63 protein-coding genes, 1 pseudogene and 1 riboswitch (2 of these 65 only partly in view) are annotated in these 53,274 nt (G+C 67.1%); of the genes and pseudogenes, 38 read left to right on the top strand and 26 right to left on the bottom strand.

Annotated features, from left to right (window positions below):
- Nucleotides 1-509, bottom strand: the 5' portion of a protein-coding gene (locus ACT3S2_RS02155; RefSeq protein WP_444553843.1) for a tryptophan-rich sensory protein. Its footprint begins 304 nt before the window's first position; only the first 509 of its 813 coding nucleotides appear in the window; the start codon lies at nt 507-509; its stop codon lies off the left edge, out of view.
- A 105-nt stretch (nt 510-614) separates the two neighbouring features.
- Here ACT3S2_RS02155 and ACT3S2_RS02150 point away from each other — a divergent pair, with 105 nt between their 5' ends.
- The 8 genes from ACT3S2_RS02150 (at nt 615) to ACT3S2_RS02115 (ending at nt 8,110) form a co-directional block, all read left to right on the top strand.
- A complete protein-coding gene (locus ACT3S2_RS02150) occupies nt 615-1,172 on the top strand; it encodes a MarR family winged helix-turn-helix transcriptional regulator (protein WP_444553844.1) in 558 nt (185 codons plus the stop codon).
- A 77-nt stretch (nt 1,173-1,249) separates the two neighbouring features.
- Nucleotides 1,250-2,308, top strand: coding sequence for a polyprenyl synthetase family protein (locus ACT3S2_RS02145; protein WP_444553845.1), 1,059 nt, complete (start codon nt 1,250-1,252; stop codon nt 2,306-2,308).
- A gap of 2 nt (nt 2,309-2,310) precedes the next feature.
- Nucleotides 2,311-3,195, top strand: coding sequence for a phytoene/squalene synthase family protein (locus ACT3S2_RS02140; RefSeq protein WP_444553846.1), 885 nt, complete (start codon nt 2,311-2,313; stop codon nt 3,193-3,195).
- A complete protein-coding gene (crtI, locus tag ACT3S2_RS02135; RefSeq protein WP_444561147.1) occupies nt 3,195-4,934 on the top strand; it encodes a phytoene desaturase family protein in 1,740 nt (579 codons plus the stop codon). The genes ACT3S2_RS02140 and crtI overlap by 1 nt, the downstream gene beginning before the upstream one ends.
- A complete protein-coding gene (locus ACT3S2_RS02130) occupies nt 4,931-5,293 on the top strand; it encodes a lycopene cyclase domain-containing protein (RefSeq protein ID WP_444561146.1) in 363 nt (120 codons plus the stop codon). The genes crtI and ACT3S2_RS02130 overlap by 4 nt, the downstream gene beginning before the upstream one ends.
- The gene (locus tag ACT3S2_RS02125) at nt 5,290-5,604 is read left to right on the top strand and encodes a lycopene cyclase domain-containing protein (RefSeq protein ID WP_444561145.1); all 315 of its coding nucleotides are present in this window, start codon (nt 5,290-5,292) and stop codon (nt 5,602-5,604) included. The genes ACT3S2_RS02130 and ACT3S2_RS02125 overlap by 4 nt, the downstream gene beginning before the upstream one ends.
- Entirely contained in the window at nt 5,601-6,455 is an 855-nt protein-coding gene (locus ACT3S2_RS02120) for a prenyltransferase (protein ID WP_444561144.1), read from the top strand. The genes ACT3S2_RS02125 and ACT3S2_RS02120 overlap by 4 nt, the downstream gene beginning before the upstream one ends.
- On the top strand, nt 6,452-8,110 hold the full coding sequence (locus ACT3S2_RS02115) for a cryptochrome/photolyase family protein (RefSeq protein WP_444561143.1): 1,659 nt from the start codon (nt 6,452-6,454) through the stop codon (nt 8,108-8,110). Before ACT3S2_RS02120 ends, ACT3S2_RS02115 begins: the two co-directional genes overlap by 4 nt.
- 78 nt (nt 8,111-8,188) lie before the next feature.
- Here ACT3S2_RS02115 and ACT3S2_RS02110 read toward each other — a convergent pair whose 3' ends face one another.
- The 3 genes from ACT3S2_RS02110 to ACT3S2_RS02100 form a co-directional block, all read right to left on the bottom strand.
- Entirely contained in the window at nt 8,189-8,599 is a 411-nt protein-coding gene (locus ACT3S2_RS02110; RefSeq protein WP_444553852.1) for a hypothetical protein, read from the bottom strand.
- Between the two features lie 154 nt (nt 8,600-8,753).
- Nucleotides 8,754-9,254 (bottom strand): DUF456 domain-containing protein, encoded by a 501-nt coding sequence (locus ACT3S2_RS02105; RefSeq protein ID WP_444553853.1) that lies wholly within the window; start codon nt 9,252-9,254, stop codon nt 8,754-8,756.
- A gap of 43 nt (nt 9,255-9,297) precedes the next feature.
- Nucleotides 9,298-10,062 carry a SurA N-terminal domain-containing protein gene (locus tag ACT3S2_RS02100; RefSeq protein WP_444553854.1) on the bottom strand — a complete coding sequence of 255 codons (765 nt, stop codon included), beginning with the start codon at nt 10,060-10,062 and terminating at the stop codon, nt 9,298-9,300.
- Between the two features lie 244 nt (nt 10,063-10,306).
- Here ACT3S2_RS02100 and ACT3S2_RS02095 point away from each other — a divergent pair, with 244 nt between their 5' ends.
- The 9 genes from ACT3S2_RS02095 (at nt 10,307) to ACT3S2_RS02055 (ending at nt 17,864) form a co-directional block, all read left to right on the top strand.
- The gene (locus ACT3S2_RS02095; protein WP_444561142.1) at nt 10,307-11,065 is read left to right on the top strand and encodes a LamB/YcsF family protein; all 759 of its coding nucleotides are present in this window, start codon (nt 10,307-10,309) and stop codon (nt 11,063-11,065) included.
- Nucleotides 11,062-12,687, top strand: coding sequence for a carboxyltransferase domain-containing protein (locus ACT3S2_RS02090; RefSeq protein WP_444561141.1), 1,626 nt, complete (start codon nt 11,062-11,064; stop codon nt 12,685-12,687). Before ACT3S2_RS02095 ends, ACT3S2_RS02090 begins: the two co-directional genes overlap by 4 nt.
- Nucleotides 12,684-13,415, top strand: coding sequence for a GntR family transcriptional regulator (locus ACT3S2_RS02085; RefSeq protein ID WP_444553857.1), 732 nt, complete (start codon nt 12,684-12,686; stop codon nt 13,413-13,415). Before ACT3S2_RS02090 ends, ACT3S2_RS02085 begins: the two co-directional genes overlap by 4 nt.
- A 123-nt stretch (nt 13,416-13,538) precedes the next feature.
- On the top strand, nt 13,539-13,796 hold the full coding sequence (locus tag ACT3S2_RS02080) for a hypothetical protein (protein WP_444553858.1): 258 nt from the start codon (nt 13,539-13,541) through the stop codon (nt 13,794-13,796).
- A 7-nt stretch (nt 13,797-13,803) separates the two neighbouring features.
- On the top strand, nt 13,804-14,697 hold the full coding sequence (locus ACT3S2_RS02075) for an FHA domain-containing protein (RefSeq protein WP_444553859.1): 894 nt from the start codon (nt 13,804-13,806) through the stop codon (nt 14,695-14,697).
- A 102-nt stretch (nt 14,698-14,799) separates the two neighbouring features.
- Nucleotides 14,800-16,257: a GuaB1 family IMP dehydrogenase-related protein gene (locus ACT3S2_RS02070; RefSeq protein ID WP_444561140.1), complete on the top strand. Its 1,458-nt coding sequence runs from the start codon at nt 14,800-14,802 to the stop codon at nt 16,255-16,257.
- 77 nt (nt 16,258-16,334) lie between these two features.
- A complete protein-coding gene (locus tag ACT3S2_RS02065) occupies nt 16,335-16,808 on the top strand; it encodes an ATP-binding cassette domain-containing protein (RefSeq protein ID WP_444553861.1) in 474 nt (157 codons plus the stop codon).
- Nucleotides 16,792-17,133, top strand: a complete 342-nt coding sequence (locus ACT3S2_RS02060; protein ID WP_444561139.1) for a hypothetical protein — start codon at nt 16,792-16,794, stop codon at nt 17,131-17,133. The genes ACT3S2_RS02065 and ACT3S2_RS02060 overlap by 17 nt, the downstream gene beginning before the upstream one ends.
- Complete coding sequence (locus ACT3S2_RS02055; protein WP_444553863.1) at nt 17,130-17,864, top strand: ABC transporter permease; 735 nt, start codon at nt 17,130-17,132, stop codon at nt 17,862-17,864. The genes ACT3S2_RS02060 and ACT3S2_RS02055 overlap by 4 nt, the downstream gene beginning before the upstream one ends.
- On the opposite strand, the gene ACT3S2_RS02050 is transcribed toward ACT3S2_RS02055, so the two are convergent.
- Nucleotides 17,861-18,352 carry an Lrp/AsnC family transcriptional regulator gene (locus ACT3S2_RS02050; RefSeq protein WP_444553864.1) on the bottom strand — a complete coding sequence of 164 codons (492 nt, stop codon included), beginning with the start codon at nt 18,350-18,352 and terminating at the stop codon, nt 17,861-17,863. The genes ACT3S2_RS02055 and ACT3S2_RS02050 overlap by 4 nt on opposite strands.
- 177 nt (nt 18,353-18,529) lie before the next feature.
- Here ACT3S2_RS02050 and ald point away from each other — a divergent pair, with 177 nt between their 5' ends.
- Together ald and ACT3S2_RS02040 are read left to right on the top strand one after the other, a co-directional pair.
- Nucleotides 18,530-19,660 (top strand): alanine dehydrogenase, encoded by a 1,131-nt coding sequence (gene ald, locus ACT3S2_RS02045; RefSeq protein WP_444553865.1) that lies wholly within the window; start codon nt 18,530-18,532, stop codon nt 19,658-19,660.
- Nucleotides 19,661-19,735: 75 nt separating this feature from the next.
- Entirely contained in the window at nt 19,736-20,290 is a 555-nt protein-coding gene (locus ACT3S2_RS02040) for a DUF421 domain-containing protein (RefSeq protein ID WP_444561138.1), read from the top strand.
- A 16-nt stretch (nt 20,291-20,306) separates the two neighbouring features.
- On the opposite strand, the gene ACT3S2_RS02035 is transcribed toward ACT3S2_RS02040, so the two are convergent.
- Together ACT3S2_RS02035 and ACT3S2_RS02030 are read right to left on the bottom strand one after the other, a co-directional pair.
- On the bottom strand, nt 20,307-20,759 hold the full coding sequence (locus ACT3S2_RS02035) for a DedA family protein (RefSeq protein ID WP_444561137.1): 453 nt from the start codon (nt 20,757-20,759) through the stop codon (nt 20,307-20,309).
- Nucleotides 20,760-20,808: 49 nt separating this feature from the next.
- A complete protein-coding gene (locus ACT3S2_RS02030) occupies nt 20,809-22,080 on the bottom strand; it encodes an MFS transporter (RefSeq protein ID WP_444553868.1) in 1,272 nt (423 codons plus the stop codon).
- A gap of 180 nt (nt 22,081-22,260) precedes the next feature.
- On the opposite strand from ACT3S2_RS02030, the gene ACT3S2_RS02025 reads away from it, so the two are divergent.
- The 3 genes from ACT3S2_RS02025 (at nt 22,261) to ACT3S2_RS02015 (ending at nt 25,125) form a co-directional block, all read left to right on the top strand.
- Nucleotides 22,261-23,181: an NAD(P)H-binding protein gene (locus ACT3S2_RS02025; RefSeq protein ID WP_444561136.1), complete on the top strand. Its 921-nt coding sequence runs from the start codon at nt 22,261-22,263 to the stop codon at nt 23,179-23,181.
- A gap of 67 nt (nt 23,182-23,248) precedes the next feature.
- Nucleotides 23,249-24,223 (top strand): D-2-hydroxyacid dehydrogenase family protein, encoded by a 975-nt coding sequence (locus tag ACT3S2_RS02020; protein WP_444553870.1) that lies wholly within the window; start codon nt 23,249-23,251, stop codon nt 24,221-24,223.
- A gap of 50 nt (nt 24,224-24,273) precedes the next feature.
- Nucleotides 24,274-25,125 (top strand): hypothetical protein, encoded by an 852-nt coding sequence (locus ACT3S2_RS02015; protein WP_444553871.1) that lies wholly within the window; start codon nt 24,274-24,276, stop codon nt 25,123-25,125.
- On the opposite strand, the gene ACT3S2_RS02010 is transcribed toward ACT3S2_RS02015, so the two are convergent.
- The 3 genes from ACT3S2_RS02010 to ACT3S2_RS02000 form a co-directional block, all read right to left on the bottom strand.
- A complete protein-coding gene (locus tag ACT3S2_RS02010; RefSeq protein WP_444553872.1) occupies nt 25,108-25,452 on the bottom strand; it encodes a bifunctional 3-phenylpropionate/cinnamic acid dioxygenase ferredoxin subunit in 345 nt (114 codons plus the stop codon). The genes ACT3S2_RS02015 and ACT3S2_RS02010 overlap by 18 nt on opposite strands.
- A 160-nt stretch (nt 25,453-25,612) precedes the next feature.
- Entirely contained in the window at nt 25,613-27,361 is a 1,749-nt protein-coding gene (locus ACT3S2_RS02005; protein ID WP_444553873.1) for an MDR family MFS transporter, read from the bottom strand.
- On the bottom strand, nt 27,348-27,983 hold the full coding sequence (locus tag ACT3S2_RS02000; RefSeq protein WP_444553874.1) for a TetR/AcrR family transcriptional regulator: 636 nt from the start codon (nt 27,981-27,983) through the stop codon (nt 27,348-27,350). The genes ACT3S2_RS02005 and ACT3S2_RS02000 overlap by 14 nt, the downstream gene beginning before the upstream one ends.
- Nucleotides 27,984-28,138: 155 nt before the next feature.
- Between ACT3S2_RS02000 and ACT3S2_RS01995 the strand changes: the two genes are divergently transcribed.
- Nucleotides 28,139-29,977: a bifunctional metallophosphatase/5'-nucleotidase gene (locus ACT3S2_RS01995; RefSeq protein WP_444561135.1), complete on the top strand. Its 1,839-nt coding sequence runs from the start codon at nt 28,139-28,141 to the stop codon at nt 29,975-29,977.
- 50 nt (nt 29,978-30,027) lie between these two features.
- Here the strand turns inward: ACT3S2_RS01995 and ACT3S2_RS01990 are convergent, their stop codons facing one another.
- Complete coding sequence (locus ACT3S2_RS01990) at nt 30,028-30,480, bottom strand: hypothetical protein (RefSeq protein WP_444553876.1); 453 nt, start codon at nt 30,478-30,480, stop codon at nt 30,028-30,030.
- Nucleotides 30,481-30,521: 41 nt separating this feature from the next.
- Complete coding sequence (locus ACT3S2_RS01985) at nt 30,522-30,728, bottom strand: hypothetical protein (RefSeq protein WP_444553877.1); 207 nt, start codon at nt 30,726-30,728, stop codon at nt 30,522-30,524.
- A gap of 65 nt (nt 30,729-30,793) precedes the next feature.
- Between ACT3S2_RS01985 and ACT3S2_RS01980 the strand changes: the two genes are divergently transcribed.
- Nucleotides 30,794-31,246, top strand: coding sequence for an SRPBCC family protein (locus tag ACT3S2_RS01980; RefSeq protein ID WP_444553878.1), 453 nt, complete (start codon nt 30,794-30,796; stop codon nt 31,244-31,246).
- A gap of 202 nt (nt 31,247-31,448) precedes the next feature.
- Here the strand turns inward: ACT3S2_RS01980 and ACT3S2_RS01975 are convergent, their stop codons facing one another.
- Nucleotides 31,449-32,117, bottom strand: a complete 669-nt coding sequence (locus ACT3S2_RS01975) for a DUF6226 family protein (RefSeq protein ID WP_444553879.1) — start codon at nt 32,115-32,117, stop codon at nt 31,449-31,451.
- A gap of 152 nt (nt 32,118-32,269) precedes the next feature.
- Nucleotides 32,270-32,385: riboswitch (SAM riboswitch) on the top strand.
- Nucleotides 32,386-32,419: 34 nt separating this feature from the next.
- Between ACT3S2_RS01975 and ACT3S2_RS01970 the strand changes: the two genes are divergently transcribed.
- From ACT3S2_RS01970 to ACT3S2_RS01960, 3 genes and pseudogenes are all read left to right on the top strand, one after another.
- Nucleotides 32,420-32,962: an OsmC family protein gene (locus tag ACT3S2_RS01970; RefSeq protein ID WP_444553880.1), complete on the top strand. Its 543-nt coding sequence runs from the start codon at nt 32,420-32,422 to the stop codon at nt 32,960-32,962.
- 545 nt (nt 32,963-33,507) lie between these two features.
- Complete coding sequence (locus ACT3S2_RS01965; RefSeq protein WP_444553881.1) at nt 33,508-34,125, top strand: DUF805 domain-containing protein; 618 nt, start codon at nt 33,508-33,510, stop codon at nt 34,123-34,125.
- A 193-nt stretch (nt 34,126-34,318) separates the two neighbouring features.
- Nucleotides 34,319-34,606 (top strand): annotated as a pseudogene (locus ACT3S2_RS01960) (DUF805 domain-containing protein); the annotation flags it as partial.
- 275 nt (nt 34,607-34,881) lie between these two features.
- On the opposite strand, the gene ACT3S2_RS01955 reads toward ACT3S2_RS01960, so the two are convergent.
- The 9 genes from ACT3S2_RS01955 to ACT3S2_RS01915 all read right to left on the bottom strand — a co-directional run bounded on the left by ACT3S2_RS01955 (nt 34,882) and on the right by ACT3S2_RS01915 (nt 42,576).
- Entirely contained in the window at nt 34,882-35,721 is an 840-nt protein-coding gene (locus tag ACT3S2_RS01955; RefSeq protein WP_444553882.1) for an ABC transporter permease subunit, read from the bottom strand.
- Nucleotides 35,718-36,680 carry an ABC transporter ATP-binding protein gene (locus ACT3S2_RS01950; RefSeq protein WP_444553883.1) on the bottom strand — a complete coding sequence of 321 codons (963 nt, stop codon included), beginning with the start codon at nt 36,678-36,680 and terminating at the stop codon, nt 35,718-35,720. The genes ACT3S2_RS01955 and ACT3S2_RS01950 overlap by 4 nt, the downstream gene beginning before the upstream one ends.
- Nucleotides 36,664-37,329, bottom strand: coding sequence for a TetR/AcrR family transcriptional regulator (locus tag ACT3S2_RS01945; RefSeq protein WP_444553884.1), 666 nt, complete (start codon nt 37,327-37,329; stop codon nt 36,664-36,666). The genes ACT3S2_RS01950 and ACT3S2_RS01945 overlap by 17 nt, the downstream gene beginning before the upstream one ends.
- A gap of 109 nt (nt 37,330-37,438) precedes the next feature.
- On the bottom strand, nt 37,439-38,845 hold the full coding sequence (locus tag ACT3S2_RS01940; RefSeq protein ID WP_444553885.1) for an MBL fold metallo-hydrolase: 1,407 nt from the start codon (nt 38,843-38,845) through the stop codon (nt 37,439-37,441).
- Between the two features lie 129 nt (nt 38,846-38,974).
- A complete protein-coding gene (locus tag ACT3S2_RS01935) occupies nt 38,975-40,249 on the bottom strand; it encodes an MFS transporter (RefSeq protein WP_444561134.1) in 1,275 nt (424 codons plus the stop codon).
- Nucleotides 40,250-40,311: 62 nt separating this feature from the next.
- Nucleotides 40,312-40,680 (bottom strand): thioredoxin, encoded by a 369-nt coding sequence (gene trxA, locus ACT3S2_RS01930; protein ID WP_444553887.1) that lies wholly within the window; start codon nt 40,678-40,680, stop codon nt 40,312-40,314.
- A gap of 40 nt (nt 40,681-40,720) precedes the next feature.
- The gene (locus tag ACT3S2_RS01925; protein ID WP_444553888.1) at nt 40,721-41,611 is read right to left on the bottom strand and encodes a sulfite exporter TauE/SafE family protein; all 891 of its coding nucleotides are present in this window, start codon (nt 41,609-41,611) and stop codon (nt 40,721-40,723) included.
- 45 nt (nt 41,612-41,656) lie between these two features.
- Entirely contained in the window at nt 41,657-41,953 is a 297-nt protein-coding gene (locus ACT3S2_RS01920; protein ID WP_444553889.1) for a rhodanese-like domain-containing protein, read from the bottom strand.
- Nucleotides 41,954-41,982: 29 nt separating this feature from the next.
- Nucleotides 41,983-42,576, bottom strand: a complete 594-nt coding sequence (locus ACT3S2_RS01915; protein ID WP_444553890.1) for a rhodanese-like domain-containing protein — start codon at nt 42,574-42,576, stop codon at nt 41,983-41,985.
- A gap of 118 nt (nt 42,577-42,694) precedes the next feature.
- On the opposite strand from ACT3S2_RS01915, the gene ACT3S2_RS01910 reads away from it, so the two are divergent.
- From ACT3S2_RS01910 to ACT3S2_RS01885, 6 genes are all read left to right on the top strand, one after another.
- Nucleotides 42,695-42,952, top strand: coding sequence for a metal-sensitive transcriptional regulator (locus ACT3S2_RS01910; RefSeq protein ID WP_444553891.1), 258 nt, complete (start codon nt 42,695-42,697; stop codon nt 42,950-42,952).
- Nucleotides 42,953-43,064: 112 nt separating this feature from the next.
- The gene (locus ACT3S2_RS01905) at nt 43,065-43,262 is read left to right on the top strand and encodes a hypothetical protein (RefSeq protein ID WP_444553892.1); all 198 of its coding nucleotides are present in this window, start codon (nt 43,065-43,067) and stop codon (nt 43,260-43,262) included.
- A gap of 36 nt (nt 43,263-43,298) precedes the next feature.
- Nucleotides 43,299-43,487, top strand: a complete 189-nt coding sequence (locus ACT3S2_RS01900; protein WP_444553893.1) for a hypothetical protein — start codon at nt 43,299-43,301, stop codon at nt 43,485-43,487.
- 87 nt (nt 43,488-43,574) lie between these two features.
- Nucleotides 43,575-44,582 carry a uridine-preferring nucleoside hydrolase UriH gene (uriH, locus tag ACT3S2_RS01895; protein WP_444561133.1) on the top strand — a complete coding sequence of 336 codons (1,008 nt, stop codon included), beginning with the start codon at nt 43,575-43,577 and terminating at the stop codon, nt 44,580-44,582.
- Nucleotides 44,579-45,547, top strand: a complete 969-nt coding sequence (locus tag ACT3S2_RS01890; RefSeq protein ID WP_444561132.1) for a ribokinase — start codon at nt 44,579-44,581, stop codon at nt 45,545-45,547. Before uriH ends, ACT3S2_RS01890 begins: the two co-directional genes overlap by 4 nt.
- Before the next feature lie 33 nt (nt 45,548-45,580).
- Nucleotides 45,581-46,444 (top strand): fumarylacetoacetate hydrolase family protein, encoded by an 864-nt coding sequence (locus ACT3S2_RS01885; RefSeq protein ID WP_444561131.1) that lies wholly within the window; start codon nt 45,581-45,583, stop codon nt 46,442-46,444.
- Between the two features lie 19 nt (nt 46,445-46,463).
- Here ACT3S2_RS01885 and ACT3S2_RS01880 read toward each other — a convergent pair whose 3' ends face one another.
- Both ACT3S2_RS01880 and ACT3S2_RS01875 read right to left on the bottom strand, forming a co-directional pair.
- Nucleotides 46,464-47,141 (bottom strand): FadR/GntR family transcriptional regulator, encoded by a 678-nt coding sequence (locus ACT3S2_RS01880; RefSeq protein WP_444561130.1) that lies wholly within the window; start codon nt 47,139-47,141, stop codon nt 46,464-46,466.
- Nucleotides 47,138-48,415: an MFS transporter gene (locus ACT3S2_RS01875; RefSeq protein WP_444553898.1), complete on the bottom strand. Its 1,278-nt coding sequence runs from the start codon at nt 48,413-48,415 to the stop codon at nt 47,138-47,140. The genes ACT3S2_RS01880 and ACT3S2_RS01875 overlap by 4 nt, the downstream gene beginning before the upstream one ends.
- Before the next feature lie 82 nt (nt 48,416-48,497).
- Between ACT3S2_RS01875 and rraA the strand changes: the two genes are divergently transcribed.
- The 4 genes from rraA to ACT3S2_RS01855 all read left to right on the top strand — a co-directional run bounded on the left by rraA (nt 48,498) and on the right by ACT3S2_RS01855 (nt 51,117).
- The gene (gene rraA / locus ACT3S2_RS01870) at nt 48,498-48,962 is read left to right on the top strand and encodes a ribonuclease E activity regulator RraA (RefSeq protein ID WP_444553899.1); all 465 of its coding nucleotides are present in this window, start codon (nt 48,498-48,500) and stop codon (nt 48,960-48,962) included.
- Between the two features lie 51 nt (nt 48,963-49,013).
- Entirely contained in the window at nt 49,014-49,649 is a 636-nt protein-coding gene (locus ACT3S2_RS01865) for a hypothetical protein (protein WP_444561129.1), read from the top strand.
- Between the two features lie 112 nt (nt 49,650-49,761).
- On the top strand, nt 49,762-50,478 hold the full coding sequence (locus ACT3S2_RS01860; protein WP_444561128.1) for a YcnI family copper-binding membrane protein: 717 nt from the start codon (nt 49,762-49,764) through the stop codon (nt 50,476-50,478).
- A 63-nt stretch (nt 50,479-50,541) separates the two neighbouring features.
- Entirely contained in the window at nt 50,542-51,117 is a 576-nt protein-coding gene (locus ACT3S2_RS01855; RefSeq protein ID WP_444553902.1) for a copper resistance CopC family protein, read from the top strand.
- 21 nt (nt 51,118-51,138) lie between these two features.
- On the opposite strand, the gene ACT3S2_RS01850 is transcribed toward ACT3S2_RS01855, so the two are convergent.
- Nucleotides 51,139-51,984, bottom strand: a complete 846-nt coding sequence (locus ACT3S2_RS01850; protein ID WP_444553903.1) for an HpcH/HpaI aldolase/citrate lyase family protein — start codon at nt 51,982-51,984, stop codon at nt 51,139-51,141.
- A gap of 149 nt (nt 51,985-52,133) precedes the next feature.
- On the opposite strand from ACT3S2_RS01850, the gene ACT3S2_RS01845 reads away from it, so the two are divergent.
- A complete protein-coding gene (locus tag ACT3S2_RS01845; protein WP_444553904.1) occupies nt 52,134-53,231 on the top strand; it encodes a YihY/virulence factor BrkB family protein in 1,098 nt (365 codons plus the stop codon).
- Here ACT3S2_RS01845 and ACT3S2_RS01840 read toward each other — a convergent pair.
- Nucleotides 53,228-53,274: the end of an NAD(P)/FAD-dependent oxidoreductase gene (locus tag ACT3S2_RS01840; protein ID WP_444561127.1), read on the bottom strand. Its footprint extends 1,201 nt past the window's final position; 47 of the gene's 1,248 nt are visible here — the last part of the coding sequence; the start codon falls outside the window, past its right edge; its stop codon occupies nt 53,228-53,230. The genes ACT3S2_RS01845 and ACT3S2_RS01840 overlap by 4 nt on opposite strands.

The following is a 53,274-nucleotide window of genomic DNA, read 5'->3' as shown; positions in this document are numbered from 1 at the left end:
GAGACGTTGGCCACTGCGGCCACCGACACCCACCCCAGATAGAGGCCAAACGTGCCACCGAGAACAACCCGGTCCAGCAGATTGGACTCCGGGGTGCGCCGCAGGATCACCAGGATGACGCACAGCGTGGCCAAAAGGGCGAAGATCACCACCACGCTGACCCCCAACCATCCCAGTTGGACCACCCCGAGCCACAGGGCGTTGAGCAGGCCGGACGCCGCCGCCCATCCTCGGAGCTTGCGGTGAAGGGCATCATCCCGCCGGGAGGGCAGGAACTGGACCACGGCGTAGAGCAGGAGGCCGAGATAGATGATGCTCCAGATCGAAAAGGCACCCGACCCCGGTGCCAGGATGGTGCCATCCGCTGACAGCCAGCCGTCCGCCACATCCTGCACCGACGTCCCGACCACGGCGCCGCTTCCGAGGAAGGCCCCGGCGATGGCCAAGGCCATGGCGGCAGCCGTCAGCAATGGGGCCAGGGTGCCCGAGCGTGCTGTCGTGGTCGGCATTCTTCGCTCCTGCTTCATCGTCTCCAGAGGAGTCGCACTCGACAAATGGTGATTCATGCACAAGTATGTAGCTAGATTTTCTTATTATCAAGTAAGGCTGGACCCATGGCAGAGAATGAGCAACCCACCTCCCCGGCGAGCCGAATGCACCCGGCATCAGTGCACCTGCGCAGGATCCTGGTGCTCAATGACGTCATGGAATACCGCATGCGGATGCACCTGAAAACAAACGACACCGATTTCCAGGCCATGCAACAACTCATGCAGCTGGGGCCGCTGACACCCTCGAAATTGGCTGGGGCCCTCCACCTGACCACGGCGGCCATCACCAGCGTCATCGACCGGCTGGAAAAAGCGGGCCATGCCGAACGCGTCCCCCACCCCACCGACCGCCGCGGGGTCCTGGTCAAACCCACCGACTCCTCGGTACGCGAGGCCATGGCGCAACTCATGCCGATGATCCTGAAAACCGACTCCCTGGTGCGGGAGATGGACGACAAGGAACAGCAGGCCGTCACCCGCTATCTGCAGGGAGCAGCGGATGCCGTACAGGAACGGATCGACGCGATGGCCCAGGAACACCAGGAGCAGTCGGAGGAAACCGGCGGACCCACCACCGCCGGCCCCACCGCAAAGGCGAAGAAGACGGAGGATGGGACATGAGTACCGAACTCCATGAGTGGAAACACGCAGGCTCATCCGGAAGCGTGTGCACGAGGCCGCCTCCTGAATCAACCGGCATGGCGCCTTCGCCCCAGGAGGCCTCCCCCTCCTTCGACGAGATGGTGCAACGAATACTCGATGCGGAGCAACGGGCGGACCGTGCGGCACCGGGGTTGAACTCACGGAACTACGACGCCTTGTGCCGGCGACTGGAAGCCACCCTGCACGGCGGCAAGCGGACGCGACCCCACCTGGTCCACGTCGCCTTCCGGGCCTTTGGAGGCCGGGATCTCGAGGCAGCAGCCACACTCGGTGCCGGATTCGAAATGCTTCACGCCGCCTTGCTGATGCACGACGACGTCATCGACCGTGATTTCGTCCGTCGCGGTGTCCCGACCCTGGGAGCCGGGTATCGCGACGATGCACTGGCCCATGGACATGCCTCGGGGACCGCCGAACATGCAGGACATTCAGCCTCCATCATCGCCGGCGACATCCTGCTGGCTGGTTCCATTCGCCTGGCGGCCTTGGCCTCGGCCGGCTCCCCGAACGCCCGCACCATCCTCGACGTGGTGCATTCCGCGCTCCTGGCTTCAGCCGCCGGGGAACTCGATGACCTGGTGTTCTCCCTCTCCCCGGCCAGGACACCTGAATCCGATGTGCTGAACATGGAACGGCTCAAGACCGCCATCTACTCCTTCGAAGCCCCGCTGCAAGCCGGGGCGTTGCTCGCTGGCGCGCCGCCACGTCTGGCGGCACGGTTGGGCGGGTTGGGCCGGAACCTGGGAACCGCCTACCAGATCATCGACGACGTCCTGGGGACCTTCGGGAACCCCCAGGAGACCGGCAAGTCCATCGACTCGGACCTACGCTCGGGCAAACGCACCGTGCTGACGGCCCAGGCGGAAGGCCACCACGGGTTCCGCTACGCCCGGGATGCCTACGCTGCCGGTCGTGCCGGCATCGAGGAGGTGCGTTCGGCGTTGGCCGATAGCGGCGCCGAACCCCGAGCCCGGGCCCTCGCGTCGAAGTTGGTCACCTCCGCCTTGAACGAGGCACGGGGTCTCGAGCTGACTCCGGCGATCCTCGACGAGCTCGCCACGATCGGCGAACATGTCCTGAATCGGAAGAAGTAGTCATGAGCATCGAGGACCTCTCCAAATACTCCGACGCGGCCGGCCGAAGTGCCGGCGTCGTGATTTCCCGCTATTCCTCCTCGTTCGGTCTCGCCTGCCGGATGCTGGGCCCCCGGGCCCGCCGGGACATCGAGAACATCTATGCGTTGGTTCGTGTCGCCGACGAAGTGGTGGACGGCGCAGCGGCTGCCGCCGGTCTGGATGTCGTCGCCGTGGGCGAGCAATTGAACCGCCTCGAACAGGAGACCGAGCTGGCGATGCTGTCGGGGTACAGCACCAACCTGGTGGTCCACGCCTTCGCCGGCACGGCCCGGGACTGCGGGATCCAGGCAAGCCTGACACAACCGTTCTTTGCGTCGATGCGAGCCGACCTGACGGTCACCCGGCATGATGCCGACTCATTGGAGGAATACATCTATGGTTCCGCCGAGGTGGTGGGACTGATGTGCCTGCGCGTCTTCCAGACCATGCCCGGAGCCAGCAAGGGCCACGACCAGGAACTGGAACGGGCGGCACGCAGCCTCGGATCAGCCTTCCAGAAAGTCAACTTCCTGCGCGATCTGGCGGCCGACGGCGAGGAACTGGGACGCAACTACGTTGCCGCCTCCGGCACCGCGCCCCTCGACGAGGCGGCCAAGGACCATTTGATCGCCCAGATCCGCTCGGAACTCATCGAAGCGCAGGCGGGCCTTCCCCTTTTGGCCCCCGGCGCCCGGCGGGCCGTTGGCTTGGCCCACGGGCTGTTCGTGGCCCTGGTCGATCGGCTTGACGCAGCTCCCGCAGAGCACCTGCTCCAACGCAGGATCCGGGTCCCGGGAGCCGAGAAAGCTTCGATCGCGCTGCGTGCCATCGCAGCACGGTCCCCGCGCAAGGCAAAGGCAGTTTGATGAGCTGGACTTCATTCCGACGTCGTGCCGCACGACGCTACTACGACCCCGCCGCCCGGGCCGCACGACGAAACAGGCGCGGTCCCACCGGCTCGGCCCCCACCACCGGCCCTTCGTCCCCGACGGGCCAAGCAACCCGCAGGATCGTGGTCATCGGCGGCGGCATCGCGGGGCTGGCCACCGCTGGCCTATTGGCCCGCGACGGTCACGACGTCACGCTTTTGGAACGCGGGGAACAACTCGGAGGACGGGCCGGACGCCATGCGGTCGACGGCTTCACCTTCGATACCGGCCCCTCCTGGTACCTCATGCCCGAGGTCATCGACCACTGGTTCCGGCTCATGGGAACCAGTGCCGACGAGCAACTCGACCTCGTGAAGCTCGCCCCCGCCTACCGCACCTTCTTCGAGGCGTACCAGGAGCCGGTGGACGTGCGCACCGGCCGAGCCGACGTCGAGGCACTTTTCGATTCCATGGATCCCGGGTCCGGGCAGAAGCTGCGGTCCTATCTCGAGTCAGCGGAACTGACCTACTCGCTGGCCAAGAAGCACTTCCTCTACGACGACTTCCGCACCTTGGCGGGGCTGGCCCACCCCATGGTGCTCCGCCATGGGGTGGACATGGCCCGGCTGCTGGCCACGAACCTCAACGCCTTCATCAGCGCAAGGTTCCGCGACCCGCGCCAACGCCAGTTGCTCGGATACCCCGCGGTCTTCCTGGGGACCACCCCCTTCAAGGCGCCGGCGATGTATCACCTGATGAGCCACCTGGATCTCGCCGACGGCGTCCTCTACCCCAAGGGCGGATTCGCCGCCCTCGTCGATGCCATGGAAGCCATTGCACGCGCCGCAGGCGTCACGATCATCACCGACGCCACCGCGCAACGGATCACCACCCGTGACGGGTCCCGCCGGCGTGCCGTGGTCGATACCGTGGAATACTCCGATGCCGCCGGGGCCCGGCAGGTAATCCAGGCCACCGACGTGGTGGCCGCCACCGATTTGCACCATGTCGAGACCACGCTGCTTCCGCCCGGAAGGCAGAGCCACCCCGAACGGATGTGGCGGCGGCGCGACCCGGGCCCCAGTGCGGTACTGGTCTGTCTGGGGATCCGTGGAAACCTCGATGAATTGGTCCACCACAACCTGCTCTTCACCGCCGACTGGCGGGAGAACTTCGGCCGGATCGACGCCGGGGAGGACCTGGCCTCGCAGACATCAATCTACGTCTGCAAACCCAGCGAAACCGATCCCGGCGTTGCCCCGGCCGGGCACGAGAACCTTTTCATCCTCGTCCCTTCCCCGGCCGTTGAGGCCTGGGGTGCCGGTGGCGCCGACGGCACCGGGGCGCCCATGGTGGAACGGGTGGCCGACGCCGCCATCGACCAGCTCGCCGACTGGGCGGAGATCCCCGACCTGCGTGAGCGGATCGTCGTACGGCGCAGCTACGGTCCCGGGGATTTCGTGGAGAACTTCAATGCCTGGAAGGGCAGCGCACTGGGTGCTGCCCATACCTTGCGCCAGAGCGCCTTTCTGCGACCGGGGATCCGCAGCGCCAAGGTAGACGGTCTGTTTTATGCCGGAAGTTCCGTCCGCCCCGGCATCGGCGTCCCCATGTGCATGATCAGCGCCGAACTGGTCCTCAAGGCCATCCGCGGGCAGACGTTCCGGGGCGCGTTGCCGGTGCCCGGGCCTCGAACGATCAGGGCGAATGCCGAATCCCCGGCGAGAACGGCATGACCTATCTGCTGATCCTGTTGTTCCTGCTCGGCTGCATGACGCTGCTCGATGCCCGCTTCGGCCTGTTCTTCTGGTCCCGCCCCTGGAAGGCGGCGCTCGTCCTGGCCCTGGGCATCGTCTATTTCCTGAGTTGGGATCTATGGGCCATCGCCGCGGGCATCTTCCTGCACCGCGACTCCCCCTTGATGACCGGCATCATGCTGGCCGACCAGCTTCCCCTGGAGGAGCCGGTCTTCCTGCTGTTCCTGAGCTACCAGACCATGATCGCGTTCACCGGATGCGTTGCCTGGCTTCGCCACCTGTTCCGGGACAAGACGGGCCACCGGGCCACCGTGCAGGAAGGACCGGTGGGCTCGTGAGCTATCTGGAACTGAACTACTTCTTTCTGGGACTGTCCCTGCTGACACTGCTCTGGGCCATCCTGGCCCGTCGGCTGGATCGCCGTCGGATGACGGCGATGTTGGTCGGTGTCTTCGCCCTGTTGATCCTGACGGCAGTCTTCGACAACGTCATGATCGGCTCAGGGCTTTTCGACTACTCCTCCGAGACGCTGGCCGGGCCGAGGGTCGGTCTGGCTCCGTTGGAGGACTTCGCCTATCCTCTGGGGGCCGCCATCCTGCTGCCTTCGGCTTGGTTGCTGTTGGATCCCCGTCCCCGAAAGGACCCATGAAGGACCTCATTGCCACCTCCCGCCCCGTCTCGTGGGTCAACACCGCCTACCCGTTCGCGGCTGCCTACCTGCTGGCCACCGGTGGCATCGACTGGATCCTGGCGGTGGGGACACTGTTCTTCCTGCTGCCGTACAACCTGGCGATGTATGGGATCAACGACGTCTTCGACTACGAATCGGACCTGCTGAACCCCCGCAAGGGCGGGGCCGAAGGGGCGGTGGTGGATCGAACCCGGCACCGGACGATCCTGTGGGCCTCGGCGTTGTTCGCGCTGCCCTTCGTCCTTGCCCTGGCCACGCAGGGCGGTTGGCCCGCCAACCTGGTCCTGCTGGTGTCCTTGTTCGCCGTCTATGCGTACAGCGCCCCGGTGTTCCGGTTCAAGGAACGCCCCTTCCTGGATTCGGCCACCTCCAGCATCCACTTCGTCTCCCCTGCCCTGTACGGGCTGGTCCTGGCCGGGGCCACCTTCACCCCCGGGCTGTGGTGTCTTTTGGCGGCCTACTTCCTTTGGGGGATGGCCAGTCATGCCTTCGGGTCGGTGCAGGACATCGTCCCGGACCGTGAGGCGGGCCTGGGCTCGGTGGGCACCGTGCTCGGCGCCCGCCCGACCGTCGTCGCCGCTGCCGCTGCCTATGTTGCCGCCGGACTGTTGATGCTAGCCAGTGCTTGGCCCGGGCCCCTGGCCGGGCTGTTGGCCTTGCCGTATGCGGCCAACGTCCTGCAGTTCCTGCGTGTTGACGATGCCGGATCGGGGGTCGCCAACCGTGGATGGCGCCGCTTTTTGTGGTTGAACTACTTCACAGGGTTCTGCGTGACCATGCTGCTGATCTGGTATGTGGGGATCCGATGAGTTCGATCATGTGGTTTCGCGACGACCTACGCCTCGCCGACAACCCCGCCCTCCTAGCGGCCACCCACGACGGCGGGGTCGTGGCCGTCTACATCCTCGACGAGGAATCCGAGGGGCTGCGCCCACTGGGTGGGGCCGCCCGCTGGTGGCTGCATCAGGCCTTGACCGGTCTGCACAGCGATCTCGCGGACCGGGGCATCCAATTGGTGTTGCGCCGTGGCCCGGCCGCCACGGTCATGTCGGCTCTGGTGCAGGAGCTGAAACCGGAGAGCATCTATTGGAACCGCAGGTACTGGGAACCAGAACGGGCAGTGGATACGGCGGTCAAGGAGAACAGCCGGGTCGCCGGAGTCCATGCCGAGAGCTTCCAGGCCTCGCTCCTTCACGAACCATGGAAGGTCACCACCGGTCAGGGCGGACAGTACCGGGTGTTCACGCCGTTTTGGAACCAGCTCAAGAAACTGGACTTCCGACACCCGATGGAAGCCCCGTCAGTTGGCGCCAACCCACGTGATCCGCGGCCGGGAAAGGAGATCCCCGCAATCGGTTCGGACGATCTGGCTACCTGGACACTGGTTCCTGCCGGTTCCACCTGGCCGGAAAAACTCGCGACCCATTGGAGCCCCGGAGAGGCCGCCGCCTGGCGCTTGCTGGAGGAGTTCAGCGAGGAGGCCGTGGCCGACTACGAAGAGGGGCATGATTTTCCGGGCATCGCCGGCACCAGTCGACTGTCGCCGTATCTTCGCTGGGGACACATCAGCCCCTTCCAACTCTGGCATGCCCTCTCCGAGGCTCCCGGCCCGAGCACGGCTGGCGCTGCGGCCTTTCTGCGGCAGGTGGGATGGCGCGAGTTCTGCTGGCATCAGCTCTTCCACCACCCGGAATTGGCCCAAGCGAACCTACGGCGGGTCTTCGACGGCTTCGACTGGAGATGGCCGACGGAACCCGGGTCGGCCACACCGGCCCGGCTGCGCGGTATCCGCAGCCCGACGGCGACCACCGAGCAGGCCGTCTCGGAGGAACCCGTGGACGCCTGGAAGGCGGGGTGCACCGGGCTGCCCATGGTCGACGCGGGCATGCGTCAGCTGTGGGAAACCGGGTGGATGCACAACCGCGTGCGGATGCTGGTCGCCAGCTTCCTGACCAAGAACATGGGGGTGCATTGGCAGGTCGGGGAACAATGGTTCTGGGAGACCCTGGTGGATGCCGATCAGGCGTCCAACCCGGCGAACTGGCAATGGGTGGCCGGTTCCGGCGCCGATGCTTCACCGTTCTTCCGGATCTTCAACCCGCAAACCCAAGCCAAGCGCTTCGACGCGAATGGCCGGTATGTCTCCCGCTGGGTCCCGGACGCAGCACTTCCCGACTATCCCGAGCCCCTCGAGGACCTCTCCGAGTCCCGTCGGCGGGCGTTGGCGGATTACGACCGGATCAAGAAGTCTAGCATGCATCGGGCTATTTGGCTCGGCGCAAGGTGGCCCCTGGAAGAAGGCCGGGTAGCGCCACCGCATGTAGAACATGACGACCACACCCAGGGCAAGCACCGCGATACCCAGGATGAACACCATCCCGAGCCCGGCGATGTTGCTTCCCGATCCGTACTCGGGGTCCATCGAGTCGACCGCGGTCTTGAAGAGCGCCTTCGACGTCGGTGACACCCCGCGGCAGGTCGCAGGCTCTTCGGCCGCAGCTGGAGCGCTGTTGAAAGGGCTGCTCTGCGGCCAGCACCAGGGCTAGGAGCCGGTGGCGCCCATCATCGACTGCATCAGATCGGGGTTGGCGGACTGGTAGGTCAGCCAGAGGATCCCGGCGCTCAAGGCCAGCGAAAGGCCGCCCCAGATGACCCCGAGCTTGGCCAGGAAGCGGACCTCGTCGCTCGGCATGGGGAGTTTGTCCGTCTTGAAATCATCGGCCAGACGCCCCATCCGCATCGCCGGGGATTCGGGGACGCGTTCGGTGAGCCCGGCCAGCGTGTTGGCGGCCCAGTCGGTGCGTCCGCCCTGCAGGCGGGCGATGGTCAGATCGTGCTTGCGATCCTGACGGAGCTGGATGATGCGATCACCATGGCGGGCCAGCAGGATGTCCTCGCCGAGATGCATCGTCCTGCCCGTTGCACGCTGCTGACGATCCGGTGCGACGCTCATGACCATGCTCCCTCCGAGTGAATCGACACTCCGTGAAATTCTTCGTACTATCAAAGTACGCCGCAAATCCGCGCCGACACGGTGAAGGGCGTTGGAAGGCGAGCAAACTCACAAGGGGGTGTGGGGCGCGCCGCCCCGCGGGGAGCGCCCACGTTCACCGAGCGGAAAAATGCCAGATGACCCCGATGGTCCAGACCGAACCGGCGAGCGCGGCGCAACCGAATTCGATGAGTATTCCGATCCCCGTGGACTTCAGTGTCCTCACGCTGGCGCGCATCGCGGATCCCAGGTTCCGCCTCCGGGCATATTCGGCCAGGAGCAGCCCGACACCGAACCCCAGGAAGAGCCCGACGATGGGGATCAGGAACATCCCGGCAATGCCTGCGGCCACGGCGAACAGGATCGTTCCCCGGGGGATCTGTTGGCTTTTGAGGCTGCGCCCGGTCAGGACCATCGACGCCGACCAGCCGGCCAGGGCCAGGACCATGCCCACCACCGCGCAGGTCCACGCCGCCGGGCCGCCGATGAACAGGGCCCATCCCAAGAGCGTGAGGATCGTCAGCAGGCTTCCCGGCAACACGGGATAGATCGTTCCTGCGACGGAAAAGACCAGCAAAAGGCCGGCGATGATGGTGACCAGGACCTGTGTATCCACGGTCCTAGTCTGCCAGCATCACCGGCCCGGAAACGTCTCGATCCTAGAGGTTGATCTTGACGTCGGCGTCCTTACGCAGCTTCTTCACCAGTGTCTGGGTGGCTTCGTTCTCCTTCTGCTGGACGAGCTGCTGCTTCAGCTGGGACTTGGCGTCCTTGTACTTGGGCATCTCCGGGGCGTCCTCACCGGATTTGCCCTGCTGCTTCTGGGCGTCCTCGGCCTTCTTATAGGCGGCCTTCAGCTCCTTTTCGCTGGGTTCGAAGGGACCGGCTTCCTTCTCGATGTAGCCTTCGACCTCGACCTGCTGCTTGATCTGCTTATCAACGGTCTTGCGCTCCATGCCCTGCTTCTTCAGGGCGGCCAGGAACTCCTTCTTATCCATCTGCTGGGACTTCGCCGCTTCGGTCAGCGCCTTGTCCATCTGCCTTTCGGTGGCTTTCACGCCGGCTGTCCTGGCCTTCTGGATCAGCAGTTCGGTGCCGACCATGCCGTCGGCGACCTGCTTCTTCATCTCCGTCTGGTCGGAGAGGTCCTGGCCGGACATCTGTGCCTGCATGGCCGCCTGCTGGAACTGGCTCTCGTAGACACGGGTGAACTCCTTCTTGGAGATGTCCTTGTCATTCACCGTGGCCACGACATCGGGAATGCCCTTCAGGTCCGGCGAGGGGGCGGCCGCCTGCTCACTGGACTGCGAGGAGGGTGCCGCGGACGAGCCATCGGCTTCTTCATTGCCGCCGCTACCGCAGGCAGTGACCAGGGAAAGCGACCCCACCAGTGCCAGTGCGGCCAGCATCTTCTTCTTGTTCACGTGCTACCTCCTGAGGATTTTGAATCTTGTCGAGGCTAGCAATGCGACCTGAACGTCCACTGAAGATCGCCCCCTCCACGGCAGATTTATGCTCTGGGCCAACTTCCGGCCCCTCCGGGCGGGGCCGGTTCTCCGCCGTGGCTGCTCCTCGCCGACGGCGGAACCAGCCCGCAACCATCGGATTGTTGAACAATCATTGTCTCTGGTGCAAGCTGGTCGGACCAGCAACCGGACGGAGACCACGGTGCCCACCATCGACCTGAACAGCGACGTCGGCGAATCCTTCGGCGAGTGGAGCAAGGGCGACGATGCCGCCATGTTCCGCTCCGTCACCAGCGCCAATGTCGCCTGCGGCTTCCATGCCGGCGACCCCTCCACCATGGGCCGGACGTGCCGCGATGCCGTGGCTGCCGGAGTAGGCATCGGGGCCCATGTCTCCTATCAGGACCTGGCCGGCTTCGGCCGCCGCTTCGTGGACTGCTCCCCCGTCCAACTGGCCGACGACATCCTGTACCAGCTCGGGGCCCTCGATGCGGTGGCCCGGGCGGCCGGCGGTTCCATCAGCTACGTCAAACCCCATGGCGCCCTCTACAACGCCATCGTCCACCACCGTGAGCACGCCCAGGCCGTCGTCGACGCGGTCAAGGCCTTCGGCAACGATCTGCCCCTGCTCCTTCTGCCCGGATCCGTGGCACTGGAACGCGCCGAATCCGCCGGATTGCGTCCGGTCATCGAGGCCTTCGCGGACCGTGCCTACAATTCCGACGGGTCGCTGGTCCCGCGCCGCGAAGAAGGGGCCGTGCTCCACGATGCGGCAGCCATCAGCACCAACATGGTCCGGCTGGCCACCCGGGGCACCCTGACGGCCCGGGACGGCTCGACGTTGTCGATCCCCGCCGAGAGCATCTGCCTGCACGGCGACACCACCGGAGCCGTCGAACTCGCGGGCGCGGTCCGCCGGGGACTGGAGGAGGCAGGCGTGGACATCCGGCCGTTCGCATGAGGACGACGGCGCTGCGTTGGGCCGGCACGCGCACCCTCCTGGTCGAAGTCGGCACGCTGGAGGACGTCGTGGCCCTCCACCGCCGGTTGACCGATGCTCCGTTGCCCGGACAGATCGAGGTGCTCGCCGCGGCATCCACCGTGATGCTCGCCTTCGACACCCGCGCCCACGCCCTGGCGGCCCCCGCCGCCCTGGACCGGTTGGATGACGGGCCGGCGACCACGGTGGGCGGACGCGAGATCACCGTGGACGTGGTGTACGACGGCGATGACCTCGCCGAGGTCGCCCGGATGACCGGACTGGGCGCCGACGGGGTCATCGCCGCCCACACGGCCCAGCTCTGGACGGCCGCCTTCGGTGGTTTCGCGCCGGGTTTCGCCTACCTCCACGGGGACGACGCGTCCTTGGAGGTACCGCGTCGGCAGTCCCCACGCACGGCCGTGCCGGCCGGATCGGTGGCCCTGGCGGGGAGGTTCTCGGCCATCTACCCGGCCCGGTCCCCGGGTGGTTGGCAGCTGATCGGCCGCACGCAGGCCGTGATGTGGGATCTGGACCGGGACCCTCCGGCGCTGGTCCGGCCCGGGGACCGGGTCCGCTACCGTGCCGTCCGTGAACTCGTTGAGCTCCACCCGACGGCCGGCACCCCCACCCCACGGGCCGAAGACACCGGAGGCGCCGAGGCCTCCGACACCTCCCTTCTTGTTCTTTCCCCGGGACCGCAGTCCCTGCTCCAGGATCTGGGCCGCCCGGGGCTGGGCGATCTCGGGGTTCCGGCGGCAGGTGCCGCCGATACCGCCTCGGCCCGGCAGGCCAACCGGCTGGTGGGAAACCCTGCCCACGCGGCGGTGGTCGAAACCCTGGTGGGAGGACTGCGGATCCAGGCCTGCGGCGAGCTGACGCTGTCCTTGACCGGTGCCGCCGAGACGGCGACGGTCTCCGGACCCCACGGCCGACGGCCCGTGGCGGCCCGCGCACCCTTCGCCCTCCACGATCACGAGGTCCTCACGGTGCAGGCCCCGACCAGCGGATTACGCAGCTACCTCGCGGTCCGCGGCGGACTGGTGGCCGAGGCGGTGCTGGGCAGCCGTTCGGCGGACACGTTATCGGGCCTCGGCCCGGCACCACTGGCGTCCGGCACCTCGGTGCCGGTCGCTTCCGTGGCCCGCGGGCATATCGTCACCCACCCCGAACCCTCCGTCCTGCCCCGGCCCCGGGAGGGCACCGTAAATCTGCGCATCACCTCCGGCCCCCGGGCCGACTGGTTCGCCCCTGACGCCATCGATGCCCTCTGCCGCCACCCATGGTCCGCCGGAAGCCAGTCGAACCGGGTCGGGCTCCGCCTGGAGACCGGCGACCGGCAAACCCCCGTGGAACGCATCCGGACCGACGAGCTGTCCAGCGAAGGCACGGCCACCGGCTCCCTGCAGGTTCCCCCCTCGGGGCTGCCCGTCCTCTTCCTCACCGACCATCCCGTCACCGGCGGGTACCCGGTGATCGCCGTCGTCGTCCCCGAGGACCTGCCGGCCGCAGCCCAGGTTCCCCCGGGCACGTCCATCCGCTTCACCGTGGTGGACCCCGACACCCTGCTGCCCCGACCACCAGCCAGGAGCCGGGAGCCATGACGCCTCCAGTTCATGAGCACGACGGCGCTGGCTCCCGTCACGCCCACACGGGGGCGTGGATCGCCGCGGTCCTTCGCCGGCGGATCGCAGCGGGCCTGCTGACCCCGGGGTCGAAGCTCTCCGAGCAGAAGCTCTCGGTGGAGCTCGGTGTCTCGCGCAACACCCTGCGGGAAGCCTTCGGGACACTCGTCGCCGAATCGGTGGTGGTGCGGATCCCCAACCGCGGGGTCTTCGTGGCCTCCCCCGGAGCCGAGGACGTCCGGGAGATCTACCGGGTGCGCCGGGTGATCGAACCCTCCGCCGTCCTGTGGGGCACCCCTGCGGAACGGGAACTGGAAGCCATGGACGCCATCGTCCGCCGGGCCGCGGAGGCCCGGGACGCCGGGTCGGTGCCCGGGATGGCTGACGCGAACCAGGCCCTGCATCAAGCGGTCATCGCCCTGACCGGAAGCCAGACGCTCCAGGTGCTCATGGACCGGGTGCTGGCCCGGATGAGACTGGTCTTCCACACCATGTCCACGACGCCGGATTTCCATCCGCACTACGTGGAACGCAATATCGGCCTCGTGGCCTGCCTGCGGGCCGGCCGGCCGGAGGAGGCCGCCCGGATGCTGCGCGATGGCCTCGATGCCGCCGAGGGGGAAATCCTGGCCCGCATCGAGGCCCGGGCCCCCGATCCGGAGGTCCGCCATCGCGCAGTGCCGGTCACGCCAATACGAAATAAATAGGTCTATCAAATAATTGATAACTAGAATATCGTACTACTTGAGACGAACGCAGTCCCACACCAGACCTGACTCACCCGGAGCAGGCACCGAAATTTCGTCCGCGACCGAAGAGGAAGTTTTGCGATGTCACAGGAAGCCAGCACGCCACAGGAATCCGGAGCAAACCAGGTCAGCGACTGGTCGGATCTGGGCCAGCAGTTGTGGTCCTATCTCACCGGACGCGGCGCAGCCGTGAACTACACGCTCGTTGACATGACCGTCGAAGTCCCCCGGGACATCGGTCCGGACGCACCTCGTGCGACCTGGAAGTTCGACGGCACGCTGCGGGTCACCACCAGCGATGATCAGGCCGTCGGCTCGGACCCCCACCGGGATCGGTGATGATCCGATGAGACTGGATATGGACCTCGCCTTCTCAGTCACCGTCCCGGCGACCGATACCGAGCCGGAGTCCACGGTGAACGGAACCATGAAGGCCAACGGGACCGAGGTGGTCATCAGCACCGACACCCCCGATCTGTACCGGATCGGTCCGCGTGCCGATCTGCGCTCGGTCAGGGGATTCGCCAAGGAGCTCAGCGAGTGGGGCCTGAGTGTTTCACTGGCTTCACCCGAAGGGACCATCGTGTCGCTGGGAGCCGTCAAGGCCAATGCCGCACAGCGGCTACTCACCAGATCGGCCCACATCCGGCCGGGAAAGGACGGGACTTGGTCCGCGCTGCTCCGCGGTTCCCCGGGCGATCCCGCACAGAGCCTGATTCCCCCGGGAACACCCTTCCCGCTCTCGCCCACGTTCCAGCGCAACTACCGGATGCGACCGACGACGACCCACTACACCTATGGTGGCGGCCGCCCACGGTTGATCTTCGTGAAGGACGGCGAAGCCTGGGACGGGCGCCCGGCGCAGGTCTTCGACCTGAGCGCAGAAACCACGGTGATCGGCGGCAACGCCGAGGCCGAACTCCGGCTACCGCAGACCAGCGATGCCCATGCCACCATCACCCACTCCACGGATGATGAGTACATCCTCACGGCCACCTCACCGGTGACCGGCAGCACCCGGTTGCCGGAGGGTGGCTCCTACACGTTGCGTACCGGCGCCCGCATCGGCATCGGCCCCTGGCGGCTGGTCTTCGTCCGCGAGGAATATGCCGACCATGGTCGCCCCCATGGCGGTCGGCAAGGCGGCGAGTTGGCCTACCAGAAGCCGCAGTACGATCACCGGTATGGAGCGGTCGAACACGACGCAATCTACGGACTGGGAGACCCGCGCGAGGACTAGCCCCGGGTGCCTCGCCACGCATGGCGCGGCGAGGCACCGGACATGCCCCACGACCCCGGCGGTGGTGTCGCGTGGACTCATTTGAACGGTACCCTCGAGCATGTGAAGTTTCTCAATGACGTCAACCCGTCCCATGACCTGACCTATAACGACACCTTCATGGTGCCCTCGCGTTCGGCCATCGCCTCACGCACGAGCGTGGACCTGACCACCCCCGACGGCATCGGAACCTCGATCCCGTTGGTGGTGTCCAACATGACCGCCGTCGCCGGACGGCGCATGGCGGAAACCGTGGCCCGTCGCGGAGGCATCGCGATCCTGCCCCAGGACATCAGCCGGGAGGCGGTCGACGACATGGTCGGCCAGGTCAAGGGCGCCCATACCGTCTTCGAAACCCCGATCACCGTCCAGACCACCGATTCCGTCTCGACCGCCCTGTCCCTGCTGGGGAAGCGGTCCCACGGGGCCGCCGTCGTCCTCAACGGCCACGAGCCGGTGGGCATCGTCACCCTGGGCGACTGCCAGGAGGTCGACCGCTTTGCCCGCATCTCCGAGGTGATGAGCGAGAACATCGTCACCGCTTCGGTCGACGAGGACCCGCGCGCCGTCTTCGATACGATCGCCGAACGCCATCTGTCCATGGTTCCCATGCTCGAGGACGGCCGGCTGGCCGGGGTGCTGACCCGCAAGGGCATCCTGCGCTCGACCATATACTCCCCCGCCGTCGACCCGCAGGGCCGGCTCATGGTCGGTGGCGCCGTGGGCATCAACGGGGACGTGGGGGCCAAGACCACCAGCCTGCTCGAATCCGGCGTCGACGTCCTCGTCGTGGACACCGCCCACGGCCACCAGGAGAAGATGATCGAGGCGCTGCCGCAGGTCACCGCCGCCCGGGATGAATTCGCCGAACGCACCGGCCGTCGGCTGAAGGTCGTGGCCGGGAACGTCGTGGCCGCCGAGGGGGTGACCGATCTGGTCTCCGCCGGGGCGGACATCCTGAAGGTCGGCGTCGGCCCGGGGGCCATGTGCACCACCCGCATGATGACCGGGGTGGGACGCCCCCAGTTCTCGGCCGTGCTCGAATGCGCGCAGGCTGCCCACGAATCGGGGGCCGAAGTCTGGGCCGACGGCGGGGTGAAGTACCCGCGCGACGTCGCCCTGGCCCTGGCCGCGGGCGCCGCCAGCGTCATGATCGGCTCCTGGTTCGCCGGAACCCACGAATCCGCGGGCGACCTGGTGGTGGACCCCCACGGCCGCTCCTATAAGGAAAGCTTCGGGATGGCCTCCGCCCGTGCCGTGCAGAACCGTACCAAGAGGCAGTCGGCCTTCGACCGGGCCCGTTCGGGACTATTCGAGGAAGGCATCTCGCATTCGCGGATGTACCTCGACCCGGCGCGTCCCGGGGTGGAGGACCTGGTTGATTCGATCATTTCCGGCGTCCGTTCCTCCTTCACCTACGCGGGAGCCGAGTCGATCGCCAGGTTCGGCGAACGTGCCGTCGTCGGCGTGCAGTCCAGCGCCGGCTATGAGGAAGGCCGTCCCCGCGAAACCTCCTGGTAGCCACCCGCTCCGGGCCGCCGGCCGGATGCGGGCCCACGGGCTTGACCCGTGGCCCCGGCAGGGATCTCATGGGTTCCATGGGCACTGAGGCACCAGCCATCGAAGTCGACGACCTGGTGGTCCGTCGCGGCCGGACCGTGGTCCTGGACGGACTGGGGTTCTCGGTCGGTTCCGGGGACGTGGTGGGGTTGCTTGGCCCCAGCGGCTGCGGGAAGTCGACCCTGCTGCGCAGCATCGTCAGAACCCAGCTGGTCCACGGCGGGAGTGTCCGGGTCCTCGGCGAGCCGGCCGGTTCCCGGCAGCTCCGCCGCCGGGTCAGCTACATGACCCAATCGCTGAGCATCTATGACGATCTCACGGTGCGGCAGAACCTCGAATACTTCCGCAAGGTCCTCGTCGCCCCCGGCGGGGACACCGACCGGGTGCTGGAGCTGACGGATCTGGCCGGTTCGGCCCATGAGGTCACCGAAAACCTCTCGGGTGGCCAGCGCAGCCGGGTTTCGCTGGCGGTGGCCCTGCTCGGGGGACCCCGAGGTGATGATCCTGGATGAGCCCACCGTCGGACTCGATCCCGTGCTGCGGGCGGACCTCTGGTCCCTCTTCCGGCAATTGGCCGCGGACGGGGCCACCCTGCTGATCTCCAGCCATGTGATGGATGAGGCGACCCGGTGCGACCGGTTGCTGCTGATGCGCGAGGGCAGGTTCATTGCCGACGATTCCCCCGCCGGACTGCTGCGGAGCACGGGAACCGGGACCACCGAGGAGGCCTTCCTGACCCTGATCGCCGCCAACGACCCGCCGGCCACGGCCACCCCGCGGACCCGCGGACGGCATCGCCGGGCCCCGGCCGGTCAGGCCCCGGGAGGCAACCGGTGAGCCCCTCGGGCACCTGGGCGACCGCCGGACGCGTCCTGGCGCAGATCCTTCATGATCCACGCACGATCGCCCTCCTGCTGGTCGTCCCGAGCCTCCTGATCGGCCTGGTGGCCTGGATCTTCTCCGAGACCGACGTCTTCAGCACCATCGGGCCGGCCCTCATCGCGATGTTCCCGTTCATCGTCATGTTCCTGGTGGCGAGCATCAGCACGCTGCGCGAACGTCGTTCCGGGACCCTTGAACGGCTGTTGACCATGCCCCTGGGCAAGGGGTCCTTCGTGCTCGGCTACGCGTTGGCCTTCGGTCTGCTCGCGGTGGCGCAGACGGCGATCGCCGTGGCATTCTCGATCTGGGTCTGCGGTCTGGAGATCAACGGCCGGCTCTGGCTGCTCTTCCTGGTCGCGGTGGCCGATGCCCTGCTGGGCACCGCCCTGGGCCTGCTGGCCAGTGCCTTTGCCCGCACCGAGTTCCAGGTCGTGCAGTTCATGCCTGCCTTCGTCTTCCCGCAGATCCTCCTGGGGGGACTCTTCCTGCCCCGCGCCCAGCTCCCGGACGTGCTGGAAACGATCGGGGACTGGCTGCCGCTCTCCCACGCCATGGACGCCCTGACCGCCGTGGCCACCGGTGACGAGGACTCCGGCTACATCGTGGTGCGGACCCTGTTCATCGGGGCATGGATCGTCGGTTCCATCGTCCTGGGGTCAATCACCCTGCGCCGCCGCACGCCCTAGAGCCAGGGAACTTCGCCGCGGGTATGTTCGAAGACCAGTGAGGTCTGCGTGGAGGCCACCGCCGGATTGGCCGAGAGGTTGTCCAGGACGAACTGGCGCACATCGCTGGAATCCTTGACCGCCACGTGGATCACGAAGTCATCCGTTCCTCCCAGGAAGAACAGCTGCATCACCCCGGCCTTGCTGCGGATCTCCTCGGCGAAACTGGACATCAGGTGCCGTGCCCCGGGGCGGATCCGCACGAAGATCAGCGCCTCGAGCGCATGCCCGAGGACCTCCGGATCCAGATCCAAGGTGAATTTGCGGATGACCCCCGTCTCACGCAGCGCGTTCATGCGGGCCAGGCAGGTCGAGGGGGCGATCCCGAGCTCCTCGGCCAAGGAGTTGTTGGTCCGCCGCGAGTTCTCGGTGAGCATCCGCAACAGACCACGGTCGATATCATCGAGCTCGTAATGCCGACTGGTCCGAACATTCTTCGCTGTGGCCACGTCACACTCTTTCGGGCGGATGGAAATTACGGATATTCTCGATTGTACCGAAATAAAATCTGCGTCACACCCGAAGAACCGCAGGAAAGCCACCACTGTTTCGTACCGCCAGCCGTCGACCCCTGGAGAGGAAATCCGAGGGTCCGTCACGGCGTACAGACCCACCAAGGAGTCCTCATGATCATCGGCGTCCCCCGTGAAATCAAGAACAACGAGTTCCGCGTCGCCATCACCCCGGCAGGGGTCTCCGAATTCGTCGCCCAGGGTCACGAGGTCCTCGTCGAGACCGGCGCGGGCCTCGGCTCGGGCATCCCCGACGAACTCTACGTCGACGCAGGGGCGACGATCGCCTCGGACGCCGACGGGGCCTGGGCCGACGCCGACATGGTGCTCAAGGTCAAGGAACCCGTCGCCGAGGAATACCACCGCATCCGTGCCGGCCAGATCCTCTTCGCCTACCTGCATCTGGCCGCCTCGAGCGAGTGCGCCCGGGCCATCATCGACGCCGGCGCCACGGCGATCGCCTACGAGACGGTCACCGCCGGCCGGACCCTGCCGCTGCTGGCGCCCATGTCCGAAGTCGCCGGTCGGCTCGCCGCACAGATCGGGGCCTTCCAGCTCCAACAGCCCACCGGCGGCTCGGGCATCCTGATGGGCGGCGTGCCCGGCACCCGCCCGGCCAAGGTCGTGGTCATCGGTGGTGGTGTCGCCGGTGAAAATGCGGCGGCGATCACCTCCGGCATGGGCGCCGACGTGACGATCATCGACATCAGCCTGGCCCGGTTGAAGGAAATCGATGTCGCCTACAACGGTCGGATCAAGACGCTGGCCTCCACGAAGTTCACGATCGCCGGCGAGGTCGCCGCGGCGGATCTGGTCATCGGTTCGGTGCTGATCCCCGGGGCCGCGGCCCCGAAGCTGGTCACCACGGAGATGGTCTCGCATATGCGTCCGGGATCGGTGTTGGTGGACATCGCGATCGACCAGGGCGGCTGCTTCGAGGGATCGCATGCCACCACGCATGTCGACCCCACCTATACGGTGCACGACGCCGTCTACTACTGCGTGGGGAACATGCCCGGCGCCGTCCCGCAGACCTCGACGGTGGCGCTGACCAACGCGACCTTGCCCTACGCGCTACGGATCGCCTCCAAGGGCTGGCAGCAGGCACTACAGGACGACGACGGGCTCGCCAACGGCTTGACCGTGCACGACGGCCACGTCACCTTCGCCCCCGTGGCCGAGGCCCTGGGGCTGGCCCACACCCCGACCGCAGAGGTTCTCGCCGCAGCAACGAACCACGCGTAGGCCCCTCCGCCGCTGCTCCCCGTCGGGCCCCAGCCGCCTACCGGTCTAGGCTTGAGGCTGGCGGAAAGGAAAAAGATGTGGGAAGAATATGGACTGACGTGGGTTGATGCCGGTCGGGTGGTGGTATCCGCCATTGCGCTCTACCTCGTGATTCTGGCATTGATCAGGGTCATGGGCCAGCGCACGATGGCGAGCCTGTCCAGCTTCGACCTGGCAGCCGCCGTAGCCCTCGGCGCCGTCGTCGGGCGGGCGATCCTCGGCTACACCCCGACGGTGGTCGCCGGCGCCCTGGGACTGGTCACCCTGCTGGCGCTGCAGGCGGTTACCGGTCAGCTGCGTCGGTTCCGGCGGGTCTCGGGAATGATCAACAACCGCGCGTTCATACTCATGGCCGGGGACGAGGTCATCCAGGCCAACCTGCGGCGGACCCACGTCTCCGAGCGGGAACTGGTGGCCCGGCTGCGCCAGGCAGGCATCCGCCACCGCACCGAGGTCGCCTGCGTGATCCTGGAGTCCACCGGGCAGATCAGCATCCTGCGTTCGGGAATCCTGATCGAACCGCGGATGCTCGAAGGCGTCGCGGGCGCGGATCTGGTCCCGGCCTCGTTCATGGCGGTCCCCTCCGACTAGGAGCAGGCCCCGTGGCCTAGCCGTTCCGGCGCCGGTACCTGATCCACAGGACGGCCCCGGCCACCACCACGACCCCGGCCAACGCGATCCACTGCCAGCCGACCGCGAGGGCCGCGTAGACCACCGCCATCCCCACCGTGGCGTAGATCAACGCCCACATCAAGCAGCCGACGATCACGGCGGGCAGGTAACGCGACAACGGCATCCGGGACATCCCCGCGCTGGCGTTCACCGCGGTCTGGATCCCGATGGTGAGGAAGGACAGCGGAACCGCCAGGATCCCCCAGCGAGCGACGAAGCGCTGGGCCCGGCGGTAGATCGGGCCTTCCAGGACGTATTCGAAGCGGGAATGGCTCACCCCCGCGGCGACCCCGCGACCCACCCAGTAGGTCGTGTTCGCCCGCGCCATGGAGAGCAGGAAGAGGAAGAGGTACGCCCAGCCGAAGGGAGCCTCGCGTAACCAATCCATTCACCCAGAATACCGCCGAATCCAGGGCGTCCCGACCACGGCCGGACCCTTAGGGAACGGATTTGATCCGATACACCAGGGCGGCCGCCGCCAGACCGATGATCGCCGCCAAGACGAACAGGGCCATGTAGCCGCCGAGGAACTTCACCGCCAGCAACGCCAGCGCCGGGGCGACCACCTGGGGCAGCGCGGCCGCGACATTGACCACCCCCATGTCCTTGCCACGGGCCGCTGCCGAGGGCAGCACCTGGGTCAACAGCGCGAAGTCGACCGCGAGATAGGCCCCGAAGCCGATGCCCAGGACCGCCGCGCCGACCATCGCCGCCGGCCAGACCTGGAAGAACGCCATGATCAGCGCGGCGCAGGCGATCACCGCCGAGGCCCCGGCGACGAAGACCTTGCGCTGTCCCACCCGGTCGCTCCACCGCCCGGCCAGCACGCTGGTGATGACCACCATGACCGCGTAGAGCCCGGTCAGCACCAGCACCCCGGCGGCGGGATCCGGATGGTGGATCACATCGGTGAGGAAGAACAGCAGGTAGACGATGACCAGCTGGTTGCCCACGAACATGAGGAAACGGGTCAGCCAGGCCCAGCCGAAGTCCGGATGCTTCACGGGGTTGATCCAGAAGGAGCGCAGGAACCGGCCGAGCCGGAACGGCGGATGGTGCCCCGGAGGAAGGACCGGATCATCACGATGGGTCAGGTAGGGGATCACCCCGACGGCGATGGCCGCCGCGCAGATCCAGTATCCGACGGCAATGTTGCCGGAGATGACGAATCCGACGACGGATCCCCCGAGGATGCCCAGGGTCTGGCCCATGGCCGCCAGCCCGCCCACGGAAGCCCGCTGGGCGACCGGCACCCGGTCCGGGACCGCAGCGGTGATGGTCGAGTACATGGCGTTGCAGCCGGCCTGGACCAACGCCCAGCCGATCACCAGGGCGGCGACCGTGGTGGCCCCGGAAAGGAAGAGCATCGCCGCGGTGCCCAGCACCGCTCCGGCGAGGATCCACGGCGAGCGCCGGCCCCATCTGGAGGTGGTCCGGTCCGACAGGGCCCCGGTGACGGGGTTGGCGACCAGCGCGACGGCGGCACCGCAGGCGGTCACCAGGGTGAGGATGGCTTCCTTGTTCCCGGCGTCGATCGCCGTGGCCTGCAACCCGATCAGGATGTTGATGGGCGCGAAGAACGCGACGTTGATGACCAGGTTGACCATGATCGCCCCGGTCACCCAGCGGGCTCCGACGCGTCGGGTCGGCTCGATCAGTGCTTCCGCGGGGGAGGCGGCGGTCCCGGCCCCGGTGGCGTCCTCGTTCACGACTCCCCCGTTCACAGGACGCCTTGCAGCGCACCGGCTCCTACGGTTCCTACCAGGGCGATGATCAACAGCCACGTCAGGGGCTTGGCGAGGGAACGAGTTTTTTTCATGATGTCGCCATCGTATTCGCAACCGCCCCCTCCGCCCATTCCACGTCGCCCCCGGCGTACCGTGGGGGTCATGACCGACGACGTTTCCCCCAACACCCCCTTGATCGCCATCACCGGCGCCACCGGCAAGGTCGGTTCCCGGGTGGCCCGCCGCCTGGCCGGAACGGTGCGGTTGCGGCTGTTCTCCCGTGACGTCGAACGGGCCGAGGCCGCGGCCCGCGCGCTGCCCCGCACGACGGCGGCCGCCGAGGCTTCCGCGGCGGCCCTGGACTTCGCCGATCAGCCGGGGGCCGTCCGTGCCCTGGAGGGGGTCGACGTCGTCCTCATGGTCTCCGCGGAGGAGGCCTCCGACCGGCTGGCCCAGCATGCCGCGTTCATCCGGGCGGCACGGGCGGCCGGGGTGGGACAAATCGTCTATACCTCGTTCTTCGCCGCCGCCCCCGATGCCGTCTTCACCCTGGCCCGCGACCACTTTGCCACCGAGAAGCTGCTGGCCGATTCCGGGGTGCCGCATACGATCCTGCGCGATAACTTCTACCAGGACGTCTTCCCGCTCTTCGCCGGTGACGACCATCTTCTGCGCGGCCCGGCGGCCGAGGGCAGGGTTTCCGCGGTGGCCCGGGACGACGTCGCCGCGGTGGCGGCAGTGGTGCTCGCCGAAGCCGCCGTGGCCTGGGCCGCCGGGCGGGAACCGGTCCATGCCGGCCACACCTACGACCTGACCGGGCCCGAGGCGTTCGACCTCCATCAGGCGGCAGCGGTGATGACCGAGGTCACCGGGGTGCAGACCCGCTACCTCCACGAGACCGTGGCCGAAGCCCTGGCCTCCCGGGACGGTCTGGGTGCCCCCGACTGGCAGATGGACGCCTGGATCAGCACCTACACCGCGATCGCCTCCGGGGAGCTGGAACCGGTCAGTGCGGATGTCGAACGGCTGCTGGGCCGTCCGGCGCAATCGCTGCGCCGGACGTTGGAACGCCTGCAGGACTGACCGGCACCCGCCCCCGGCGACCGCGCCGGGTCCACGGACCACGAGAACCAGTACGAAAGGCCCTGCCATGTCCCCCACCAACCCTCCGGCCCACCGGCTGGCCATCCTCGACGACCATCAGGACGTCGCCTTGGATTTCGCGCCCTGGACCACGCTGGAGGACGTCGAGATCGTCGTCTTCCACGACACCCTGGCCACCGCCCGGGACACGGTGGAGGCCCTGGCGGGATTCGACATCATCGTCGCCATGCGCGAACGCACGGCCTTCGATGCCGAGATCATCGCCGGCCTGCCCGGGTTGAAGCTGCTGGTCACCACCGGAAAGGTCAACGCCTCCATCGACCTCGACGCCGCCACCGGGGCCGGCATCACGGTCTGCGGGACCGCCGGGTCCACCACCGCCACCCCCGAGCTCACGTGGGCACTGCTCATGGCCTGGATGCGGGATGTCCCGGCCCAACAGGCGTCGTTGCGGGCCGGCACCTGGCAAAACGGTACCGACGTCGGCTTCGGCCTCTGCGGCAGCACCCTGGGCATCCTGGGACTGGGCCGGATCGGTTCACGCATCGCCGCCTACGGGGCGGCCTTCGGGATGGACATCATCGCCTGGAGCCAGAACCTGGAAGCGGACCGGGCCGCCGCGGCAGGGGCCCGGCTCGTGGGTCGCGAGGAACTGTTCGCCTCCGCCGATGTCCTGAGCGTCCACCTGCAGCTCTCGGAACGCACTCGCGGACTGGTCGACGAGACGAATCTTCGCCTGCTGGGGCCCGCCGGGCTGCTGGTGAACACCTCACGGGCCGCGATCGTGGACCAGGAGGCAATGCTTCGGGGTCTGCATGAAGGCTGGCTGGGCGGCGCGGCACTGGATGTCTTCGACGTCGAACCGCTCCCGGCCGACCACCCGGTCATCGCCGCGCCGCGGACCGTGCTCAGCCCGCATCTGGGCTACGTCACCCGGCAGACCTACGAGGTCTTCTACGGGCAGGCCTTCGAGAACGTGAAGGCCTGGCTGGCCGGTGCCCCGTTGCGTCGGCTGAACTAGGACGCGCCCGGCGGCCTCCGAACCCCGCGGTTCCTCGATACGATGGATCCATGTCAGCAGAGGAACGCCGCGAGGGCCAGTGGGCCCCCCGCAACCGGGAATGGAAGTTGGCGCACCACCTGCTTCCCGCCTTCGTCATGGCCGGGTTCCTCATCGGGCTGGGGATCTGGGCGCTGGTCCTGCAATCGCTGCTCTTCGGGGTCCCCCTGGTGGCCTTCGGGATCGGGACCGTCGTGTCACTGTTCCGCGAATTCCGGCTGACCCCCGACGCCCGGCTTCCCGAGCTCAGCGCAGTGGACACCTCCAGCGGTTTGCGGGCCTCCACCCGTTTCGCCTACCGCCATAATTCGGCGGCCTTTGCCGCGGCCACGGTCGGACTCGGGGTCATCGGGCTGGTCGCCGCGCTGGCTGCGGTGGGGAAATTCGCGCTGTGGCACGCAGGATTCGAACGCTTCTGGACCATCGCCGGCGCCATCGTCCTGGGCGTGGCCGGATTCATGATCCTGCGCGAGGGCCTGCGGTTGCTGCGCATCGCCTCCGCCGAGCAGCAACCGGGGGTCTTCCTGACCCGGAGCCGTGTGGTGGTCTTCGGCCCCCTGGGGCTCGCCGAGATGTATTGGCGGGACATGGGCTCGATCAGCGCCGAGAACCCCCGCGGCCGCACCCCCCTGGGCCGGAGAGGCCCGGCGTTGGTGGTCCTGCGTGGCCGCGACCGGACGGCCTCCGACGGTCCGGAAGACCACGGCACCACCGCCCGCAAGGAGGTGGTGGTGCAGGTGGCGTACCTGTTGGCGGACCCGAACGTCCTGCATTCGGCCTTGGTGCACTATCTCGAGCACCCGGCCGACCGGCCCGAACTGGGAACGACGCTGGCGCTGGAGCGCCTAGCCGGCGTTCGGTGACACTCCGGGGTAGAGCAGGATGTCCCCGTCGCGGACCTCGACCTTGTGGATGCGGGCGTTGACGGTTGCCGGCAGGCAGAGTGCCTCACCGGTCTTGAGGCAGAAACGGGCCGAGTGCACGGGGCATTCGACTTCGCCGTCTTCGATCCAGCCTTCGGCCAGCGACGCGGTTTCATGGGTGCATTCGTCGTCGAGCGCGTAGAAACCACCGTCTTCGCTGTGGAAGATGGAAATATCGTTTCCGGTTCCCGTGTCATCGGAGTCGATGACCTTGGCCTCGCCTTCTTCGATGTCTTCGACCGGTCCCACATTGATGGGTTCGCTCACGGTGTCACTCCTTGGTTGGTGCAGCGGGACACCAATCGGGTCCCTGTCTTTCCAGTGTTGTCCAACGCCGTTCGCCGCGCAATGTGGCCCGTCACAACGGGGGCGCCCCCTCCGGGAAGCACCCCCGTTGTGACATCGAGCCCGGACCCCCGGTTCCCGGTCAGTCCCCCTCGACGCCGGCACGGTGCGCGCCCCGTGGACGCTGCCCCGGTCCATCGCCTACCGGCTCCATGGCCTGGGCGGCCGGCACGGGGGCCATGGACGGCACGCGGGACGGTTCGCTGCCGCCACCACCGGCTCCCACGGACACCGGTTCACGGTGGTCCGTCGGCCCGGGCACGTCGCTGGCCGCCAACTGCCCCTCGGCCGCCGAGGTCGCCGGTATCTCACGCTCGATGCGGGTGGCCAGCTTCGATTCCTTCATGAAGAACAGGGCGATGGTCGCGGCGATGGCCAACGGGACCATCCACAGGAACAACGGGACCAGGGCCTCGTTATAGGCCGAGACGATGACCTCGCGGATCGGGGCCGGCAGCGAGGTGACCAGTTCGGGGGTCAGCGAGTTGGTGCTGGCTCCCGACGAGGCGCCATCGGGCAACTTATCGGCCAGGATGTCCTTCAACCGGCTGGCGAAGAGCGAACCGACCACTGCCGAGCCCAGGGTGGCCCCGACCTGGCGGAAGTAGTTCTGCCCGGCGGTCGCCGTGCCGACGAACTTCAGCGGGAAGGAGTTCTGCGCCACCAGGGTGAGCATCTGCATGCTCATGCCCAGCCCCAGACCGATCACGCCCAGGAACACACAGATCATGTAGACCTCCGTGTCGGAGTGGATGGTCGAAAGCAGTCCGAGGCCCAGGCCCAGCGTGCCGGCCATCATGACCTTCTTATAGCGCCCCGAGGCCGAGACCTGGCGCCCCACGACGATCGAGGTCACCAGCAGGGCGCCCATCATCGGGATCATCAGCAAGCCGGCTTGGGTCGGGCCGAAGCCTGTGACCATCTGCAGGTAGGTGGGCATGTAGCCGATGGCCCCGAACATCGCGATGCCGACCATCAGGGCCGCGAATGTCGTCAGGACGAAGTTGCGGTTCTTGAACAGCATCAGCGGGATCACCGGTTCGGAGACCTTGCGCTCGACCAGGACGAAGGCCACCGCGAAGACCAGGGTGGCCGCGAACAGTCCCAGGATCTCGGGGGAATCCCAGGCGTAGGTGTTCCCGCCCCAGGTGCAGGCGAGCACCAGGGTGGTGGTGGCGATCCCCATCATCATCATCCCGACGACGTCGATCTTGGGGCGGGCCTCGTTGACCGTCCGGGGCACATGCAGCAGGAAGATGGTGGCCAGCACCGCCAGGACGCCCAAGGGCAGGTTCAGCCAGAAGGCCCAACGCCAGCCCGGCCCCTCCGTCAGCCACCCACCGAGCAGTGGTCCGGCGACCGAGGACAAGGCGAAGACCCCACCCATGACGCCCATGTATTTGCCGCGCTCACGAGCCGGGATGACGTCGGCGATGGTGGCCTGGGAGAGGATCATCAACCCGCCACCACCGAGCCCCTGGACGACGCGGGCGAGGATGACGCCGTTCATGGTGCCGGAGAGGGCGCCGAGCACAGACCCGCTCATGAAGATCAGGATGGCGATGATCAGCAGCGGTTTGCGCCCGAAGAGATCTCCGAGCTTGCCGTAGACCGGCATCATGATGGTGGAGGCCAGGATGAACGCCGTGATGATCCACGCCATGTGTTCGACGCCGTTGAGCTCGCCCACCATGGTGGGCAGGGCGGCGGAGAGCACGGTCTGATTCAGCGAGGCCATCAGCATCGTGATCATCAGGGCCGCGAAGAGCAGCATGATGTGGTTCTTGCTGCCGAGCACCGGCTTGGCTCTGGTGGTTTTAAGCGTTGTCATGGGTGGCTTGCATTACCTCTCGGAAAATCTTGACGGTTGAGTCGATATGCAGATCGATGTCGGCGACGGTCCCTTGTGGATCGGAACGGTAGGCGAATCGGGTGATGGTTCCCGCGAGCATGAGCAGCGCCCGGGCGGAATCCTGGCCATCGGGCAGCAGGTTGAGTGTCTCCTCGGCAGCGTCGCTGTCCATGCGTTCGTGCAGGATTTCGTCGACCAGCTGTTCGGCGGCGTTGATGTGCTGGACCATCCGACCCTTGAGTTCCGGATACCGGGTGATGATGTCGCGCCTGACCTGGTAGGCGTGGCCCCGGCCGAGACTCGTCGCCATCACCCCGGCAAGGATCCTGACGATCCGGGTCAGCAGGTCCGCATCACTGCTGCGGAACTTCTCCAGCAGTTCATCGGACACCAAGGGTGCCCGCGTGCCCAGAATGGCGTCTTCCTTGGTGGGGAAATAGTTGAAGAACGTTCGTTTGGAGACCCCCGCACGGGAGGCGACCGCCTCGATCGTCACGGAGACCGGCCCGTCTTCGAGCGTCATGGCAGCTGCGGCGTCATGAATCGCGTTCCAGGTCTCGAGGCGGTTGCGCTCACGCTGGGTCAAGGGCACTTCTTGCATAGGTACAGTTTATGCACTCATGCAAAGATTGCACAACTGCAATCTTTGTGGAATAGACCACATTTTTTCCTTGACAGGCCCCTGTCGCTCGGTAGGATCGCCCGTACGCCACGGGTGTGTGGCACCTCACATTTCGCATCTTCGGGAGTCTCGATATGAAGCCACGCGCGCATTCGATCCAGAGAGCCGGCGTCGTCGTCGCGGGCCTCGCATTGGCCGCCACGACCCTGGTGGCGCCGGCCCAGGCCGCCGCCCCCGCGGGGGGCAGCCACGGAAGCCACCACGGTGGCGGGCCGGGAGGCCACCACGGCGGGGGCCACGGCAACGGCCATGGCGGTCATCCTGGCGGGGGTCATCACGGCGGGGGTCATGGATCTGGGCACCACCGGCCGGGAACCAGCACCATCCAGTTGCTGGGCATCAATGACTTCCACGGTCGGATCGAGGCGGGCGGCACTTCGGCCGGCGCCGCGGTGGTGGCGGGAGCCGTCAAGGAGTTGTCCGGCAAGAAGAAGCACAACACACTGTTCGTCTCCGCGGGCGACAACATTGGCGCCTCGACGTTCACTTCCTTCTCCCAGGACGACACCCCCACCATCGACGCACTACGCACTGCCGGGCTGGATGTCTCCTCTGTGGGAAACCACGAATTCGACCGCGGCATCGACGACCTGAAGAACCGGGTCATCCCGCGCTACGGAAAGCACAACAGGAACGCCGGGGCCGACTACGCACTGGGCGCCAACGTCTACCATGAGGGCACCCACCAGCCAGCGTTGAAGGAATATGCGCTGCGCAAGGTCCAGGGCGTCACGGTCGGCTTCATCGGCGTCGTCACCGAACAGACCAAATCGTTGGTCACCCCCTCCGGCGTGGCCGGCCTCGACTTCGGTAACCAGCTCGAGGCCGTCAACCGGGTCTCGACCCAGCTTTCCGACGGCAAGAAGTCCAATGGTGAGGCGGACGTGATCGTTCTGCTGGCCCATGAGGGGTCTGCCAGCACCGACTGCTCGGCGATCGCCGACGAGGACACCGCCTATGGGGAGCTCGTCCGCGGGGCATCGGCCGACGTCGACGCCATCTTCTCCGGCCATACCCACCAGGAATACGCCTGCTCTTTCCCGGTGGAGGGGTGGTCGTCCTCGATGAAGCGCCCGGTGGTCCAGGCCCATGAATACGGCACCACTCTGGACCGGGTGAAGATCACCGTGGACCGTCGTTCCAAGAAGCCGGTCGCCCTCTCGGGTTCACTGGTGGAGCTGACGAAAACGAACCACGCCGGCGAGACGGTTCCTGCCTTCCCAGCGGATCGGCGCGTGGCACGGGTCGTGAAGAAGGCGGCCGAACAAGCAGAGATCGTCGGCGCAGAACAGGTGGGCCGGATCAGCGCCGACATCCTGCGCGGCGGGAACGAGCCGGGGGCCGACCGCGGCGTCGAATCCTCGATGGGTAATCTCGTGGCGGATATGCAACTGTGGGCGACCTCCAACGAGGATTTCGGCGGCGAACCGGCACAGATCGCCCTGATGAACCCGGGAGGCCTGCGGGCCGACCTGCTGTATGGCACGAACGGGACCGTCACATATAAGGACGTGGCCAACGTCCAACCATTCGGCAACACCTTGTGGACCGAGGACCTCACCGGGGCTCAGTTGAAGACCGTGCTGGAAGAACAGTGGCAGCCCGATGGCTCCAGCCGGCCCAAGCTGCATCTGGGGATCTCCGAAGGCCTGGACTACACCTACACGGAGGATGCGGCCCGCGGCTCACACATCACCTCGATGACCTTCGACGGTGCGGCCATTGCCGACGACGACGTGTTCAAGGTGGTTATGAACTCGTTCCTTGCCGCCGGTGGTGACAACTTCACCACGTTGGCCGAGGGGGCAAACGCGACCGACTCGGGCCAAAGCGACCTGGTCGCTGCCCTGGATTACTTCGAGGCCCACGACGTCGTCGACCCGGCCCCGCTGGGCCGGGCCGTCGCGCAGTAGTCGCAGTGTCCGCGCCGGCCATTCGCCGGCGCGGCCGTTGCCGGCCGCCTTCAGCCCATGCGCGAATTCGCCAGGATGATGCCGATGGGGGCCGATACCAGGATGATCACGATCATCGCCCGGTATCCATAAAGCCACCACCGCTGTTCCGAGGCAGCACCGCGGGCCGCCCAGATGAACAGGCCCATGGCGACGACGATCAGCCCCGCACCAATCCACGTCAGCAACGTCAGGGAGAACATCGAGCCACCCAGTACGGCGATATTGGCGAGGTTGTACGTCAAGACTTCGGCCGAAACGAAGCCCTCCGACGGGGTTTTTACGGCCAACCGGGCCTGGCCCAGGCCCAGCACCACTTGCGCGACACCGACCACCAGCACCAGATAGGCGACCGCCCAGGCGGCCAAATAGGACGGGGAGGCGGCACTGATGGCGGAGAAGAGACCACCGAGCAGCATGCCGAGGCCACCGATGACGAGGAAGGGAGTCGCTGTTCTGTTCACGCCTACAGACTACGGATTCACCGTCTCCCGTGGAACAACCCTCAGGCCCGGTTCTTCAGGGTGTCTTGACGCCGAAACTCCCGCACCCATACGGAGAGCGTGAATCCGGAGCCTGCGACGATGAGCGCGCCGATCACGGGCAGCCACCAGGATTCCCCGAAGAGCCCGAAGACCAACAGCAGTAGACCCACGAGGATCATGGCGCAGTAGGCGGCAATCAGGAGGCGTTGCTGGGTGGAGAAGCGCATACGCGCACCGTACCGCGTATTCGCCGACCTTTCGAGAGGCGGGCAACACCTGAGAGACTCTGCCCATGAGCGTTTCCTTCCAGTGCACGACGTGGACCACCATCCCTCAGGAACACTTATTCGATCTGGCCCGGAACATCGACACCCATCAACAATCGCTGGCGAAGTCCCGGGAGGAGGCCATCGCCGGTGTCACTTCCGGCCTCATCTCACTCGGTGAGAACGTGACATGGCGGGCTTGGCACTTTGGCGTCCCCCTGAAGATGACCAGCCGCATCATGCAGATGGAAGCACCGCACTCCTTCATCGACGAACAGGTCAAGGGCCCGTTCCGCTGGTTTCGTCATATCCATGAGTTCAGCCAGGAGTCGGGGGGAACAACCATGGTTGACCGCGTCGATTTCGCCGCACCGTTCGGCCCTCTCGGTCGTTTGGCAGAGAAGCTCTTCCTGGCCCGTTATCTGCAGAAGCTCATCGAGGAGCGGAACCGCCATCTCAGCGCCGGGCCCGTGGACTAATTAGCGGCCCTGATTGCGCGGATGCTTCCGTGCAACGCGTTCATTTCCGCGCTTATGGTTGCCGGTGATTCGCGCCATGAGTGCCTGCGGTTCTTGTGTTTCGATGTCGGCCAGGAAGCACGTGGCCATCATCCCGCGCAGTGTTGACGCCCGCCGGCCCTGATGGAAGATCACGACGGAACCGCCACGGGCACACGGTTTGTCAGCCCCCTGCCGCACCAGCCGCGTCTCGCACCGCTTCCGGCCACGGCCGCCAGTGCCCATCGGAAGGGAGCATGGCTTCTGCCACCTCCATCCTTCCCTCGGGCACATCCTCGGCATGGATGCACCCGGCTTCTTCCCACCGGCCCGGCTCGGCCAGCCGATAATCGACAGATTGGTCGTCGTTGGGATTAATTCGTTCAAAATAGCCGCCTGAGACGACGGCTCGCACCACGGATTCAAGGTTTTCCAACAGCTCCTGGACATCGTCATCGCAGGCATCGCAACCGCATACCGGATAGTGGGCGTCGTAGAGGGCGCCAGCGTGCAGGAAGATCCCCGGGAACCCGGTGAAGACGAAGGTCAGCGGGGCCGCGAGCAGGTTGGACGGGACGACCCGGACCGCGTGGACGACGTCCTCCGAGGGGAACAGCAGATCGGAAGCAACCTCCGGGTCCCGTTCGGCGACGACGTCAAAGGCGTCCAACAGCCAGTCGAGCTGGGCATCAGCGACCTCATGCAAGGGAGCGAACCGGTGTCGATGGCCCACCGTGGAGTAGGCGCGCGAAGGCGGAGACATCCCTTCCCACCGATGGCCGTAGGCGATCGGGGCGCCCTGTCCATCGCGATGGATCTCCGGGGTGAACTCCGGGCGCCGGTATCCGCTCATGGCCCCACGATAACCGCTGGGATACCCCCTGGCGAGGGGAATCCTGCTGCGGGGATGGCGGGCTCTCCACCCGCGGATGACCCGGCGTATGTCTCCGGATGACGCGACGCGTTTGCCCGATCGGCGTTCCCGCCAGCAGAATCGAACCCAAGAATCAAGAGATCCAACCTGAGGCCCTGGCCGGTTGGACGGCAACCCCCTTCGCCATAGTGGGGTGCCCCAGGTGACGATTCGACGCCGTCCCGACCGGGAGGCGTAAGTATGGCGCAGCGCCACGCTCGCCATGACAGCGAAGGAACGCCATGACCCAGACCCTTGCAGAAACCAGCATTTCCAACCGCGCCGAACGCCTCGATTCCGCGGGATCCGCCTGGGCGGAACGGATCGGTCAGAACACTGCCAGCGCATCGCTGCAGTTCCGCGCGACGGCCGACCCGGTGGGCTCGGTCGGTTCGACCATCCGCGCCGGACGCCACGAATTCACCGTCGACGAACCGGCGGCATTGGCCGGGGACGACGTCGCCGCCAGCCCCGTCGAATACGCCCTCGGGGCGTTGATCTCCTGCCAGGTGGTGGTCTACCGCCTCTATGCTCACCAGCTGGGCATCACGATCGACTCGCTGGACATCTCGGCGGACGCCGACCTGGATGTGCGCGGCCTGTTCGGCATCGAGGACAAGGTCCGCCCGGGATTCGGTGATGTGCGGCTGACCGTGGACGTCTCGGGTCCGGCCACCGAGGAACGCTATGCCGAACTCCAGGCGGCCGTCGACGCCCACTGCCCGGTATTGGACGTCTTCACGAACCCGACCCCGGTGACCACGACCCTGCGGGTCAACTCCTAGAAGGCGGCCAGCAGCCGACTCCCAACAGGACCTCCGAACCGGCTGTACCTGCCGAATTGCACGGTGTTGTCCCTGGGGCTGCGGCTCCTGGTGTCCAGTCACGATCCATGAAGCAGCGATCTCTTGATGTTCATGAAGTGAGCTTCTGTCTAGTTCGACGGTCCAGTGACAACTGTCCGGCTCCCGGCACCGTGATGGCCAAGTTGAAACCGCTGAGCTGTCGTGGATCGGGGTCTTCCCCGAGGACCAGTGCGCCCAGGCCTGCCACTGCCGGCGGCGGGAGCCGTCAGCAGGGCAGTGGCGGTGGCCGGCAGCCTCCAGAGGTCCCCCTGAACCACAAGGTGTAGGCGGGCAATCCTCCGATGCCACCGAGCTAGAGGTAGCCGGTTGCCCCGGCGGCCTCGAGCTAGTCGGGGTGGCTCCGGGGGCCTACCCCACACCAAGGGCAGACACGACGCGACATGGGGAGTCCTCCCCATCGCATGTCAAGGCTCCATCTGGAAGACTACTCCCGATCACCCGAAATACTTTCGATGGAGGAAATTTTGAGCAGCAGCACCCCCAACCCCTATGGCAACCCCGGAGGGGTCACCATGCCCACCCATGGTGAGGCTCCCTTGGACCAGCCGCTCTACGGGGCCAGCTTCGGCCAGGCCATCAAGCGCTTCTTCAAGAAGTATGCGACCTTCTCGGGTCGGGCCAGCCGCAGCGAGTTCTGGTTCTTCGCGCTTTTCAACGCCATCGTCTACACCGTGTTCTACGGCTTGGCGATCGGATTCGGACTGGCCGGCTCCGACCCCGTCACCGGTGAAATGGGTGCCGGCGGGGCCATCCCCTCCTTGGTGATCGGGCTCTATGGGTTGGCCATCATCATCCCGTCCATCGCCCTGAGCGTCCGCCGCCTGCACGACGGCAACTTCAGCGGATTCCTGTACCTGCTGATCCTGGTGCCGATTCTCGGTGGGCTCGTGGTCCTCGTCCTCATGATCATGCCCTCCGTCCCCGAAGGTGCTCGTTTCGACGCCGATGGCGGCGCGGCAGCCTACGGGAACGCCTTTGGCACCTCTGCCGGGTACCCGGGAGCACCGGCTGCCGGCGGCGGTTTCGCGGGCCAGAACCCCCCACAGGGCTACCAGCAGCCCACCGACCCGACCCAGGGCTAGCCAAGCCCCGGCGATGTCCCGGCGGTCCGCCGCCGGGGCATCGGCCCCGCACGCCAGCGCACACCGCCTGGCCTCGACTCCCCCGGAGAACCCCTTGAGCGCTGGTTACCCCAACCCCTACGGCGGCCCCGCGGGATCCGTCGCCCCGTAAAGCAACCCCTCGGGGCGCACCGTCACCTTCGGGGAGGTCCCGGTGGAGCAGCCGCTCTACGGCGCGGATTTCTATCAATCCGTGAAGCGCTTCTTCGGCAAATATGCAACCTTCAGTGGTCGAGCGAGCCGGAGTGAGTACTGGTGGTTCTGCCTCTTCAACAGCATCGTCTATCTCGTCCTCTTCGCCGTGTTCATCGTTCTCGGGGTCGGTGGCATGGACCCGGTGACCGGCGAGATGGGGCTCGGCGCCGCCTTCCCGCTCCTGCTGCTCACTGTCTACTGGCTGGGGACCTTCGTCCCGAACATCGCGCTCTGCGTGCGTCGGCTGCATGATGGGAACTTCAGCGGGCTGTTGTACCTGCTCACCCTGATCCCTTTCTTCGGCGGGGCTGCTCCTCTTCATCCTCCTGCTCATGCCCTCGGCCCCCCGCCGGCGCCCGTTTCGACGCGGATGGCGGAGCGGCAGCCGGCGCGGCCATGCTCGGGGCACCCACCGGGCATCCAGGCTCCGCGGTCGGCTACCCCGGCGCCCCGGCCGGCGATCCCGCGGGGCAGTACCCTCCACAGGGCCACCGGCAGCCCACCGATCCGACGCGGGGCTAGTCACGCCCCACGGATGTCCCGGCGGTTCAATGCCAGCACCGAGAGCCCGATGCACACCAGACCCACCCCTGCCAGCAGGAGGGCCGCCGGGACATCCACCCCGCTCACCAGCGGGGATTGTCCGTAGGCCCAGTAGTAGGGCGACAGCCCGTGCAACCATTCCAGTTCCGGATTCTGGTTGCCGATGGCGTTGAAGGCGTATCCCAGCACCGCCACCACGGCTCCGACGCCGATCCCGTGGATCCGCCGCCCCCCGATAGCCCCGCCCAATAAGGCGAAGGAGCCGTTGAAGAACACCAGCAGGGCGAACATCAGCACCCCTGCCACGGCATGGCCGGCGTCGATCCCCAGTTCCGAGGGCCCCTTGAGGATCAGCAGCACGGCCAGGATGAACAGGTGCAGGAGCAGGATCCTCATGACCAGCGCCGCGGCCCGTTCGAGGACCAGCTGGCTGCGGGTCACGCCGTGGGCCAGGGTGAGTTCGAGCAGGCCCGATTCCTCATCCCCACCAATGGCAGCCGCCCCGGCGCCGACGGCCATGATCGTCATCAGCAGGAAGCCGATCAGGCCGAAGACGGTCGCCTGGGTGTAGCCCGGTCCGCTGGTGATCTGGCCGTAGTTCAACGCGTCGACGAGTTCGGGGGGCAGGGACTGGATCATTTGCTTCATCTGCTCGCTGCCCCCGATGGACGGGTAGAGCGGCAGATACAGGCCCATCACCGCCAGCATGGCCAGCGCCCAGATGAGCATCGAGGCCTTCGCATCGATGAGCGCCTTGGAGAAGAGCGGAAGGACTCGCGGACGGCTTTGCCGGCCGCGGTGCAGGGCGGTGGCGCTCATGAGGTGGTCCTTCCGGCGCCGTGGTGCCCGTCGGTGGTTCCCGGGGTCCGGTACAACCCCAAGACCACCTCTTCCAGATCCGGTTCCTCCACGGCCAGGTCCACGGGCCGCAGCCGGGGCAGGAGGTCCACCAGCTCAGCCACCGGACCGGACCACGTCGCCGAGGCCTGGCACACCGGCCGGCCGTCGCCGTCTTGCATCTGCTCCAGCCGTAACCCGTCGAGGCCTTCCAGCGCCCCCAATAGCCCCCGCACCTGGTCGACGGGCAGCGGGGTTTGGATGCGCAGGCGGCTGGTGGCTCCCTCGCGTAGTTCGGCGACCGTGGAGGTCGTGGCAATGGCTCCTTCGCGCAGGATCGCCACGGTGTCTGCCGCCTGTTGGATCTCGCTGATGACGTGCGAGGAGAGGAAGACCGTTTGCCCGGCTTCGCGTGCTTCGGCGACCAAGGACAGGAATTCTTGTTGCATCAGCGGGTCCAGTCCGCTGGTGGGTTCATCGAGGATGAGCAGTTCGGGTTCGTGCATGAAGGCCTGGATGATCCCGAGCTTCTGCTTATTGCCCTTGGACAGCCGACGGGTCTGCCGATCCAGGTCGAGCCCGAGGCGTTCCGCCAGCCCCTCGACCCGGCCGGAGGCGACGGGCCCGCTGATGTCCTCGAAGTGGCGCAATAGCCGCCGTCCGGTGGTCCTGCCCTCGAGGATCAGTTCCCCGGGCAGGTAGCCGATGCGTCGTCGGAGGTCCGGACCGGCCTGGCGCGGTGGGACGCCGAGGACACCGAGGTGTCCGGCGCTGGGCCGGATGATGTCCAGCAGGCAACGCATCAGCGTGGTCTTTCCGGCGCCGTTGGGCCCGATGACCCCGAACACGGATCCGCGCGGGACGGCGAAGTCGATACCGTGCAGGACCTCGTTGTTTCCGTAGCTCTTGTGCAGTCCAGTGACTTCAATGGCGTGGCCCATGACCGTCCTTTTCTTCGAGCGTGGTGGCGGCTTCCCGCGTAGCGTCAAGGAATGCGGAGTCCGTATACAACGGATGCGTATAAAGGTCGACGGCGGGGACCGCGAGTCGGTCGATGGCTTCCACACCGAACCCCTGCTGGCCCAAACCACGGGCGACATGGCGACCCAGGACCAGCAGGCCCAACGACTGGGTGACCATCAGGGCGGCAGTGGCTTCGGGGTCCCCGACCTGGCGCATAGTCCCGGCCCGGGCGCCGTCCTGGAGGATCTGCAGAGTCAGGGAGAAGTAGGCGTCGAAGAGGGAGTCCCCTGCCTCCGAATCCTCCACCACCGCTCGTCGGATATAGGCGAGCTCACGTTCATATGCAGCGGGGTTGGCCAGATATTCGGTCAGTGCGTCACGCAGCTTGGCGGGGTCTTGGGACTTGGCGGTGGCCGATTCATGGGCCGTTTCCAACACGTGGGTATCGCAGGCCCGGCGCAGCCCCTCCTTGGTGCCGAAATAGTGGATGACCAGCCCTGGGGAGACCTCGGCGGCGGAGGCGATGTCGCGCACCGTGGTCCGGGAGAAGCCGTGCCGACCGAAGAGGGTGATCGCGGCATCGCGGATCCTGGCCCGGGTCGTGACATCACCATCAATTGAACGCATGTTTAAGATACTAAACAACGGTTCAGCATAGTCAAGGGTCGGACGCTGCACGCACGCAAAGGAGGCGGCCCCGCAGTGGGGGGCCGCCTCCTTTCGTCAGGGAATGAGCCTAGGCATTCACTGCCTGGCATGCTCCCTTCCATGCCTCCCAGCCGGCATAGCTGCCGTCGAGCTCGATGACGTCGTGACCGGCACGGCGCAGGGCGCTGGCGGCGACCGAGTTACGCACCCCGCTCTGGCAGTAGGTCACGATGGTGCCCGAGGTCGGCAGCTCGTCCTGGTGCCACAGGACGCGCCCGCCACTGAGCTGTTCGGAGCCGGGGATGTGGCCCTCCGCGTGTTCGGTCTTATTGCGCACATCGAGCACGAGTGCCGCGTCGAAGCCCTCGAGTTCCTCTGGCTGGAGCAGCGCCGGGGTATGCATCGGCAGCCCCTCCAGGCCGGTGACGTAACCGGCGACCCGGTCGATCCCGACCCGCACCAGGTGGTCCCACATCTCCTGGGCTTGATCCTGGGTGTCCGCCAGCAGAACCAGTGGACGCTCATCGGTCTCCGGGTCCACCGCCCAGGCGCCATAGCTGGCAATCTTCTGACCAGCGGGGATGTTCAGCGAGTGGTCCACCGTGCCCTGGTGCACCTCGTGGTGTGATCGGGTATCGACGAAGCTCACCGTGTCCAGTTCGAGATCGCGGCGAACGTCGTCGGTGGAGAGCTCCTCCAGGGCGGGGCGTTCGCCCAGCATCGCCGGGCCATCTCGGTTTTCCCGCTTCATCCGACCGAAGTAGGCATGGGCATCGGGCTGGCCGTTGAGCAGCTCGTGAACGAAACCCTGCTCGTCATTAGCGGCAATGTACGGTCCCCACCAGGAGTAGAGGCGCTCATACCCGACGGTGGTCGCCGGGACCGCACCGAGGGCCTTGCCGCAGGCGCTGCCCGAACCATGGGCCGGCAGGACCTGGACGTAATCCGGTAGGGCCAGGAACTTCTCGCGCAGGCTCGTGAAGATGAGGCTGGCCCCTTCGAACCGGGTATCCACTCCTCCGGCTGCCTCGTCGAGCAGATCCGGCCGGCCGAGGTCCCCGACGAAGACGAAGTCCCCGGAGAGCATGAAGCCGGGCTGATCGGAGAAGGCCCCGTCGGTCACCAGGAACGAGAGGTGCTCCGGGGTATGCCCGGGGGTATGGGAGGCGGTGAGCTTGATGTTCCCGACGGTGATGTCATCGCCGTCGTAGAGCCGGTTGGCCTCGAAGTCATATTGCCAGTCGGGGCCACCTTCGCCGGAAACATACATTTCGGCCCCGGTGGCAGCGGCCAGTTCACGGGTACCTGAGAGGTAGTCGGCGTGGATGTGGGTTTCGGTCACCGCGACGATGCGCATGCCGTTTTCCGCCGCAAGGTCCAAATAGGTCTGGATGTCCCGGCGGGCGTCGACCACCACGGCCTCGCCGTTGCGCTGACAGCCGATGAAGTAACTTGCCTGCGCCAGATCTTGGTCGTAAATGCGCTCGAGTAGCATGCGATCTCCTTCGCGTGATTCGATACCCCGGGGGGTATTGGTTTCATGACGACAATAATACACCCGGGGGTATTTCTCAACCAATGGGTCCCCGGCGTCGAAACTGTTTTAGTAGTGCGTAGGGGTGTTTCAGGCGGGGATGGGGTGATGGGTTTCCTTCAGCCGGGCGGCGACGACGATCGCCGTGAGTACGCTCAGGATCGCTGCCATGACGACCGCGGCCTGCAAGCCCAGGGCGTCGGCCACCAGGCCTCCCGCGATTGCACCCACCGCGTAGCCCGCATCACGCCAGACCCGGTAGACCCCCACGGCCCTCCCCCTCCAGGCTGGATGGGCAACGTCCCCGACAACGGCCAGCAGCGTGGGGTAGACCATCGCGGTTCCGACCCCCAGCAGCGCGGCCGCTGCCGCCCAGATGCCGAACCCGTCTCCGGCGGCGATGACGGCGAGCGCAACTCCTTGGACGGCCATCCCCCAGACCACCAGCTGTTTGCGCCCGATCCGGTCGGACAGTGCTCCGGTGACTAGCTGCCCAAGGCCCCAGACGCCCGGGTAGATGGCGAAGAGGAGTCCGATCCGCCCGTCGCTGAGGTGAGCCGTGGCGAACAGTAGGGGGAAGACGCCCCAGGAGAGCCCGAAGTTCAGGTTGTTCACCAACCCCGCCCAGCTGGCCGAGGAGAGTGAGGGGTCCTTGAAGCTGGTCAGCTCGGCGATCCGCCGGTTGTCCAGCTGCGCGTCCGCCCGGGTGGGGCCCGCAGACCGTGCCGTCGCCTGTTGTTCTGCTTCCAACCGGGCGTGGCCCTTGGTTTCACGGACGAACAGGCCGGTGAGCACGAGCCCGAGGGCCGTATAGGCGATCCCGAGGAGGAACGGGGCGGGACGCAAACCGAATTGTTCGGCCAGATGCCCGGTCAGCAGGGAGGTGATGGCCACGGCACCGTATCCCGCCGCTTCGTTGAACCCCATCGCCAGGCCTCGCCGGTTCGGTCCGATCAGGTCGATCTTCATCACCACGGTGGTGGACCAGGTCAGGCCCTGGTTGACGCCCAACAGGATATTCGCGGCCACGACCCATCCCCAGCTGGGAGCCAGGATGAGCATCAAGGGGACCGGGACGGCGAAAAGCCAACCTATCATCAGTACTGGTTTGCGCCCGTGACGGTCCGAGAGCGTTCCGGCGAACCAGTTGCTGACGGCCTTGGCGATGCCGAAGGCCGCGACATAGGAAAAGATGAACGTGTACCCGGAGAGGCCGAACTCGGCGCCGGCGAGCAGGGGCAGCACCGTTTGCTGCTGGCCCACCATTCCACCGACGAGGGCGTTGACCGCCACGAGCAGCACGAACTGCGGGGCATTCGCCCGCAACCCCAACACGGGGATCCTCGCGCCGGACTTTTTCTTCATGCGGGACTTCCCTTCGGTCGGTGTCAGGCGGTTCGGCGAGAGCCGCTTCAGCGGCCCGGGTTTCAGGCTTGCTGACCCTGCTGCTCCAGTTGGGAGCGGACGGTATCCATATCGAGTTCCTTCACGGCTTCGATGACCTTTTCCAGCTCCTTCCCTGGCAGGGCACCCGGCTGACTGAATACGAGGATGCCATCACGGAAGGCCATCAGTGTCGGGATGGAGCTGATGCCCGCGGACGCCGACAGGGCTTGTTCGGCCTCCGTGTCGACCTTTCCAAAGAGTACGTCGGCATGGTTGTTCGAGGACTTCTCGTAGGTGGGGGCGAACGAACGACACGGTCCGCACCAGGCCGCCCAGAAGTCCACCAGGACGATGGGGTTCTCTTGCAGGGTTTTCTCGAAGTTCTTTTCGGTCAGGTCGATGGTGGACATGTTGACTCCTTTTCGTGGTGACGGTGGTTCCGTCGAATAGTTAGCGGGAGGTCGTGATGACGGGCTCTTCGTTGGAGGCGAGGAAGCGGGCCTTGCACGAGGGAATGAGGTACCTGCAGGCCACCGCGGCCACCGCCAGTACGACCCCGAGAATGCCGACCACCAGGTTGGCCGGGGCCGGTAGCTCCTGGACCAGGACGAACACGCCCATGGCCAGGACGAACACCCCAAATCCCTTGCGCAACGCGTTTTCGGGGATCCTGCCGGCCAGCCGCGAACCGACCAGTGAACCCAGGATCGCTGCGGCAGTCACCCCCGACACCAGGGCCCAGTCCAGGGAGATGGTGGTCAGGTACCCGCCCAGTCCGGCGAAGGACTTCAGGGCGATGACCACCAATGAGGTGCCGACGGCCACGGGCATGGACAGCCCGCCCATCAGCGCCAGCGCGGGAACAACAAGGAATCCGCCGCCGGCACCGACGAGCCCGGTGAACAGGCCGACGACCAGGCCTTCGAGGATGACCTTGCCCAGCGGAAGATCGCCGTCGTGCACCTGCGCACCTCCGCCCTTGCGGCCACGGATCATGGCCATCGACGTGGCAACCATCATCAGCGCGAAGGCGATCATGAGCACCGTTCCGGGGATATGTCCGCCCAGCAGTCCGCCGCCGAAGGCCCCCGCCATGCCGGCGGCCCCGAAAACCAGGCCGGTGCGCCACTTCACCCGGCCGTTGCGGGCATGACTCACGGCACTGACCGCCGAGGTGGCCCCCACCACGAACAACGAGGCGGCGATGGCCTCCTTGGGATTCATTCCTGCGACATAGGTCAGGATCGGAACGGTGAGGATGGAGCCACCCCCGCCGAGCAGGCCGAGGGAGAGTCCGATCAGCACCGAAAGGACGAGTGTCAACAGGAGGGTCAGCGTCATGGCAGGGTCCTTATCGGAAGTCGGAGGAAGGCGGGGGCCCTCGGGCTAGGCGGTGGGCAGGCCGGCGCCCTGCCAGGCGGACATGCCGCCGGCCATGGTGTCCGCCGTGTAGCCGGCGGCGTTGAGCGCATCGGCCACCTGGGCACTGCGGTTTCCGCTGCGGCAGACCACGATCACGGGGCGGTTGGCATCAAGCTCCTCCACGCGTTCGTTCAGTTGTCCCATCGGGATGTGCACGGCGCCGGGGATCATTCCTTCGGCGGTTTCGAAGTCCTCGCGGACATCGAGGACCTGTTCGGTCCTGCGGCGTTGGTCGGTTTCGGTGATCGTGGTTTCAGGCATGGTGGCTCCGTTGGGGTCAGGGGTGGAAATCAGTGGTTCGAACGCGGGATCTGGCCGATCACCGCACGAGGCGCCGGGCAGGTCGCCCCCTGGTTCCATGGCATCTTGGACAGCGCCTGGCCCATGGCGCAGGTGTTGGTGGCCGCCGAGACGGTCAGCCCGGTGCCGATCGCTCCGGAAAGCAGCCGGAGCCTGGGTGAGAGGAACTTCCCGGCCAGCAGGCCGGCGACGACCAGGGATCCAGCCACCAGGCGTACCTGACGCTCGAGATCCCAGCGCTGGACGCCACGGACGACGTCGCCCCCGGCGGCGGCAAAAGCGGGCACCCCGCCATCGAGCACCTGGGCATGGTCGACCCCGACGCCGTCGAGGCGGGTGCGCGCCTGGTCGGCACGGACCCCCGACTGGCAGACCAGCACCACGCGGCCGTCGAGTCGTTCGGCCAGTTCGGCGGTGTGCTCGGAAAGCAACGGAAGCGGCACGTTATAGGAGCCACGAATGTGCATGGTCTCGAATTCGGCGGCGGAGCGGACGTCGATGATCTTCACGTCCTGCTGCTCGTCGATCCAGTTGCGGACCGTCTGCGCATCGAGATCGGTGACGGCGGGTGTTGCAAGGGACACGTCTGCTTCTTCCTGTCGGATCAGTGGTTCCCCAGCAGTCTGGCATATACCCCCCAGGGTATGCAAAAACACCCAGGGGGGTATGATGGGACAACGCCAATCATCACAAGGAGCAGACATGCAACTCGACACCGCCGAACTCACTCCGGTCATCAATCGACTCAAGCGCGCCCAGGGCCAGCTCTCGGCCGTCACCCGGATGATCGAGGAGGGACGGGAGTGCAAGGATGTCGTCACCCAGCTCTCGGCGGTCTCCAAGGCACTGGACCGGGCCGGCTTTGCGATCATTGCCACCGGACTGGAGCAGTGCCTGGCCAGCGAGGACAACTCGATGGACAAGAAGGAACTGGAGCGCCTCTTCCTCTCGCTGGCCTAACTCGTTGGACGGCGCCCCATGCCCTGACTTTGATACCCCCGGGGGTATGTGTCACAGTAGGTTGCAGCAGGACGAATCCTGCTCGTGATGTCACCGAAACCAGGAGAAACCCATGTGCCGAGCCGTAAAATGCCGCAAATGCCAGAAGACGACGTGGGCCGGATGCGGTCAGCACGTCCAGCAGGTCATGGCGAACGTCCCCCGGGCGGACCGGTGTTCCTGCGATCCGAACGCCCCCAAGGATTCCTCGGCATCCGGCGGCTGGCTCTCGCGCCTGTTCAAGCGCACACCGACCAACACCGGGGGTTAAACTGGTCTCCTGACGCCCCTGAGAGGAGCCGCCACCATGGAGCACGACGCACGCCCCACCGTTCCCCCGGCCGATAGCACCCCGCTGCTCGGCGGAAACCCGAGCGCACCCGGCCTGCGGGAATCCCATGACCCGCAAGCCGGCCCCAGGAACCCGTGGCCGGCGCTCATCGGCATGATCACGACCCTGTCGGTTCTGGTGATCGCGCTGGTCATGCTGCTCTAGAACCGCCCTCCAACACCGCGGGTTAGGCTGGTGGACCGACGCCGGACACTGCCCGGCACCCCACCCCCTGATGACGTGGAGAAGAACATGGGCGCACACGCCGCCACCGCTGGACCCCGAAAGATCATCCTGGACTGCGACCCCGGACATGACGACGCAGTGGCGATCCTGCTGGCCCACGGAAACCCCCAGATCGAACTACTGGCCGTGACCACCGTCGTCGGTAACCAGACCTTGGCCAAGGTCACCGAAAACGCCCTCGCGGTGGGCACCATCGCGGGGATTACCGGGGTCCCCTTCGCCGCAGGTTGCGACCGCCCGTTGGTCCGACAGCTCAAGACCGCCGGCGATATCCACGGCGAGACCGGCATGGACGGACCCGCCCAGCCGGAGCCCACCATCACGGTGGATCGGCGTCACGCAGTGGATCTGATCATCGAGACGGTCATGGCCCACGAACCCGGCACGGTAACCTTGGTTCCCACCGGAGGATTGACCAACATCGCCATGGCCGCCCGCAAGGAACCGCGCATCGTTGAACGGGTGCGCGAAGTGGTGCTGATGGGCGGTGGCTACCACGTGGGCAACTGGAGTGCCGTCTCCGAATTCAACATCATCATCGACCCCGAGGCGGCCCATATCGTCTTCAACGAGGACTGGCCAGTGGTCATGGTGGGACTGGACCTGACCCATCAGGCATTGGCCACCGATGAGGTCATAGCCCGGATCGAAGCCATCGGCACCAGCCCGGCGACGTTCGTGCGCGAACTGATGGATTTCTTCGCCAGGACCTACCAGGACCATCAGGGCTTCGATGCCCCACCCGTGCACGACCCTTGCGCCGTCGCCTACGTCATCGACCCGACCATCGTCTCCACCGTGAAGGTCCCCCTCGACATCGAACTGCGCGGAACCCTGACCCTGGGCATGACGGTCGCCGACTTCCGGGCCCCGGCACCCCCTGGGTGCAACACCTCGGTCGCGGTGGATCTGGACCACGGACGGTTCTGGGATCTGGTCACCGACGCCCTCGAACGCATCGGTGACGTCGACCTGTCAGCCACCCCCTCGACTCCAGCGGAGGCCACGGCATGAACACCCCCGGCGGTGCCCCGATCCGCGGAGGCCGAGTGGTGGTCGTCGGTTCCCTGAACGCCGATCTGACCATCTACACCGAACGCCTCCCCTCCCCGGGCGAAACCCTGCACGGGGAAGGTTTCACGGTGAATCCCGGGGGCAAGAGCGCCAACCAGGCGGTCGCCGCTGGCCGGCTCGGCGCCGACGTGACTCTGCTCGGTGCCGTCGGCGATGACCCGCACGGCACCATGCTGCTCGAATCCTGTTCCGCGGCAGGCGTGGATACCCAGGCGGTACGGCGCGTGGAATCGGTGGAAACCGGCGTCGCCGTGGTGACCGTGGATGCCGCGGGCGAGAACAGCATCGTCATCTCCGCCGGAGCCAATGGAACCGTCTCGGCGGCGACGATCGCCGACGCGTCGGGGCTCTTCAGGGCTGCGGCGGTGGTGTGCCTGTGCCTGGAAGTCGCCCCTCAGGCCGTGCTGGCCGCGGCCCGGGCCGGGCACGACGCCGGGGCCACCGTGGTCCTGAATCTCTCCCCCTATGCCCCGATCACCCGGGAGTTGGCGGAGCTGACATCCGTGTTGCTGGTCAACGCCCACGAGGCCTCCCAGTTCCTGGACGGCACGGGCATCCCCGCTGCCGATGACGCCGATGACGCCTGGCACCCGGTGCTCGCCCGTTTCCTCGACCGCGGGCTGGACCGCGTGGTCGTCACCCTCGGTGCCCACGGATCGGTGGTGCTCGACCACCATCCGGACGCCGCGGCCCCGATCACCAGGATCGCCCCCACCCGGGTCCACGCGGTGGACACCACCGGGACCGGAGATGCCTTCACCGGCGCGGTGGCGACCCGACTGGCGGCCGGGGACACCCTGGCCGACGCCTCGGCCTTCGCCTCAGTGGCCGCCGCCCTGGCTGCCACGAAGAAGGGCACGCAGGCGGCCTACCCCGACGAAGCAGCGGTCGCCGCGGCACGCTAGGCCCCGCGGGCCCCGCCGTGATGGGATGGTGGCATGAAACTTGCCACCCTCCGCAGGCCCGGAACCGGGGCCACCTTCGCCGCGGTCATCCACGGCGAGAAGGCCCACGAGCTGACGGGCTTTCCCGACGTCGGGGCCTTTTTGACCGCCGACGAGCAGAGCCGCGCCGAAGCCGTCGCGGCGGCCGATCCCGCCGCCTCCCTGCGGACCACGCCCCCGGGGATTCCGGTGACCGAGGCCGACTTCGCGACCTTGGTGGGAGCCCCGGAGAAGGTCTTCTGCATCGGGCTGAACTACCGCAACCACATCCTGGAGACCGGGCAGGAACTGCCCGAGCACCCCACGGTGTTCACGAAGTTCGCCCGCTCGCTCACCGGCCCGATGGACCCGATCGACGTGCCGCCGGAGGACCACCGACTCGACTGGGAGGGCGAGTTGGCCCTCGTCATCGGCGCCCCGGGCCGCCGGATCCCCGAAGCCGATGCCGCCAAGCACATTGCCGGCTACGCGGTCGCCAACGACATTTCGATGCGCGGTTGGCAGGGCCGGACCACCGAATGGCTGGCCGGCAAATGCTGGGAGGCCTCCACCCCCGTGGGCCCCTATCTGGTCAGCGCCGACGAGTTTCCGGACCGGGCCCGCATCCGCACCCGCGTCAACGGCGAAACCATGCAGGAGGACTCGACCGCGGATCTGGTCTTCGGCCCCGCCCGCCTGGTCGCCTACCTCTCCACCCTGGTGACGTTGGTCCCCGGGGACCTGATCCTCACCGGGACCCCGGCAGGGGTGGCCCTGGGGCGTCGCAACGAACAGGGCCGCCACCCCTGGCTCAAGGCCGGGGATGTGCTCGAAACAGGCATCGACGGGCTCGGCACCCAACGCAACCGGGTCCGCTAGGAGGTCGCTGGGTCCTGGCTCAGCCGGCCTCGGTGAAGGAGAGGCAATACAGCAGGTTCGCCACCGTGCTGCGATCCGCGGCATCCGGGTCCGCGGCGGCGATCGCCTCGACCAGTTCCTCATGACCTTCGGCCCGGCACCCGTCGAAACCGCGGTGGAGGCGTTGGGCCAGCTTGGACCCGTGGAAGACGTCGCCGAAACTGGCATACAGTTCGACCAGCAGGGCATTGCCGGAGGCACGCGCCACCGCCAGATGGAACGTCCAGTCGGCGTCGATCCACCCCTCGATGTCCTCGGCCTCCCAGGCCCGACGACGTTCGGTCAGGATCACCCGCAGCTGCTCCACCTCGGCGTCCCCGGCGACGGCCGCGGCCAAGCGGGCGGCCTGGGCATCCAGGGCGAATCTGACCTGCATGACTTCCTGGTCGGAATGACGCTGGTAGACCTGCCCGATGGCGCCTTCGATCTCGCTGCGGGTGCGCACATAGGTCCCGTCCCCGCGCCGGACCTCCAGCATGCCCGCATGCGCCAGTGCCTTGATGGCCTCGCGCAGCGTGCCCCGGGAGACGGCGAAGCGTTCGATCAGCGCCGGCTCCGCAGGGATTCGCGCCCCGACCGGCCACTCACCAGAACTGATGGCCCGGCGCAGGGCATCGGTGACTTGTTGGACCAAGGGCGTCCGCGACGGAATGCTCATGCCGCCACCTCGCGCCGGGGCGACCTGCCGGCCCGGCGCCCCGGACCGCTCGGGCCATCGGAGGTCAACGCGAGCGCCAGCAGCAACTGGACCACGGCGACGGCGAACAACACCCACAACGGTCCGGTCCAGCCGCCCGTCCGGGTATGCAGCAGCGCGAGGCCGAAGGGTCCCGCGCTGGCCACCAGGTAGCCCACCGACTGGGCGACCGTGGAGATCGCCGTGGTTTCCGCGGCATTGCGGCCACTGCGGCTGATGACCACCAGCAGCAAGGGGAAGATCGTCAGTCCAAGGCCCAGCAGGACCACGGAGAGGACGGAGAAGTCGACCGGCAGCAGGATCAGGCAGCACAGACCCAGCAGGATCCCGACACAACAGACCATGAAGGCCGGGCGCAGCAGGTGCGGGCGGGTGGCCATGGCCAACAGCACCACCGTTGCGGGAATCGTGACCAGCTGCATGAGCCCCAACATGATTCCCGCGTTCGCGGGGGCCATGCCCCGGGAGATCAGGATGACCGGCAACCAGCTGATCAGCGAATAGACCAACAGCGCCTGGACCGTGAAGAACCCGGTGATCAGCAGGCCCTTGCGGGTCCGCAGGACGGCCAGCAGCGATCCCCCGGATTCGGCCGGGGCCACCGGGTCGGCGGCATCCTGCCGGGGCCGCGGTCGACCGGCGATCGCCAACGGGAGGAAGACCAGGACCGAGACAGCGGCCAGGATCGACCAGGCCGCCAAACCCAGGCTCGGGGATCCCAGCTGCCGGGCCAGCGGGACGCCGAGCGCCGAGGCGGCCGTGGCCCCGAGGGACATCGTGATCGTGTACGTCCCGGTCAGGGCCGAAGTCCGGTGGGCATAGTGCTCCCGGATGAAGGAGGGCATCGCCACGTTGCACAACGCGATCCCGCACATTCCGGCCACGGTGCCCACCAGCAGCATGCCCACCGAGGGGATCGCACGGATCGCCAGCCCGGCGGCCAGGATGATCAGGGCCAGCAGGATGGTCCGTTCCACACCGATCCTGCGGACCAACCAGGCCGTCGCCGCACCGGCGAAGGCGAAGGTGACCGTGGGGATGGAGGGGAGGATGGCGGCCACCAGCGGCCCGTACCCGAGCACGGCCTGCAGATCGTGGAACAAGGCGGCGGCACTGGTGATGCCGGCCCGCAGGTTCAGCCCCACCAGCACCACGGCGAGCACCCCGAGCACCGTGATCCACCGCCCCCGGGGCAGGACGACGGCCGGTGGATCGGTGGTTCTCGAGGAAGGCATGGGAAAACATTAGACGTCTGATGTTTACTGGACCAACTGTTGTGATCCACATCCTGTCCGTGGTTCGTTTTATGCTGGGTTCATGACTTTCACCACCTGCGACCTGTTCGACGACGACGAATCGCTCCAGACCCTGTCCCTTCAGCTGCAGAACCTGGGCGGTCGGACCCGCTTCAGCGGCCCGGTCCGGACCATCCGCTGCGACCGCGACAACGCCCTGCTCAAACAGACCCTGAACAGCCCCGGCGAGGGCGCCGTGCTCGTCGTCGACGGCGGCGGCTCGCTGGAAACCGCGCTCATGGGGGACATGATCGGTGAAGCCGCCGTGGCCAACGGCTGGTCGGGTGTGGTCATCCACGGCTGCATCCGTGACCGCGTCGCCCTAGCCGAACTGGACCTGGGCGTGAAGGCGATGGGCTCGAATCCGCGCAAATCCTCCAAACACGGCACCGGGGAGGCCGACGTCGTCCTCTCCTTCGGCGGGGTCGACTTCCGGCCGGGGGCCATGCTGCATTCGGACGAGGACGGGATCGTCGTCGAGGCCTGAGCCGCCCGGCGATAGTTCGTTGCGGCCACCGGCATGACGGGAGCAGACCCGATGAGCACCAGGGCACCACTGCGCCTGTGGCGTTCGATCGCGGTCACCTCCACGGTGATGGCCCTCGCTGCCGGGGCGCACGTACTCGGCGGCGGACCGCTGCCGGGACTGCCGGTCCTGGTGCTGCTCGCGGCACTGGTCAACCTGCCCGTGGTGCTGCTGGCGGGTCGACGCCTGTCCCTGCCCACGCTCACCGCCGTCCTGGGGCTCGGCCAATGGTCCCTGCATCATGCCTTCGCCTGGTTCGCCACACCACCGGACTGCACCGGCGGGGCACCGGAGGTCCCCTTCGGCCACCACGGCTCCGTGGTGGCCGGGATCTGCGGCAGCGCGTCCCCGCTGGCCCACGGGGCGGCAGCCCACTGGGGGTCCATGGGTCTGCCGATGATCACGGCCCATCTACTGGCCATCTTCCTCTCCGCGGTGGCGTTGGCCCGCGGCGAGGCGGCCTTGTGGATGCTCATGGCCTGGCTCTCCCCGCTGGCCTCGCTGCCCCGCCCGGCCCCCTTGGCACCGAAGGGCCCCGTCCAGCAGGCCATGTTCGCCCTGCCGCTCCTCCGGCCCCGGTCCAACGCCCGCGCCGAACGTCTGCGCGGACCACCCCGGGCACTCCTCCCGCGTTCGCTGCGCCCCTGACCCGACGGGGCGGCGGATTCGGGGCATCCCCTCCCACCCCGGGAACCGGAGTGGGAGCACCGTGAACCGCCCGAAGGCCGTGCCCCGCACGGCCCATTGCAAAGGAAACCCCATGACTTCTCCCCACGCCGCTCCGACCCGCCACCGGGTCCTGACCTCCACGGCGGCCCTCGCCGCCACCGGCGCCCTGATGGCCCTGGGTGCCGGGGCCGCCTCCGCCCACGTGACCGTCAGTCCGAACCAGACCGCCGAGGGCTCCTACGCCCAGGCGACTTTCAGCGTCCCCAATGAATCGGAGTCGGCCACCACCGACAAGCTGACCGTCTCACTGCCGACCGATACCCCGTTCATGTCGGTGAGGGTCAAGCCGGTCGACGGTTGGAAGGCCACCGTCAAACGCACCAAACTGGACGAGCCCGTGGAATCCCACGGTTCCACGGTGACCGAGGCGGCGAGCTCGATCACCTGGACGGCAGACCGGGCCCACCGGATCGGCCAGGATGAGTTCCAGACGTTCACCGTCTCTCTGGGCACCCTGCCGGAAGCCGGCACCGATGTGGTCCTGCCCGCCTCCCAGCATTACACCGACGGGTCCGTGGTGAAGTGGGACGAATCCGCGAAGGACGGTGCCGAACCCGAGCATCCGGCCCCCACCTTCACCACCACCGCGGCCGCCTCGGCGGCCCCGTCCGGCACGGCCGGGGCCGCGGACGCCCCGGCGGCCGGCTCGGAGGGAACGGCGACGGCCGCCTTGTGGATCGGGGTCGCAGGAATCCTGCTGGGCGCCGTCGCCCTGGTGCGGACCGTCGGTTCGCGCAGGAACCAATAGCACTACCCGGTGGCCCGTCGTTCCGGCGGGCCACCGGGCCCCGACTCTTTGAAAGCGAATCCCATGAACCAGCATCGGTCCACCCTCTCGTTGCGGAAGGCCGGCACCCGTGCGGCGGGCCTGCTCGCCGTTCTGCTCCTGGCCCTTCTGGGGCCCATCGGCGCCGCGAGCGCCCACGACCAGTTGATCTCCAACGACCCCGGCTCCGGCTCCACCGTGGAGGCCATGCCGCAGAAGATCGTCCTGACCTACAACAACACCCCCATCGCCATCGGCTCGGAGATCCGGGTCGAGGACGACGCAGGCACCAACTGGGCCGCCGGCCCCGCGAAGGTCACCGACCGCGATGTCGAACAGGCCATCCAGGACGGGACCCCGGCCGGCGAGTACACCGTGAAGTGGCGGGTGGTCTCCTCCGATGGCCATCCGATCCAGGGGACGTTCACGTTCACCACCACCAGCGGGGCGCCGGAAGGTGCCGCCACGCCATCGGCAGCCGCGGACGAGGACACCGGCGAATCCACCCGGGAGGCCGATGGGCAGGGTCTGGCCCCGTGGATCATCCCGACCGGGCTTGCGGTACTGATCGTCATCGGTGCCGGGACGGCCATCCTCTGGCGTCGACGCCCCGGCAACTAGGCCGGGCCGCCACAGACGGGATCAGGCGTTCCAGAGTCCGTAGGAGTCGGCCAGATCCGCGATCTTCTGGGCGCGGGCCAGACGCGGCAGGTAGGAGCCGTCGCCGACCGAGGCGCCGGCGGCGTGGGCCTCGAGCAGCTCGTGGGCCCAGGAAAGCTCGTCGGTGCTCGGGGAGAGGTCCTCGTTGATGTCATCGACCTGTGAGGCCGAGAGGCTCAGCTTGCCGGTCATCCCCATCGTGGCGGTGGTCCGGCAGCTGGCGTGTACGGCCTCGGAGCCGGCCCCGGCGGCCGCCGGACCGTCGATGGCCCCGGGCAGCTGGCCGACGCGGGAGGCCACCACCAGCTTGCCGCGGGCATAGGCCAGGGCCAGCGGGTCGTCGGAGACGCCGGTGTCCTTGCGGAAGTCGTTGACGCCGAAGGCCAGCCGGAACGTGCCGGGGGCCGAGGCGATCGGGGTGGCGTTTTCGATGCCGACCGCCGATTCGATCAGGGCCAGGACCGGGGTGCCGGCCTGCAGGCGCATCGCCGTCAGGGTCACCTGTTCGGGCTTTTCGGTCATCGCCAACATGACCCCGCGCAGCCCCTTGGCCTTGGACAACGCCGCCAGGTCCTCGGCCCAGAACTCGGTTTCGATCCCGTTGACCCGCACCCAGGCGGTCATCCCGGTGCTCAGCGCCTCGACCACGGCATCGCGGGCCTCGGCCTTCTGGTCATCGGGCACGGAGGCTTCCATGTCGAAGATGACGGAGTCCGCTTCGGAGGACAACGCCGGGGCAAACGATTCGGGGTTCGCGGCATTGACCAGCAACCACGAGCGGGAAAGTTTGGCAGGCAGGGACGCGGCGCGGCGGTTACGAAGGGACATACCTACACACTACCGAGTTGGCGCCCCCGCCTTCCACCGGACGGGGCGGGCATCACACCCGGCCCGGGAGGTTGTGCCTCCCGGTGCCTCATGCTTGACTTTCAGTGCCCACGAAAACCCACGTCAACCACTAGTCAGCGGAGGCTTCCATGCCAGGTCATCGCCACGCCACCCCGGAGAACGGCACTGCTGCCGATACCTCCGCGAAGGGCCGCAACGCCCCCTCGCCCGACGACGATCGCAAGCCCTCGGCCCCGACCGACCTACGCGGCCCCTCCTGGAAATACGTGTTGAAAAGGTCCATGCACGAGTTCACCCGGAACAAGTGCACCGATATGGCGGCGGGCCTGACCTACCACGCGGTGCTTTCGGTCTTCCCGGCCCTGCTGGCGATGGTCTCCCTGCTGGGCGTCGTCGGCCAGGCCGAATCCACCACCAAGGCGCTGATCGGTTTCCTCGAACAGTTCGCCAGCGAGGGGGTCGTCGATACGTTGCGTCAGCCCATCGAACAGCTGGCCAACACCCCGTCGGCCGGGTTGGCCCTCATCGTCGGCATCCTCGGCGCCCTGTGGTCGGCCTCGGGCTACACCGGGGCCTTCGGACGGTCGATGAACAAGATCTACGACGTGGCCGAGGGCCGCTCCTTCTTCAAACTCAAGCCGGTGCTGCTGCTGGTGACCCTGGTGATGCTGTTGGTCGCCGTCGTCGTGGTGGTCCTGCTGATCGTCTCGGGCCCCATCGCCAAGACCCTCGGCGACCTGATCGGTTTCGGCGACACCGCCGTCATGGTCTGGGGCATCGCCAAATGGCCGCTGGCCGTGCTGCTGGTCATCCTCGTGATCGCCATCCTCTACTACGGCACCCCGAACGTGAAGCAGCCCAAGTTCCGGTGGCTCAGCATCGGTTCGGTCATCGCGTTGGTGGTCCTGGCGGTGGCCACCGTCGGATTCTTCTTCTACGTCTCCAACTTCGGCAGCTACAACGCGACCTACGGGGCCATTGGCGGGGTCATCGTCCTGCTGCTGTGGATCTGGATCGCGAACCTGTCGTTGCTGCTGGGAGCCGTCTTCGACGCGGAGATGGAAAGGGCCCGCCAGCTCCAAGGTGGCATCAAGGCCGAACGGTCGGTGCAGTTGCCCCCACGCGACACCAAGGCCAGCGATAAGCAGGCCCTGGTCGAGGAACGTGACGTCCAGGCCGGCAGCTCTTTGCGGCACCAGTCGGTGCGCGAGCCCGAAGACAGCTAGCGGGCGAGCTTCTTGAGGTTGACGGCGGGGTCGGCCAATTGGG

It is taken from the genome of Arthrobacter sp. AOP36-A1-22 (assembly GCF_052377615.1).
Taxonomy (GTDB): Bacteria; Actinomycetota; Actinomycetes; order Actinomycetales; family Micrococcaceae; genus Arthrobacter_H.
Note: the sequence above shows the minus strand (reverse complement) of the source record. Positions and strands in the feature narration are given on the sequence as shown.

What these genes read in the sequence shown, in the direction of transcription:
- ACT3S2_RS02040 (WP_444561138.1), top strand. Translation starts at nt 19,736, where the DNA reads ATGTGGGAAGAATATGGACTGACGTGGGTTGATGCCGGTCGGGTGGTG.
- ACT3S2_RS02085 (WP_444553857.1), top strand. Translation starts at nt 12,684, where the DNA reads ATGACGCCTCCAGTTCATGAGCACGACGGCGCTGGCTCCCGTCACGCC.
- ACT3S2_RS01850 (WP_444553903.1), bottom strand. Translation starts at nt 51,984, where the DNA reads ATGTCCCTTCGTAACCGCCGCGCCGCGTCCCTGCCTGCCAAACTTTCC.
- ACT3S2_RS01950 (WP_444553883.1), bottom strand. Translation starts at nt 36,680, where the DNA reads ATGGGCCACGCCATTGAAGTCACTGGACTGCACAAGAGCTACGGAAAC.
- ACT3S2_RS01980 (WP_444553878.1), top strand. Translation starts at nt 30,794, where the DNA reads ATGAGCGTTTCCTTCCAGTGCACGACGTGGACCACCATCCCTCAGGAA.
- ACT3S2_RS02115 (WP_444561143.1), top strand. Translation starts at nt 6,452, where the DNA reads ATGAGTTCGATCATGTGGTTTCGCGACGACCTACGCCTCGCCGACAAC.
- ACT3S2_RS02150 (WP_444553844.1), top strand. Translation starts at nt 615, where the DNA reads ATGGCAGAGAATGAGCAACCCACCTCCCCGGCGAGCCGAATGCACCCG.
- ACT3S2_RS01875 (WP_444553898.1), bottom strand. Translation starts at nt 48,415, where the DNA reads ATGCCTTCCTCGAGAACCACCGATCCACCGGCCGTCGTCCTGCCCCGG.
- ACT3S2_RS01955 (WP_444553882.1), bottom strand. Translation starts at nt 35,721, where the DNA reads ATGAGCGCCACCGCCCTGCACCGCGGCCGGCAAAGCCGTCCGCGAGTC.
- ACT3S2_RS02145 (WP_444553845.1), top strand. Translation starts at nt 1,250, where the DNA reads ATGGCGCCTTCGCCCCAGGAGGCCTCCCCCTCCTTCGACGAGATGGTG.
- ald (WP_444553865.1), top strand. Translation starts at nt 18,530, where the DNA reads ATGATCATCGGCGTCCCCCGTGAAATCAAGAACAACGAGTTCCGCGTC.
- ACT3S2_RS01985 (WP_444553877.1), bottom strand. Translation starts at nt 30,728, where the DNA reads ATGCGCTTCTCCACCCAGCAACGCCTCCTGATTGCCGCCTACTGCGCC.
- ACT3S2_RS02025 (WP_444561136.1), top strand. Translation starts at nt 22,261, where the DNA reads ATGACCGACGACGTTTCCCCCAACACCCCCTTGATCGCCATCACCGGC.
- ACT3S2_RS02110 (WP_444553852.1), bottom strand. Translation starts at nt 8,599, where the DNA reads ATGAGCGTCGCACCGGATCGTCAGCAGCGTGCAACGGGCAGGACGATG.
- ACT3S2_RS02015 (WP_444553871.1), top strand. Translation starts at nt 24,274, where the DNA reads ATGTCAGCAGAGGAACGCCGCGAGGGCCAGTGGGCCCCCCGCAACCGG.
- ACT3S2_RS02120 (WP_444561144.1), top strand. Translation starts at nt 5,601, where the DNA reads ATGAAGGACCTCATTGCCACCTCCCGCCCCGTCTCGTGGGTCAACACC.
- ACT3S2_RS01925 (WP_444553888.1), bottom strand. Translation starts at nt 41,611, where the DNA reads ATGACGCTGACCCTCCTGTTGACACTCGTCCTTTCGGTGCTGATCGGA.
- ACT3S2_RS01890 (WP_444561132.1), top strand. Translation starts at nt 44,579, where the DNA reads ATGAACACCCCCGGCGGTGCCCCGATCCGCGGAGGCCGAGTGGTGGTC.
- ACT3S2_RS02090 (WP_444561141.1), top strand. Translation starts at nt 11,062, where the DNA reads ATGAGGACGACGGCGCTGCGTTGGGCCGGCACGCGCACCCTCCTGGTC.
- ACT3S2_RS01855 (WP_444553902.1), top strand. Translation starts at nt 50,542, where the DNA reads ATGAACCAGCATCGGTCCACCCTCTCGTTGCGGAAGGCCGGCACCCGT.
- ACT3S2_RS01900 (WP_444553893.1), top strand. Translation starts at nt 43,299, where the DNA reads ATGGAGCACGACGCACGCCCCACCGTTCCCCCGGCCGATAGCACCCCG.
- ACT3S2_RS01995 (WP_444561135.1), top strand. Translation starts at nt 28,139, where the DNA reads ATGAAGCCACGCGCGCATTCGATCCAGAGAGCCGGCGTCGTCGTCGCG.
- crtI (WP_444561147.1), top strand. Translation starts at nt 3,195, where the DNA reads ATGAGCTGGACTTCATTCCGACGTCGTGCCGCACGACGCTACTACGAC.
- ACT3S2_RS02000 (WP_444553874.1), bottom strand. Translation starts at nt 27,983, where the DNA reads ATGCAAGAAGTGCCCTTGACCCAGCGTGAGCGCAACCGCCTCGAGACC.
- ACT3S2_RS01970 (WP_444553880.1), top strand. Translation starts at nt 32,420, where the DNA reads ATGACCCAGACCCTTGCAGAAACCAGCATTTCCAACCGCGCCGAACGC.
- ACT3S2_RS01905 (WP_444553892.1), top strand. Translation starts at nt 43,065, where the DNA reads ATGTGCCGAGCCGTAAAATGCCGCAAATGCCAGAAGACGACGTGGGCC.
- trxA (WP_444553887.1), bottom strand. Translation starts at nt 40,680, where the DNA reads ATGTCCACCATCGACCTGACCGAAAAGAACTTCGAGAAAACCCTGCAA.
- ACT3S2_RS02140 (WP_444553846.1), top strand. Translation starts at nt 2,311, where the DNA reads ATGAGCATCGAGGACCTCTCCAAATACTCCGACGCGGCCGGCCGAAGT.
- uriH (WP_444561133.1), top strand. Translation starts at nt 43,575, where the DNA reads ATGGGCGCACACGCCGCCACCGCTGGACCCCGAAAGATCATCCTGGAC.
- ACT3S2_RS01975 (WP_444553879.1), bottom strand. Translation starts at nt 32,117, where the DNA reads ATGAGCGGATACCGGCGCCCGGAGTTCACCCCGGAGATCCATCGCGAT.
- ACT3S2_RS01910 (WP_444553891.1), top strand. Translation starts at nt 42,695, where the DNA reads ATGCAACTCGACACCGCCGAACTCACTCCGGTCATCAATCGACTCAAG.
- ACT3S2_RS01865 (WP_444561129.1), top strand. Translation starts at nt 49,014, where the DNA reads ATGAGCACCAGGGCACCACTGCGCCTGTGGCGTTCGATCGCGGTCACC.
- ACT3S2_RS01945 (WP_444553884.1), bottom strand. Translation starts at nt 37,329, where the DNA reads ATGCGTTCAATTGATGGTGATGTCACGACCCGGGCCAGGATCCGCGAT.
- ACT3S2_RS01885 (WP_444561131.1), top strand. Translation starts at nt 45,581, where the DNA reads ATGAAACTTGCCACCCTCCGCAGGCCCGGAACCGGGGCCACCTTCGCC.
- ACT3S2_RS02080 (WP_444553858.1), top strand. Translation starts at nt 13,539, where the DNA reads ATGTCACAGGAAGCCAGCACGCCACAGGAATCCGGAGCAAACCAGGTC.
- ACT3S2_RS01940 (WP_444553885.1), bottom strand. Translation starts at nt 38,845, where the DNA reads ATGCTACTCGAGCGCATTTACGACCAAGATCTGGCGCAGGCAAGTTAC.
- ACT3S2_RS01845 (WP_444553904.1), top strand. Translation starts at nt 52,134, where the DNA reads ATGCCAGGTCATCGCCACGCCACCCCGGAGAACGGCACTGCTGCCGAT.
- ACT3S2_RS01880 (WP_444561130.1), bottom strand. Translation starts at nt 47,141, where the DNA reads ATGAGCATTCCGTCGCGGACGCCCTTGGTCCAACAAGTCACCGATGCC.
- ACT3S2_RS02130 (WP_444561146.1), top strand. Translation starts at nt 4,931, where the DNA reads ATGACCTATCTGCTGATCCTGTTGTTCCTGCTCGGCTGCATGACGCTG.
- ACT3S2_RS01920 (WP_444553889.1), bottom strand. Translation starts at nt 41,953, where the DNA reads ATGCCTGAAACCACGATCACCGAAACCGACCAACGCCGCAGGACCGAA.
- ACT3S2_RS01860 (WP_444561128.1), top strand. Translation starts at nt 49,762, where the DNA reads ATGACTTCTCCCCACGCCGCTCCGACCCGCCACCGGGTCCTGACCTCC.
- ACT3S2_RS01935 (WP_444561134.1), bottom strand. Translation starts at nt 40,249, where the DNA reads ATGAAGAAAAAGTCCGGCGCGAGGATCCCCGTGTTGGGGTTGCGGGCG.
- ACT3S2_RS02065 (WP_444553861.1), top strand. Translation starts at nt 16,335, where the DNA reads ATGGGCACTGAGGCACCAGCCATCGAAGTCGACGACCTGGTGGTCCGT.
- ACT3S2_RS02020 (WP_444553870.1), top strand. Translation starts at nt 23,249, where the DNA reads ATGTCCCCCACCAACCCTCCGGCCCACCGGCTGGCCATCCTCGACGAC.
- rraA (WP_444553899.1), top strand. Translation starts at nt 48,498, where the DNA reads ATGACTTTCACCACCTGCGACCTGTTCGACGACGACGAATCGCTCCAG.
- ACT3S2_RS02005 (WP_444553873.1), bottom strand. Translation starts at nt 27,361, where the DNA reads ATGACAACGCTTAAAACCACCAGAGCCAAGCCGGTGCTCGGCAGCAAG.
- ACT3S2_RS02075 (WP_444553859.1), top strand. Translation starts at nt 13,804, where the DNA reads ATGAGACTGGATATGGACCTCGCCTTCTCAGTCACCGTCCCGGCGACC.
- ACT3S2_RS02035 (WP_444561137.1), bottom strand. Translation starts at nt 20,759, where the DNA reads ATGGATTGGTTACGCGAGGCTCCCTTCGGCTGGGCGTACCTCTTCCTC.